This is a genomic window from Sphingobacterium sp. Lzh-3, assembly GCF_046764375.1.
Taxonomy (GTDB): Bacteria; Bacteroidota; Bacteroidia; order Sphingobacteriales; family Sphingobacteriaceae; genus Sphingobacterium.
Genome location: NZ_CP177226.1, coordinates 2,709,389 through 2,767,059 on the forward strand (window position 1 = coordinate 2,709,389; position 57,671 = coordinate 2,767,059).

A 57,671-nucleotide genomic window follows, 5' to 3' on the forward strand; every position below is an offset into this window, starting at 1 on the left:
CAACTTGATGATCGCAATGATTCAGTAGAGAAAGTTATGTAAGCGTAGTTTTAGAATTTAAGGTTGGTTCAGGCCACTAGGCGATTGAATGAGTTAGAAATGCAGAAATAAGAAGCGGACCAAACTTAAGGATAGTTTGGTCCGCTAGGTTAAAAAAAATATGATGCTTTAATAATTCTTACGCATGTTTTTATTGTTATCCTGCTTTGTTATACGTTAGCTCAACGGTATTTTGAAACAATGCATGCTATTGATTGCGCATGGGATTATACCTTGATCAAACGCTATGAATGGCTTAACTGTAATTTTCCGATAAAGGGACGATTATCAATCGTCAGAATAGCTTCGTTAAGGGAATAGCATAGCTGGTAGCTTTCACTCAGTGTCTTTTTGTTAGCTTCTATTTTGTCTTTTTCAACCTTGTCGACAATCCAGGTTGGGTTTAACGGATCTGAATTAAATTTGGTGATTAATACGGTAAATCCTTCTTTCTGAGCACTGATTAAAGTGTCTTTTGTGATGTCTACTATTTTCATAGTGAGATAATATACGAAAAAAATACGAAACAGGATGTACTAAGTTTAAATGATAACCTGGTAGACTTGCGGACAATTTTAATAGAAATGTAGCTTCTTTTATGGATCCGGCGCTAAAATTGAAAAGTTTAGCGCCGGGAATATCCGCTGTGATGCAGATTGCAAAAAAAAATAAATGTAACTAAACTTTTTATCTTAATCTTATTTTCCATTGAGATGGTCGCGCACAAAATTTAGCCAATTGGAAGGATTAATGGTTTTATCAATAAATACGTCAGGTTGTAATCCGATGTCGTCTACAGGGAAGTCTGGAATACGATAACTTTTAGATAATCCATAGTACAGTTCAATATCGCCACAGGGTGATGTAACGATATTTACATTAGAGATATCAAGCATTCCTTTGGTTGTTCTACCGTACAATTTTACCTTTTTACTTTGCATGGCGGTCAATAGAAATTGCTCTGTCGTGCTCCCATTATTTTCATTGATAACGATCCCTATGTTCTTGGGATAAGGCTGAATGGTATCCATCTTGGTTATGTTTACTTTTTTATTGAATAAATCGACATACTCACCTTTATTGGCCTGCAATTTTTCGTAGTAGTTTTTGAACGTTTTTTTAGACTCCTCGTCAAAATCGGGGTTTTGACTCAGCTCCAACATGCGTTGATTATTTAAATCTGTCGAATAAAATAATGCACCTACGGTTCTAATCGGCTGCGTGTATAAGAAGGGGATAAGGCTACTATAACTCGCATCACTTCCGCCTGGATTATTTCTAACGTCAATAATAAAATTTTCGGTCGATAAGATGGTTGCTCGGTTGGCCAATATAAGGCTGTCAATTGCTTTTTTTTCGGATATTTCAAAATCAGGAATTCGGAGGTAAACCGTGTTTTCATTTATTTTTTCGAATAATGGCTTTGTGGCGTTTAATGGATTTAGATCCTTTTCAATAAGCTGCTTTTTTTGTTCGGTAACCTTTTCGCCTTTCTTTGTTTTTCCAATATAATTTACGCCGATATGTCCATTACGAAAGAAACGGATCCATTGATTGAGTAATGTAGCACATTCCTGATTATTGGACAAGTGTTTAACTTTTTCGAGATACATTTTATTGTGCAATTCATAGGCATCCCGGCCCTTTTTGCTGATGATGTATTGAAAACCGGCATCATTCTCTTCAAACGTTTTTTTTACCCACAAAAAATTGGATTCACAATTGCAGTTTTGAGCGAAATTTAAAATAGGTAAGCTTAGCAATAGCCATAAAAATAGGACGCGTGTGTTCAGGTGCATAATCAAAATTGTTAATAATTGTCGATTGCACAAATATAGAGTAATAATGGAAAATATACTCGTAACCGAACAAAAGATTATTCAGGATGTCAAGGCCCCATTTTTTGGCCATGATGGCATTAGAAAGTTTCTTCTCCTTACTCATCCCTCAGGCTGACAGCGGGGTTGATCAAGGCTGCTTTGATCGCATGATAGCTGATCGTGAGCAACGCTATTATCAGCGTTCCCATGCCGGCAGCAATGAAGATATCCCAGGTGATTTTGATACGGTAAGTATAGGCGCTGAGCATGTCATCGGCGATATAATAGGCTATCGGAAATGCGATCAGGCAAGAGAAAAGGACCAGTAGCACAAAATCTTGAGACAGCATCCTCATGATCTTAAAAGTAGAGGCTCCCAGTACTTTATGGATACCGATTTCCTTCGTCCGGTTCTCGGCTATATAGGCAATCAGGCCATATAAGCCAAGGCATGAAATAAAAATTGTCAATAGTGCGAAAAGACTCGAAAGTGTACCCAATTGTTGAAAATCTTTAAATTTTTCGGCGTACTTGCTGTCTACAAAGGAATATTCAAAAGGATAGTCGGGATTATATTCTTTAAAAATCTGCTCCATTGCAGCAATTGCTTCTGACGTATTCATATGGTCGTTTATGCGTATGTTCGTAACCTGAGTACCTGCATAAGCTCCCTGAATGACCATTGGAGTAATGGGACTGAAAGGCGATTCCTGAATAAAATCCTTGATAACTCCGACGATATGCCAATTCCTGCCATCGACAACCGTTTTGCCGATCGGATCATCAAAATTAAATGCTTTGGCGGCGGATTCATTAATAATCATCGCGGCAGAATCAGTTGGAAATTTAGCCAAATCAAAATCCCGCCCTGCAACTAATTGCAGCTCTGCCGTGTTGACCAAATTTTCATCGGCACCAATTCTGGTAAAAATGGTGTTATTATCTTTGGGCTTCCCTGCCCAGTCCATGTAGTTGCTGCTTCTGTTCTCTGTAAGGGGGGACGAAGTCCTTGAAATCTGTGTGGCAATACCGGAAGACAATAATTTATTTTTTATAAGTAATCTATTTTTGCTGATTTCTCCCTGATCGATAATACTAACCAACCTTTCCTTATTATATCCGATTTCTCTATTTTGAGCGTATTTGATTTGCCGATGGATGGATAATGTTGTTATGGTCAGGATGATAGCAATACAAAATTGGGAAATGACGAGGATTTTCCGAGGGTTAAATTTCTGTTGAATAGGAAGATATTTGCCTTTCAGTACTTTCGTCGGCAGGAAGGAAGACAGATAAAACGCGGGATAGCTCCCTGAAAGAATTCCGGTCACTAAAATAAATCCTGCAAACATTGCCCAGAAAAGGAGATCGTCAAATTGGATAGATAGCTTTCTGGAGACCAGATCATTAAAGTAGGGGAGCGCTATCAGTGTAATCAAAAGGGATAATAGGCTAGAAATGCATGAAATCACCATGGATTCAGTTAGGAACTGACCGACCAACATCTTTTTATTTGCACCGACGACTTTTCTGACACCTACTTCCTTCGCCCGTTTTTCGCTCTGGGCTGTACTTAGATTCATGAAATTAATGCAGGCAATAATAAGAATAAAACAAGCAATGGCGATAAATGATCGTACCATGCCAATTCGTTGCGAGCTCGGCTTTCCCTGCTCAGTAAAGTTGCTATAAAGCCATTTATCGCCGATAGGTTGAATAAAATTGGTTACTTTTGTATCGGTATGCTTTCTTAAGAAATATTTTATATTTGTTTCAAATTGGTCGACATTCGCGCTTTTATGCAGTTGTATGTAGGTCTGAATGGAATTATTTCCCCAATAGTCGTCGGAATAGCCTATTTTCTCCATTAATGTCCAGGGTACGAGATAAGTGCTTCCTTTCATAAACGAATTATCTGGCAAGTCTTCAATAATTGCAGACACAGCTGAAATTTGGGAGCTGTCCAATCGGATGGTCTTGTTGATCGGGTCGGAATGCCCAAATAATCTTTCAGCCAAAGATTTAGTGAGAACGATCTGGTTGGGATTTTTTAATGCCTCAAGGGGATTGCCTGCTATAACCTTGTAATCAAATATTTTTAAGAATGTGCTGTCTACGAAAACACCTTGTTCTTTTGCGAGTTTCGTTTCTTGATGGGTTAAAAGAAATCCAGTGCCCTTGTCCACTCTTGTAATCGCATTTATCTCAGGAAAGTCGGTTTTTAAAGCCGCAGCCATTGGCTTAGGCGTATAAAAATGTTCGACGGCTTCGCCTTCCCAGACATCTTTCATCCCTACTGCATAGATCTGATCGGTATTAGAATAAAAGCGGTCAAAGCTAAATTCGCTTTTTACCCATAGCATGATCAATATGGCAGCTGTCATTCCAGAAGCTAATCCTACACTATTTATCGTTGCAAAACCTTTATTCTTTGCTAAATGACGAAAGGCAATTTGAAAATAATTTGTAAGCATATGAAATTGTTATGGCTTAACGTTTGCTAATTCATTGCCAATAAAATAAAGTGTTGAAAATAAGTGGTTAAAGCGTTTTTTTATCATCAACAGCATGTTCGAAATCGAACGATCTTTGTTCGAATGCGGACAATTGAGGAAAGATTATTGAAGCTATGGATCAACTCAAAATTTTACTGACATGCAGGAACATCTTGGTTGCGTTATTTTACAGGTTTCATTAGAAATCCATCATAAATTGACTTTCCTAAAAATAAAACCTAATTTTGACTGATCAACAATAACTAAACCAGCAGATGAGTGTTACACATGTCCGACAATTGTTTACCCAACTTTACGAAGAAAATTGGGTGAAGTTGTATGTGCATGTGTTTCGAATGTTAGACGATCGTGACGAAGCCCGTGACATTGTACAGGAAATTTTCACGAATCTCTGGGACCGCATGGAGCGGCTTGAAATTGAACATTCTTATCAGGCGTATCTTTTTCGTTCGGCCCGTAATTTGGTCATCAATCGTATCGCCAGTCAGGATGTGGGCCGGAAATATGAACATTACCTGGAGCATGCCGCATCAACCGCTGAAATTATGCCCGACGAGTTGCTGCGGGAGAAAGAATTGGCCAGGCAGATCGACGAGGCCATAGAAAAGCTACCGCGGAAAATGGCTTTGATCTTCAAAAAAAGTCGATTCGAGCAGCGGAGTTATCGGGAGATCGCCGCAGAACTTGAGATCTCTGAACAGACGGTCAAAAAGCAGATTTACAATGCGTTGACGGTTTTGAGAAAAAAAATACGAACTATTTTCATTTTTTTCTACCACTAAAGGGGCACTATCCTGTCTTCTAAACGGTAAACAGGATAGAACCTATGAAACAACGATTATCGAAACAATTACTGCAGAAGTATCAGCAGGGGAATTGCAGCGCCGAGGAAATTGCACTTGTCGAAAGCTGGTACAATGAGCTTAGTCGTAAAAATAACGACAAAAATATCCCGGAACTGGATCTCGCTGCCGAAGACCGCTATTTCCAACAGCATATTTTTGGGTCCGAATTAAGGGCTAAAAGCCACCGGAGTGCCTATTTGAAGGTGGCTGCCAGTATTGTATTCTTTTTGCTGGCAGGTGCAGTGCTATACTTCTTTTCCCAGCCCCAACAATCGTCACAGCCACTGCCTTTTAGTGTCGGTCAATTCCAGGCCGATCTGCTGATCGGCAATGAAGTGGTTAGCCTGGACGAAAAGAAACCGTTTAGCCCGGCCTACATGGCGCAGGGGAAGGCGGATAACCTGGCGGTCAGGACCAAAAAGGGGCAAGAATTCAAAATGGAACTTCCCGATGGTACCACCGTATGGCTAAATGCCGACAGTAAGCTGGAAATAGGACCGGGATATGACGTCAACGAACGCTCGGTATTCCTGACGGGTGAAGCCTATTTTAAGGTGGCAAAAAATAAAGCCAAACCTTTTATTGTTCATGTCGGCAACACCAGCATTGAAGCCTTGGGAACCGCTTTCAACGTGAAGTTATACGCAAACGATAGTCAGCTCTTAACCACACAGCTCGACGAAGGTAAAATACGGGTCAGCAATGCGGGTCTTCAGGAGATTCTGCTACCGGGACAGTCGATCGAACTGAATGTGCTGAACGGTGCCTTCCAGAGAAAGCAGCAAAATACACAACAGGATGCTGCCAACTGGAAAGACGGTTACTTTGAATTTGACCAGACACCGCTTCCCGAGATTTTGGACGATCTTTCCCGTTGGTACAATTTTACCTATAGCCTGGCGCCCGTCTATAAAAACAAAGTCCTTAGTGGGAAAATCAGCAAAAAAGAGTCCTTTGAAGAAGTACTCAAAATATTACGGTTCGCCGGCATAAACTATACCATCGACAAGGACCGACTCGTCCTTGTTCCCTAACCAAACCCAAACAAACGCATTTTCAATCTAAATACCCTATGAAACAATCCGTAAAAACACTGCTATTGATGCTGATGCATGTCAATGGCTATGCCTTTAGCCAGCAGGCAGACAAGGCATCTGACCATGTTCAATTTAAACAGCTCGTCAAAACCATTGAGCAGCGCAGCGATTATCGCTTTGTGTATGATCCCCATGAAATTAACCCCGATCTGAATATTGATGTCAATTTAAACAACGCCAATATCCCCGAGCTACTTAAACAGGCATTCTCGGCTAAGGGCATCCGCTATCAAATCGTCAAAAACACCATCGTGCTCCAGGGGAAGGGGGTAGCAAAGGCGCTGCAGATGACCGTCTCCGGTCGGGTCAGCAATGCTTCCGGTGTAGCCCTTGAAGGGGTTAGTGTTCGGGTTAAAAACAAGATAGCCAGTACGGTCACCGATGCCAGTGGACGCTTTGGTTTAAATGGGCTGCAACAGGATGATATCTTACTTTTGAGTTATGTGGGCTACCGCAGCAAGGAAGTGAAGGTGGCCGACAAGGCCCTCATGGAAATAAGCCTTGAGCTAGATCCGGGCAACCTGGATGAAGTGGTGGTTATCGGTTACGGTACGTCTTCAATACGCAAAAATACGGGTTCGGTATCCAGCGTCACCAGCAGGGAGATCGAAACACAACCGGTACTGGATCCTCTGGCGGCCTTGCAGGGGCGCGTTGCGGGACTCAATATCGCATCCAATTCGGGCTTGCCGGGCAGCTCCTTTCAGGTGCAGCTGCGTGGTGTCAATTCTTTGAGCAATGGCAGCAGCCCGCTCTATATTATCGACGGTATTCCATTTTCGGACGAAAGCATGAATCAGTTTACCGCGGCCAATGGCAACCAAAGCCCGCTCAGCCTGCTCAACCCCAAGGATATTGAACGCATCGATGTGCTTAAAGATGCCGATGCGACTGCCATCTATGGCTCCCGGGGTGGGAATGGAGTAATCCTGATCACAACAAAAAAAGGAAATAAGGGCGGACTTAAAATAGACTTTAATGCCAATGTGGGTTCCGGTAAGGCCATCCGCAACTTGAAGATGCTCAATACGGAGCAATATTTGGAAATCCGGAAGGAGGGCTTTAAAAACGATAACTGGACGGCGACAGCAGATAATGCGCCGGATCTGCTCACCTGGGATCAGTCCGCCTACAGCGACTGGCAAAAGGAGTTTTATGGTGCATCGGCCCCTTTCTCGACCTATCAGCTGTCATTTTCGGGAGGAAACGAAAATACCCAATACCTGGCCAGTACCAATTTCAATCGTCAGGGTGATCCATTGCCAGGTAATAAAAATTATCAACGTGGGGGGGCGCTGTTGAACCTGTCTACGCAGTCCAAAGATCAACGATTTAAACTCAACAGCAGTTTCAACCTCAATCTGGACCGTAACAATACCGTGCCGACAGATATTGCCCAGTTTTATAACCTGGCGCCCAACTATCCGTTATATGATGAGAAGGGCGACTATTATTGGTTCCAGCAGAGTTTGCAGAACCCCGCCGCCTATATGGAGCGCTCGAGTGTTTCGAAATCAAAATCCCTGCTGGCCAACCTGTCTGCCGAATACGCGATCTTACCCGAACTGGTCGCTAAAATCAATGTAGGGTATAACCTCAAAAGCATGGACCAGACACGCCTGCTGCCCAATGCCGGATTTAATCCATTGACCAGCGCCGGCTCCACGGCTTCTTACGGCAATTCGGATTATCAGTCCTACATCGTTGAGCCGCAATTAAATTACAGTAAAACCTTTGGTAAACATGATTTTAAACTGCTTTTAGGTGGTACCTGGCAGCAAAGGGTCAGCGAAGGGAAATATATAGATGGCGGTAATTACCCAAGTGATTCCCAGCTAGGTAACTTGGCTGCCGCAGGTGTCATTGCGATCCGCAACAACCAATATGCAGATTACCGTTACCAGTCTGCATTTGGTCGTATCAATTATGCCTATGCCGACAAATATTTGTTGAATTTCAGTTACCGAAGAGATGGCTCTTCCCGCTTTGGGCCCAACAATAAGTACGGTAATTTTTGGTCGATCGGTGCAGCCTGGGTGTTCAGTAGCGAAGAATTTCTACAGGATCAGTCTATCTTGAGCTTCGGGAAGCTTCGTGCCAGCTGGGGAGTGACGGGCAACGACCAGATCGGCGATTACCAGTACCTGGATACCTGGGGAACGGGCTTTGCGTACCAAGGCATCACGGGGCTTTATCCGACACGGGTGTTTAACCCCAATTTTGGATGGGAAGAAATTAAAAAGAAAGAACTGGGGCTCGACCTGGGCTTTTTCAGGGACCGTATCTTCCTAACGGCCAATTATTATAACAATAGATCGGATAATCAGCTGATCAATATCGTGCTCGCACCGCAGACGGGCTATAATTCTTATTTTGGTAATACCCCCGCACTGATCGAAAATAAGGGCTTGGAGTTAGAGCTGAGCAGCGTGAATATCCAAAAGGAAAAGTTCAGCTGGAAAACCAATTTCAATATCACTTTTCCATCCAATACCCTGCTGGAATATCCGGGGCTTGCAAGTAGCAGTGATGCGAGGCGATACATCATTGGCGAGTCTACCCGTATCGTCCGTGGATTTCAGTTTACGGGAGTGGATCCGCAAACCGGGGTTGCTCAATTCCGGGATGTGGATGGTGACGGGAAAATTACGGATTTCAACGATTACGTAACCTTGGGATCCCTGCTGCCCAAGTACTATGGTGGTATCGGCAATAATCTGAATTATGGCGATGTGAGCCTTGGATTCCTATTTCAGTTTGTCAAACAGGAGGGACCATCCATTGGATATGGTCCACAGGCAACAACCATTGGCGGATTGGGCAATCTGGATGAATATATGTTGAGCCGTTGGCAGCAGCCCGGAGATGTGACGGATGTGCCACGCGCTACCGCCAACAGCGCCAACGAAGCTAACCTGGCTTACCGCAATTACTACCGCTATTCTTCGGCCGTATGGGACGATGCTTCTTTTATCCGCTTAAAAAATGTATCGCTCAGTTACGATATCTCCAAATGGGCAAAGAAGATCAATATGAGCCGCGCTGTGGTACAGTTCAATGCCCAGAACCTCTTTACCTGGACAAGCTTCAGAGGTATGGATCCCGAGATGCCTGGTTTTGACCGTACCTATCTCTCGGATGTCAATCCTTTTGGTTCGGTACGGAACAGCGCTACACCATCCATGCGTACCTATACATTTGCGGTACAGCTCACTTTTTAATGATCATAAAACTAAAGACTTATCCCATGAACAAATATATCATCTACAGCCTTTTTGCGACACCACTGCTTAACATCTCCTGCAATAAATTTCTGGCCGTCGACCCACCCAAGACGGAAGTGGCGGCAGCGTCGGCTTTCAGTGACGAAAAGACGGCCACAGCAACCGTGGGCGGACTCTATACCAGTATGAACAACTACAATAACCAGTTCGCCAGTGGACTGATGAGCATTGTACTGTCCAGCCTGGCCGACGATTATAACTCAGCCTTTACAAGCTACGATGAGTACAAATACAATAAACTGAGCCCGGCAACCTCGTATCTTGATCGGCTCTGGTCGCAACCTTATAGCTATATCAACCACAGCAATAAGATTATCGAGGGGCTTGAGGCTTCGGCGCTCAGCAGTACGGTCAAGGCACAGCTATCGGCCGAGGCCCGTTTTACACGGGTATTCAATTACTTTTACCTGAGCAACCTCTTCAATAAAGTGCCCCTCATCACGGATACCAAGGATCTGGAAACCAACAACCGAAAAGGTCCGGCCTCTAGGGAAGAGCTCTATGCTTTCATGGTGGATGATCTACAGAAAGCTGCTGTCGATATTGCGGATGCCTATCAGGGCAATGAGCGTACCCGCCCCAATAGAAAAGCAGTTGACGCGCTATTGGCCAGAGTATATCTGTATCATGGGGACTGGGCCAATGCCGAAGCGATGGCCGACAAAGTCATTGCTGATAATCGGTATGAACTGTCGCGGGACCTCAATACGGTTTTTTTGAAAACGAGCAAAGAGGCGATCTGGCAGCTGCAGACCGTTAATCTTTCTACTGCCGGGGTCAACACCTGGGAAGGTTTCAGCATCGTTCCGGCAGTAGCTACAGCTCGGAGTTACTATCAGGTGTATGATGCCACGGTAGCGGCCTATGAAGAGAACGATTTACGCAAAGCGATGTGGTTAAAGCCTTATGTCGTAAGTAATAAGACGCTTTATATGCCGTATAAGTATAAGGTGCGCACGGGCGCACCTGTGACCGAATACAATACCGTGCTGCGCCTTGCCGAGCAGTATCTGATCCGTGCAGAAGCGCGGCTAAACCAGAATAAGTTGCCGGCGGCACTACAGGATATCAATCAGATCCGCGAACGTGCAGGCCTTGCTGCGTTGCCACAAACGATGGACAAGCCGAGCATTGCCCTGGCACTCGAAAAGGAGCGGCAGCTAGAACTGCTCGGTGAATGGGGCCACCGTTGGTTTGACTTGGTGCGCACAAACAGGGCCCTGCCTGTACTTTCAAAGGTCAAAACAGACTTTAGTGAAAGCGATGCCAAAATACCGATCGCCAGTGCTATTCTAATTACAAATGCTAACCTCCAACAGAATGATTAAGCTATTCAAATACGCATTGCTGCTGTGCCTGCTACAGGCAAACCTGCTGTTGCAGGCACAAGTGAGCATTTTGCCGCAAAAAGCAGCGGCCGGTGATACCGTGACCATCAGCTTTGATGCAAGTAAATCTGCTGCTTCCCAGACGGAAGGGCCATTTTTCGTGGATTTCAACTATTCAAATTTTTACGAATTCCCGAGCCGCATGCCCATGCAACAAGAAGGTGGAATCTGGCGGGTGCGTTTTAAACTGCCCGCCTACGCCAACTTTTCCTGCTTTACGATCGCCGACAAAGACAAGAAATTCGTACAGCAGGCAAGCGATAGCAGTCAGTATGAGATCTACGTCTATAAGCAGGGGAAACTGATTGCTGGCAATTACCTTGGGAAATCATACAGTGTACCGGTTCAGGATAAAACCTCGGATCATATCCTGGCTACCCAGGAATATTACCTCAAAAAAGAGCTGAGTCTGTATCCCGACAATTACGAAGCACAGCTCCGGCTGATCGTGCTACAGATGAAAAACGCTGGTCCGGCCAAGCAGGGGCGGCTGTTGAAAAAGGGCTTGGCCGTAGTGGAAAAGAAATTCAGAAGCAATCCGCTCTTTGAAGGAAACCTCAACAAGGTGACGATGGGCTATCTGATACTCGGGCAGAACCAAAAAGTGGATTCGATCCGCCAGGTGGTGATCAACGAGTTTCCCAACAAGAAGATCGGAATAAGTTATCGGCTCAATAAGTTGTTCCGCGAGCAGGATTCTACCGCCGTGGTCGCCAAGATCGGGCAGCTTCTTTCGCTCAAGACGGCCGATAATGAGGCGGCCTATGGCAGCGCCTATGAATATCTTTTTAGCTACTATGTGCAGCACCGCGACAGCGTACAAGCCAAGAAATACCTCCCGCTGATTACCCGTTGGGAGCAGGATCCCTACAAATGGCGCGCCTACAATCAGTATGTGCAGCTGCTCTTAGCGCATAAGCTGATGCTGCAGGATGCGTCCAAACTCAATCTGTATCTACTTGACAGTGTTGCAGCCTATCCTGTGAGTTTAATACGCTATTTCCCTGAAACGGGCTATCTGGTGGCCCATGATCCGGCCAAGGCGGACAAGCTTAGTGCGGTGAAAGCAGAAATTATGGCCAATCAGGGACTTATCGCCGCTCAGCTAAACCAGCCCCAAGCGGCCCGAGACTGGTTTGCCAAAAGTATCCCTACACTCCAATCGGCGGCACTGCTGCGGGCGGTGGCCATGCAGTATCAGCAGTGGAATGATCCAAACAGTGCTATACCCGTATTGGAGGCAGCCTATCGTTATGCTCCTTTTGACCCAGTGATCAGGCAGCTTCTCGACAAAGCGATCCTTAAAAACGGAATGGACAATGCTGCCGAACGGCAAGCTTATTTTAGCAAGCTTGACAAGCAATGGAAACAAGGATATTACCAGGACTTCCAGAAAATCATCGGCAATACGCCATTTCCAGAAGACATCAGCATAGTTGATATGGATAAGAAACCTTTGCTCAAAGCGGATCTCACGGACAAGATTGTCATCATTGATTTTTGGGCAACCTGGTGCAAGCCCTGCATCGCTTCATTTCCCTATTTGCATCAGGTGTACAAAAAATATGCAGATGACCCGCAGGTGAAGTTCGTGATACTCAATTCGGGCAGTGGAAACAGCTGGGACGATGCCTACAAATGGGCAAAGGCCAATCCTGAATTTGACTTTCCATTTTATTACAACCAAGATAAAAAGCTCAGTAGTAAACTGGATATCACATCCATTCCGACAACATTGATCCTGGACAAAAAGGGGAACATCCGTTTTCGAAAGGTGGGATTTGAAGGTGAAAAGCTACTGCAGAGCCTCGATGCCATGATCGAATACCTGAAAGAACTGGAGCACTAATTTGTTGGATTCCATGTAGCTGTTCGCAAATGTGCTGTTTCATTGAGATAGTAATACGACAACATCAATGAAACAGCAATTGCTTATATCATATCGATCACAACCCCATAAATTTAAAAGGTTGTACTTTTTTTAGGTGTTCATTACTCAATCCCGTATAGGTTTTGTTCTGTTCAACATCAAGTTTAAGAACCTGACCTTTTTCGCTCAGATCCAGATCTTTTAGATTGATCCAAAAGGTACCCGGAGTGGTTACTGTTTCAAAATAGTAAACCAAATTTTTGTGATCTGCTACAGAACGCCAACGTGTCGTCGAGATATTGGGTTCTTCCTTGGAGGAAATTCCATAAGGAACAGAACAGTTGCGAATTACACTAAACACACTTGCAACGGATTTCCTCACGTCATCGGTCTGTGGAATTGCATCAATATAAAAGGAAGCACGCACAAATCGGTCTGCCGCACGGTTGGTACCAGGCAACATGATGGTACCTGGAATTCCCCGCCAATAATTATTGAGTGCCAGCTGCTCTTCAAAGATCGGCGAGTTTGTCATCACGACGTATTTCGGGTCGTGATGTATCACAAGTTTTCCGTTAATGTATTCAAATATGGCATTGTCGCCAGATTTATCGGATAATGATAAATGGAGTGTCGTAAACCGTTCTGTACCCGGAATATAGTCGCTGACTAAGACAAAAGGTTCGCTTTTAAGAGCATCTACGGCCTCTGCTACCGAAGCATAGTTATCTAATATATACTGTGCCCAAGCGGCAATGGTCAATCCGGGCTTCTGTCCTTTTGGATCGAATTTAGGGTATTGGGACTCGGCTAGCCAAAGGACATTGGCTACAAGACCAGCCTCATTCAAACCATCCGTAGTGGCCATGTCCCAGGCACTCGCAATGACACTGCCATATTTTGAAGTCCATTTGACGGAAAGGGGGCCCACTTCTCCATTTCTTTTCATCCCTTTTGGAAACACCCACAAATTAACAGGTATTTCATCCCGCCAGTCCATACTTCGGGCGGTAAGAACAGTTTGATTGGGACCTTTATATACAACGCGTGTGCATGCATCGGTTTTGCGATAGACAAAACAAAAAATCAGCATTAAAACAATTAAGATTCTTTTCATTTTCTTAAATTTATATGATTAAAATGTATTCCTATGTTGGTCTATAATCCCGTAGCTCAATTCGCCTGCTGCTACATTTAACTTATTTAAGTCTATTTCTGTTAATTGGGAAAATTATTATTGCCATAATAACTAATTTTCCCCTCTTTTGTTTGTCCTAAGCGTCAAATTTTGGGTAGCTTAATATTAAATTAACACTGGAGAATAATAATCTTCGTAATTGTACTCTTGGCCGCCATTCGCGACGATAATAGGGCATGCCGAAGAAAATATAATCCTTTATTCGCCCGCTACAGCTGAAGTATATTTATATCATTTGGCTGGGCCTGAATGTGGGCACGTAATAGGATAGAAAACAAGTTTGAAAAGTATTGTCTTGGTAGTCACTTTGTTAATTTAGCTTAATTTTTGTTAAATCGAATCTTCCTGTAGGCTAACATAGTTAAATAATTCGTTATTTAGGTATAAATGGAAACACGATGATGTCCGATTTTAAAAAAAATATGCACTTGGCAAATCGCGCCGGATTTGGGATGAGCCTACAGCAGATTACCGTTTTTGAACAGCAGTCTACCGCAGTCCTCTGGAAGCAATATGCTCAGGAACATGAATTTCATCCCATCAGTTTCAATACGGAGCAGACCAACGTCGACTACACGGCGCTTTCCAAGTTGAATGCAGCAGACAAAAAGCAGGTACAACAGCTCAATCGAAAGCGTAATATTGAGATCAACCTTAATTTCCTGAATGAAATGGTGCATAGCGAAGATCAGCTCAGGGAGAAGATGGCCTTTTTTTGGCACGGCCATTTTGCAAGCCGGGTTATCAACTCCAATTTTAGCGCCCATATCCTCAACGAAATCAGAAAAAATGCGCTTGGAAGTTTTCGGGATCTGCTGTTTGCCGTTTCCAAAGCTCCGGCTATGCTCAATTTCCTCAACAACCAGCAGAATAAAAAAGACCATCCCAATGAAAACTTTGCCCGGGAAGTGATGGAACTCTTTACGATGGGGCGTGGCAACTATACGGAATCGGATGTGAAGGAAGCTGCGCGTGCATTTACGGGCTGGTCATACGATAAGGATGGCCAGTTCTTGGTGCGTAAAAAGTTTCATGACTCCGGCAGCAAAACATTTTTGGGGAAAACCGGAAATTTCGACGGTAATGCTATCCTGGATATTATCTTGGAGCAGCCCGCTACGGCCCGTTTTATCACCGAAAAGCTCTACCGTTTTCTGGTCAACGAACAAGTGGATCAGGACATCGTCGACACGCTGAGTAAAGATTTCTTCGATTCAGGATATGATATCAGGCGGTTGCTAGACCGTGTATTTACGGCAGACTGGTTTTACGACTCCAAAAATGTGGGCAACAAAATAAAGTCACCGATAGAACTCATGGCTGGTATTATGCGTATGCTGCCCATGGAGATCGCGAACCCTGAAAACCTGATTGTTTATCAAAAGCTGCTGGGGCAGATGCTCTTGTATCCGCCGAATGTGGCGGGATGGCCATCGGGAAAAGCCTGGATCGACAGCTCTACCTTATTGCTCCGGATGCAACTACCGCAGATATGGACCGGCCTGCGGCCGCTGGATCTTGACGCGCAGAATGACGACGACCTTGATATGGGGATGAAGCAGTCGCGGGCCATGGCTAAAGCCTATAAAAACCCAAAAATTTCCATTGACTGGGCTGGGGTCGAGGCTGTATTTGCCGATCGGGATCCCTTTGAGCTCCTGCTGCAGCAGCAACCTTCCTTTGGTAAGGCACTGCGCGATAGCTACGCTGGGGGAAGCCGCCGTAGGACTATTATTGAAGTAATGAGTATCCCCGAATATCAACTCTGTTAATCGTAATAAGAAAGCCATGATCATCAAAAGACGCCAATTTCTCAAAGCAGGTTCACTTGCAACAGCATCACTGCTGCTGCCCAATTTCTTAAAAGCCATGTCCTTGCCTGAAGCACTGGAAAGGGGACAAAAGGTGTTGGTCATCTTGCAGCTTAGTGGCGGCAATGATGGGCTGAATACCATTGTTCCGATACGCAATGATATTTATTTTCGGGAAAGGCAGACGATTGCGGTCGATAATGCACTAACGCTCACAGATGAAGCAGGTATTCATCCGGCTTTACCTTTTTTCAAGACACTTTATGATCGTGGCGAACTGGCCGTACTCAACAATGTCGGCTATCCTGATCCCAATAAATCGCATTTCCGCAGCATGGATATATGGCATAGTGCGAGCCGAAGCGACGAGTATCTGGAGAGCGGCTGGATAGGTCGCTACCTCGACCAGGCCTGTTACGACTGCGGTCATCCGACGCAGGCGCTCGAAGTGAATGATATGCTGAGCCTTGCCCTCAAGGGAAAACAGAAAAAAGCGTTCGCGTTTAAAGACCCCAAGAAGCTTTATCAGACCAGCCGTGAAGAGTACTTTAATACACTCTATCAGGAACATAAGCATCAGCATGAAGAAGAAACAGTAGCCTATCTGTATCAGACCCTGGGTGATACGATCAACAATGCCGACTATATTTTTGAACAGAGTAAAGCCAGGAAGACCGCAGCAGCGTACCCCGATTCGGTGCTTGGAAAGGATCTGAAGACGGTATCGTCGTTGATTAAATCAGATATCAATACACAGGTATATTATCTGCAGATCGGTAGTTTTGATACGCATATCAATCAGCAGCAGCGGCAGGAGAGCTTATTCCACACCATCAACGATGCCGTGGAGGCGTTTGTGGACGACCTCAAGAAAAATGGTCTTTTTCAGCATGTCATGCTGATGACCTTTTCGGAGTTTGGTCGCAGGGTGGCCCAGAATGCCAGCAATGGCACAGACCATGGTACGGCCAACCAACTTTTTTTTCTATCCGGAGGATTGAAAAAACAGGGCCTGCTCAACGCGCTGCCCGACCTGACCCAGCTCAATGAGGGGGATCTCCAGTATACGGAAGATTTTCGAAAAGTATATGCTACACTATTGAAAAAATGGCTCGATGCAGATTCAGCCAAAATATTGGGTTGGAAAAATGGGATTTATGATTTTATTTAAAAAACACCTTCTTATGAGTAGGTATTTATACGCTTTTTTTTTCGATAAATAGTTTTATACCTGAATTGTGTGATGGGCTTTGATTTACAGGATTTATTAGAGATATTAGTTCTATAAACTTAAAATTTGAGTCCATTACACAACCTTTCAGAAGAAACATTGATTCTTTTGCTTAAGAAAAAGAACCAGCAGGCCTTTAGCTATCTCTACGATAACTATGCGGACGCCTTGTATGGCGTAGTTCGCCGGATTGTAACTTCTGTTGAGCATGCAGAGGAAGTTATTCAGGATGTTTTTGTTAAGATCTGGAAACATGTTGATCATTTCGATGCAGAAAAGGGAAGGTTATATACATGGATGATCAATATTGCGCGTAACGCCGCACTGGACTACCGTAAATCAAAGGGTGCAAAGAATGAATTGAAAAACCAACCGCTCTCCAATATCGTAAATAGAGAAGAGGAGCTAGATCGAAGTCAGAATGAACGGAATGCACGGGCAGATTTTATTGGATTTAAAAATGTTTTAGATAACTTAAAGCCCGAATGCCGCATTTTGATTGAAATGGCCTACTATGAAGGATACACCCAACAGGAAATCGCACAACAGCTCGATATTCCTTTGGGGACCATAAAAACACGGACTAAAGCTGCGTTTTTACATTTAAAAAAATTATTAAAAGAATATCGTTAATTTTGGATATCGAAGCTTACATATCATCTGGGATTATTGAATCGTATGTGTTAGGACTCGCTTCCGAAGAGGAAGTCAGTATCCTGAACTGTATTCGTAAAAATAATTCCGCAGTGGATGAAGCAGTAATCGAAGCTGAAAAAATGCTCGAGAACTTGGCTGAGAACCAGGCGGTGGCAATGCCTATTTCCCTGAAGGAAAAGATCTGGGCTAGGCTTGAAGATGAAAACCTCGTTGCGAAGAATGATTCAGCAGATCTTCCTCCCACGCTGATTACTTCATCGGATGAATATGATAAGTCACTAAAAAATTCCAGCACTGAAGAGCAGACGGCTCAGATCGTATCGCTAAGATCTTATGGGTGGGCAATCGCAGCAAGTGTTTTGCTTGCGCTTAGTGCTGGTGCAAATCTATTCTTTTATCTGCAGCAACAACAGGATAGACAGATGCTTGCTCAAACGAATACACAACTAAATTCGAAGCAAACTACCTTAGCTGTATTGCAGGACAAATGGGCACTCATTCAGAACCCGGCCATTAAAACGATTTCTTTAAAAGGGGTTGAGACCAAACCAGATTTGCACGCACTAGTTTACTGGGACCAGCATTCTAAAGCAGTTTACTTGAGTCTTGAGCATATGCCCGTTCCTCCCAAGGGTAAACAGTATCAGCTCTGGGCCATGGTAGACGGACAGCCGGTCAGTGCTGGTGTATTTCCGGTGGCTGCCAGCAATCAGATGGCCAGTAAAATGCTTGATGTTGCCAAAGCACAGGCCTTCGCCATTACGTTGGAGGATGAAGGTGGAAAACCTAGTCCTACGCTAACTGAGCTCTGCGTGATGGGAAATATTTAGCCCTTATTCTCTTAAATTTTTTACTGTCGGTCAGGATTTAATAGCACGAAAAAGCCCCAATTTGTAAACCAAACCGGGGCCGTTTTCACAGGTAGATTAAGACTTTTGTTAAGCTTTGATAAATAAACCTGCAATATTAAGTACAGCTTCTGCGGTTAATGGCTCATCAAAAGATTGTGTTGCTGCACTAGTTGAGATTTTCCCCATCGAGCCAGACAGCGAAGTTACGTCAACGCCTGCCTGCTTTACATTATCTTCACCTGCATAAATAGGATCTACGACGGCACCGATACCCGTATCGTTGGCTCCCGTAATCCAAGGCTTTTGATTTGCGGCACCACCGCCGCGTGCGCGGCGCATCTGCCGGATATGGGAGGCATGCCTCGCTTCGACAGAGTGGATCTGTAATGCAGCAGTAAGAACAACGCGGTTGCCAAGCAAGATGCCTGCCTGTCCCTTATATGCGCGCACTCCGGTATCTTCAAATGCCTGAGCAACCGCTAAAAATGTATCATAATCGCTAAAGACATTTCCAAATGTGCCGCCAGCGGTGAAATCAAATGTCGGCTTTGAAACAGCCTTACTGCCCAATACCTGTTTCAGAAAATTCACGTGAGCTACCTCATGATCCCGTATGGTGGTAATGGCTCCAAGCGGTTTGCCCGAGGGGATAAGTCCAGCTTTGGCAACTCCCATGGTATAATATTCTGCTTCTAAATATTCGAGGGTCAATGCATAATTTAGGACACCATTTACGTCCGTTGGAGCTGTGGCACCATAAGCTTTTTTGAAAAGTTCACTAACGAAAAAGGGTAGTGCTGCCAGCGTTACTTTTTTACTCATGGAAGCTAGATTTTTAATTGCTTCGCGACGTGGGCTGATGCGATCGCTGAACTCAGGATCTACAGCATTTATTTGTTCAAAAACGTTTAAAAGATTCATGATAATTGAGTTTTGGGTGATTAATAAGTGGGTAGATCCGATACATCGATTTTCGATTTGATAAACGGTGCTGCAGCACTCAGTACGACACTAGGGCTTTTTGCAACATCAAGACCATTGGAATCCACAACTTCCATATTGGCAAAACTGCCATTGTCTATCATGTCACGTACCCAAGCAGCATGCCGCGCTTCAACCGAAACGATCTTGCCTGCCAATAACAGGTAATTAGGATCTTTAATAAGCCATCCTGCACCGTTATATGCTGAAACGCCCAGATCCTCAAATGTTTTGGCCGTTGCCAGGACATTTTCCCGACTGCTGAAATTAATACCCGAAAGATTTAAATCAAGGCTGGAGATTGCTTTGGCACCCAGTGCAACTTTAAAAAATTCGCGATGAGCAATCTCATGATCACGGATATCTGTAAAGAATGCCTTTTCCATATCGGTCATTCCCGTGTAGGGGTTATTGACCAATTGAATATAAAAGGCGGCTTCAAGCTGTTCGAGCGCGTATGCGTAGTTGAGAATAGCAATATCGCCACTACCAAAATATAGACCCTTACCACCATTATCCATACCGTCATCATGATCTTTTTTACAACTGGACATACCCAGGATGGCTAATGATGCAGCACTAGCGCCTGCAAATTTCAGGAAATCCCTTCTGCGAAGATCCCTTTTTTCAATTTCGCTATTGGAATGCAATAGCGAATCATTGTGGGGCTTTGTTGTCTTTTCCATAACAAAAGTCTTTAAGTTTTATAATTTTCTGTACTTATAACCATTTACGACTTTTTGGATAGCTTGGATTTCATCATTCTATTTTTTTTAATTTTTTTTTGATGTAGGTTTTAGCTGTTGTAAATAACGATCGTTTCACATGTAAGCGGATCGCTTATTACGGTACTGCTCGGGATAGCAGCGCAAAAAAAACTGATGCAGACTTGCATCAGTTTTTTGCTAAGAGCTATTTATGCTATATCATTTACTTCTTGGCTAGCAAGGGCAAGTATTTTTCATAGCCCTTGGCTTTCATTTCTTTTTTAGGCACAAATTGGAGAGAGGCACTATTGATGCAATAGCGTAGCCCACCTTTGTCAGCAGGGCCGTCATCAAAGACATGTCCTAGGTGAGCGTCGCCAGTTTTGCTACGTACTTCCGTGCGGCGCATGCCGTGAGAATTATCCGCTAATTCTTCGACTAAGTCTGGATTGATCGGTTTGGAAAAGCTGGGCCATCCACAACCTGATTCAAACTTGTCGGTCGAGACAAATAGTGGTTCACCGGTAGTAATATCTACATAAATGCCATCTCTGAACTCATCATTGTATGCATTATCGAATGCACGCTCGGTTGCCTGATGCTGCGTGACATCATATTGCAGTGGTGTAAGTTCTTTTTTTAATGTGCTTTGGTCTTTCCTTTTATAAGTTTGCTGCGCGGATGAATCTTTGGCGGGAGAAGGATTGGCTTTTCGTGCCAACTCGAATAATTCCGGATCAATATGGCAGTAGCCACCTGGGTTTTTGTCGAGATATTTTTGATGGTATGTCTCAGCGTCGTAGTAATTTTGTAAGGGTTCCAGTTCAACAACTATTTTTGCCGGATATTTTTTGGCCAGTTCGGCAAGGCTTTCCTTGATAACCGGAACGGCTGAATCGCTTGTATAGTATATGCCGGTACGATATTGTGTTCCGATATCGTTTCCTTGCTTATTGAGCGAGGTCGGGTCAATAGTCTTTAGGAATAAATCTACGAGCAGTTTTAAGTCGACGACTTGTGGATCGTAAGTGACTTTGACAGTCTCCGCAAAACCCGTTTTTCCTGTGGAAACCTGCTCATAGCTTGGGTTTTTTAGATTGCCATTGGCATAACCAACTTCGGTAGCGGTCACCCCACGGACCTGCTTAAGAAAATGCTCCGTACCCCAAAAACATCCCCCTGCAAAATAAATAACCTGATCTTTCTCGCCAGTAGGGTTCATAGCTTGTTTTTTAATTATTTTGGAATCATTAGTTTTCTGTGAAAAGCCAAATTTGCTGAGCATAAATAAGCCTAATCCTAGTAATAATAATAAAAATACCTGTTTCATAGCGTTTTTCCATTCTTGTTTTTTAATATACGATGTAAAGGTCCGAATTGGTTTTGATCAATTTAAAATTGAGGATCTTTGCTTCGTTATTGGTAAGATATGTCTAGTGATGGAATTCCATAAACATCGATAGAAAATTTTTAGACAGAGGTACTTTTTTACCTGAAGCAGACAATACAATACAGTTGCCGAAAGAAATCTATTGTTAAACTTAATTGGACGGTTATTGTTTCCTATTCGAGGTAATGCCCTTGGCGGATTAGCAGTGCCCGGTATTTATTGAATACACTAGATTTGGATACAAAGCCCAAATATTTTTGCTCAGGTCCAAGCACCGGAAGGATCCAGGTGTCTTCTTTGTTCATTTTTGACATCACAGATTCCATACTTTCATGAATAACAACGATATCATTGGGCTTTTGAGCCAATTTTTCAAATGTTGTATCCAGACCATCCAATTCACCAAGTAGAATCGAGAATAAATATTCGCTGTTGACTAGTCCGATGAATTTCCCATCGTGGCTCACAATGGGAAATATATTTCTTTTGCTATGAATAATATCGTGCTGTCTAGATTTAGGGGTTTCATCAGGACGCAAAATCACAAAGTTCGTTTCCAAAACGTATTTGATACGCATCATGCTTAATACGGAACGATCTTTATCTTCATAAGAGATCAAATCACCTGATTCTGCGAGCACCTTAGTATAGATCGAATGCTTGAGCATTGTTCTATTGATGAGGTAAGATATCGAACAGACAAGCATCAATGGGACCATCAATGTGTAGCCACCGGTCACCTCTGCAATAAGGAACATACCGGTCAAAGGTGCATGCATAATGCCGCTCAGGGCGCCGGCCATACCAGCTACAACAAAATTAGGAACGTTCAGCTCTGCAAGCCCTGTCAGATTGATCCCATAAGAAAATGCAAACCCCAAGAGTCCTCCCATCACCAAGCTTGGACCAAAAACGCCACCATTGCCACCTCCATTAAGAGTAAAGAGTGCGGCAAATGATTTTCCGAAGAGCGTCAATAGCGTGTATCCAAAAACAACGAAGCCGATATTATGGTATTCGGAGAATAAACTATTAAGGATTTTTGATTTTCCGAAACCATTGGTTGACAACGACAGATACGCGCGCAAAAGATACGGTGTATAAGCCTATCAGTACAGCTATTAGCAGGTAGAAGAATAAGGCGGATACCTGCCAGTAGGAATTAAAGTTCGTAAATAGGGGTTCACTGTAGAGCAGCCGCGAAACCACTGATGCCATTGCAGAGGAAATTAGCAGTGGAATAAAAACAGGAATGGAAAATTCGGGTAGCAGAATTTCAATGGCAAAGATCATTCCTGCCAAAGGACTATTAAATGCACCAGCAATACCTGCAGCTGCACCGCAGGCCAGTAGCATGGTCACTTCTTTGTTTTGTAATCCAAAAAAACGCGCAATGTTTGAACCAATAGAAGATCCGCCCAAGGCAACGGGAGCCTCCAAACTACAGGAACCTCCAAATCCGACAGTGATCGCTGAAGTCACCACCTGTGAATAAATATTACTGGGATCCAGTCGGCTTCCTTTTCGGCTGATCGCATAAATAATCGGCGTTATACCATGTTCTATCTTTTTGCCTTTGATAAATTTTCGGACAAATAATACACTCAGCAGAATACCGATCAACGGAAAAACCAGATACAAAGAATACTTTAATTTCCAGTCAATATCGTTCTGGATACTTGTCGCAATAAAATGAGTCAGTCTCTTTAAAACGGATGCCATGAGCCCGCCAACAATACCGACCAAAAAGGCCAAGATGATGATAAAGTTCCGATTCGAAACTTTTCTCATACGCCATTGGTTGATATGGTCTATTTTTTTATAGAAAGTCTTTTTAAAATTTGCCATTTTGAATTATTCAGCACACTAACTTACAAGTTTTTTATAGAACTGCTGATTATACTACTGGTCCCACTATTGCTCAATAAAATTAAGATTCCGCATCTTCTGGGATTACTTGTTGCAGGCGCAGTCGTGGGGCCTTATGGATTCAATCTATTATCGCGCGATAGCAGTGTTGTAGTAACAGGAACAACAGGTCTGCTGTATATCATGTTTCTTGCCGGTCTGGAAATTGATATGGGAGATTTTAAAAAGAATAAATGGAAAAGTATTACTTTCTCCATCTATACGTTTTTAGCACCTTTTGTGTTGGGGTTTGCCGGAGGTTATTATATACTCCACTTTTCTTTACTGACATCGATTTTATTTGCAGCTTTATTCTCTTCGCATACCCTAATTGTATACCCCATGATCAGCGCCTTGGGGATAGCAAAAAATTCTGCCGTCAATATTACAGTCGGAGGTACGATGATTACAGATGTGCTTACACTTTTGGTATTGGCAGTTATCGTGGGGCTATCTCAAGGAGATGTAGGTGCTGCATTCTGGTTACAGTTGAGTATTTCCATGATTGTTTTTGTGCTTGTTGTGCTCTTGATTTTCCCTATAGTAGCTCGGTGGTTCTTTAAGCATGTGTCAGATAAGATATCGCAGTATATTTTCGTCGTTGTCATGATTTATTTAGCTTCGATATTAGCAGAGTTGGCTGGGATTGAATCAATTATCGGGGCTTTCTTTGCCGGACTTGCGCTTAATAGGCTTATACCGCACACCTCTTCGCTGATGAATCGTATAGAATTCGTTGGGAATGCCATTTTTATTCCATTTTTTCTCATTAGTGTAGGCATGCTAATTGATTTCTCGGCATTCATTAAAAGCTGGGAAACCTTGGGCGTGGCAGCCATTATGCTATTAGCATCTATTGGGGGTAAATATATTGCAGCAATGTTGATACAAAAAACTTATCGCCTGAGTAAGGATGAGGGGAGACTTGTTTTTGGGATGAGTTCGGCATCAGCAGCGGCGACATTGGCAACCGTTATGGTCGGCTATAATATAATTCTCGGCCAGACTGCTGAAGGAGAGCCTATTAGACTGCTTAATAAACATGTATTAAACGGTAGTATTCTCTTGATCCTGATTTCTTGTACGATTTCGTCTTTTGTGACCATGTCAAGTGCACAGCGGATCGCCGAAGAGGATAGGGAAAATACCGTCGCTGGAGATAAACTTCCTAAGGCGCATATTCTATTACCTATTAATAAACAGGAGATGACGGAGAAAATGATTAATTTGGGAATGTTAATACGTACAAAATCAAATAACGATCAGCTCTTTGCCTTAAATATAATCAGTGAAGATAATAACGAATCTTCGGTAAAGAATGCGGAAAAAATCCTCGAAGCCGAGGTAAAGCTCGGTGCCGCTGCAGACGTAGAAGTTAAAGCAATTACGCGCCACGATAATGGCGTGGTAGGGGGAATTAATAATGTCATTAAGGAAAAATCCATTAGCGACCTGGTGATCGGCCTTGATAAGGAAAAAGGTTTTTCAACTTCTTTCATGTACAATTTGTACAATGGATATTTAAAAAATGAACATGCCAACTTAATGATTTACAGTGAGATATAATCTATTTCAACAGTAAAAGAATATGTGGTATTGGTGCCACCTCTCGCATATCAGGAATCTGGATTTTTTGAAGTATTATTGAAAATTTGGAATATTGCGCGTAATTCAGCCTCCTCTTTAAGATTCTATGCCACCCAACATACCATTCAGATTCTACAACGTGTTGTCAAAAAATCCGCAATAGAAGCTTCGTTTTACACAATTACCAATTGGACCGAAGTAGATACCGTAATTCGTGAATTAAAGTCAAATCAGAGCATGATCGTTCTCATGGCCGACCGTAACCGCTTTTCCTATAGATCCCCGGTACATACAATAACACAATTTTTGAATGAAAACCGGATAGAAAACAATTATTTGCTCATTTATCCATACACGGAAAATGATGCGGGAACCGCGGAAAAGCGCACTGTCAATAACCATCAAGATTTTGCCGAAATCGGCAAGTTAATACAGAATGTCTTTTGCTAAAGCATATTTTTTAGTCTAGTAGAAGCAGGAAGTTACTCTGCTTTTAAGCTTTTTAGACTAAGGGTTTTGCTCACAGACTATATGTACTTATTCCGCATTAAGCTATCCATTGCTGGGGGAGGAATTTTGTGAAAGAGTTCGAAAAGTCGGGCAGTTCGTTTTTACTCAGGTTTTAAAGTGAAAGGTGCAAGTTTCGATAGGTCAGATTAATTTTGTAAATTAGTAACAATATGATAGCGTTGATGGAAGACAGGACTGTTGATTTTACCATATTTTTATTTAATATATCAGTAGCTTTATGCGTGAAATTAATTGTCATGAGGAAAAAATTCACCTGTGTGGAAATATACAGTCTTTTGGGTATCTGTTTATTTTTGAAGACGATAAGTGTATCGGAGTAAGCGAAAACTGTGCCGCTATTGCAGGTGAAGAATACGCCGCAATGCTGGGCATGACTGTAGATGATGTTCTTCATCGGATAGTTCCTTCATTTGAACTTCGAGGAGAGAACATTGAACAGGCTGTTTCCGACAGCATGTTTGCCAGATATTCCGATCGGGTGACTATCCTTCAAAACGATTATTTTTTAAGTCTCTATAGATATGATGGCAAAATTTATCTTGAAATAGAGGCCTGCAATCCGCTCGCTGTCAAAACAACCAAATTATATTATTATGCAAAGCATTTAGATGACCGGAGTGGCGGAAAGTCTTGCTGGCAGGCATTGACTGAATTGATTAAGGACATTATTCACTATGATCGGGTGATGGTGTATCGCTTTTTGGAAGATAATAGTGGGCAGGTTATTGCAGAGAGCAAGACTGCTGATCTGGAATCGTTGATGAATTATCGTTATCCGGAATTCGATATTCCGGCACAGGCGCGTGAGCTTTACCGTATTTTTCATGCCCGCCATACGGCGGATGTCAATGAGGAAGCGATTCCGCTGATGGGGCGGAGTGCCGATGATCTTGATCTTACACGCTGCAGCCTTCGGGCGCTTTCACCCATGCATTTACAATACCTTAAAAATGCCGGCGTAAAGGCGAGTGCGAGTTTTAGCATTATCGTGGACGATGAGCTCTGGGGGCTTGTTGCCTGTCAGAATCGAGAGCCAATGCATGTCGATCTTTCACAGCGCCATCTATGTATTTTTCTTACACAATACGCTGTCAACAATTATCTGGCAGATTTTCAGAAGAAACAGGTAAAAGTTCAGAAAAATCTATCGCAGCTGAAGCATGATCTAAAAAGTGATTTGTTGGTCAAGCGCGACTTGTATGACGTATTGGAAAAGTATGCCGTGCGTATTATGGAGGTAATGAATGGGCAGGGTCTACTCATTAAACGTGATCGTGCGATCATGATGGTGGGTGAGGTGCCTGATAAAAAAATACTCCGAGAAATTGATAAACAAATAGCCAATGCAGAGTTTTTTGCGACAGATAGATTTAAATGCGATGGTCTTTCCAAAGATGTTGAAATGCATCCTGGTGTACTTCGCATCAGTATTCTGCCCGCAAATAACTGGTACTTATATGTCTTTAGGAAAGAACGCCTGATCGAAGAGACCTGGGCAGGGAAGCCAGAAAAGGTGATGCAGGTTGACGAAGATAGAAAGATCACCTTTCCCTCGCCACGTTCGTCATTCGAGGCCTGGAAAAAAATTACAAAGGGAAAAGCCGAAAAATGGCAATCTTCTGAACTCGCTTTTATTGAGGATATTACACACATTATTCAGCAAGCGGTAGCACAGCGCGGGGGAGAGATTGATGAATTGAACAAGAAACTGGTGCGCTCTAATAACGCGCTTGATACGTTTGGCTATACGCTGACCCATGATCTTAAAAATCCGCTGACGACAATACAGCTCACTGCACAAATGTTGCTCCATAAAAAAGACATCTCTGAAGAACTGCTTGCAAAGTCAATGAAAAATATCTTGGAGGGGACGCAGCTGATGCGGGATATGATGGATCGAGTCTACCAAATGTCAAAGGTAAATCATGTCGACTTTGTGTTCGAACCAATTAATCCACAGTCCAAGATTGTCAATATCGTTGAAAATTGCAAACAGCAATACCAAGTCCCGCATTTAGAATTTATAATGGGTGAAACACTACCTGTATTGGGGGAGAGAACATTGATTTATCAATTATTTCTGAACCTTGTTGGCAATGCCATAAAATACAGCAGTAAGAGGCAAAACCCGCAGGTATCCGTTGAGAGCATGCGGCAGGGAAATACGGTCCGGTATGATATCAAGGATAATGGAATCGGAATAGATTTGAAGGAGGGCGACAAAATTTTTGAAATCTTTGCCCGAATGGCCAACTCAGAAGGCTTTGAAGGTTCGGGGGTTGGCCTTTCCATAGTTAAACAAATTGCGAATAAGCTCAATGCAGCTATTCAGGTGGAAAGCGAATTAGATGTCGGTACTACATTTTCAGTCGTCTTCAAAGATGTACCTGAAGCAGATCGTAAGCATTTAGTATCTTAATTAAAGGAAAGTAGACTTTTATCCAATAAATTGTCTATCTTGTAAAATCTCAAAGAAAGATTATATAAACGGTTTGGTAACCAAGTATCTGCCCAGCTTAGGTCTATATTTTTAATCCCCCCACAAGACCATATTTTTCAATCATTGCGGTGTTTTTAAACAATCAAAAAATGAAAAAGAAAATTGTTGTTTGTGATGATGATGCCACCATCCTTAACGTTTTGGAGCTGGCGCTAAAAAATGAATTTAGAGACGTTTATTTAGTGTCGAAAAGTAGAGAACTTATTGCATCTATCGAAGAAATTGACCCTGATATTATATTATTGGATATTGAAATGCCATGGTTGTCAGGTGGCGATATCATTCGTGAACTCCGAAGTATGGAAAAACATCAAAATATCCCGGTGATCATGATGTCTGCGAGTTCGCGTGGGAAGCAGATAGCTTCTGCGTGTGGAGCCGAAGCTTTTTTGGCCAAACCATTTGAACTGGACGATCTATTACTTCTTGTGGATAAATTGGGCCAAGCGTAAGCGTTTAGCTTTGAATGATCACATCAGCTGCATAAAAGCACTTTTTTTAAAAAGTGCTTTTATATGTGCCTAGTCAGCGTGTACTTGGGGACTAGTTTTTCAGTATGCTATTAATTTTATCGGTGATATCGGTTAAATCAAAGGGTTTGGCGATAAAACCATTTGCTCCTAAGTTCCCTGCGATTTCAGGTCCATCGACGCTTGCTGATAGCACAATGATAGGAGTTTCTTTAATTTCGGGTGTACTGCGGATAATTTTAATCAGCTGGTCACCAGAAATTATTGGCATCCAGAGGTCTAGCAGCAAGAGGTCCGGCTTATGCGAAATTAATTGCTTTGTCAAGTGCGTGCTATTTATTTCGCACACGACATTAAATCCTTCTAGTTCTAAAAAAAGCTCCAGCATCTCGAGTATTCCTCGGTCGTCATCACAGATCATTATCTTTTTAGGCTGCATATTTTTTATTTGTTGATTAGAATGGGTAATGTAAAATTAAATGTGGATCCTTCTCCTGGCTCGCTTTCGACCCACAGTGTCCCTTTGTGGTGTAAGATAATCTCATGCGAAACATAGAGCCCAATGCCTAAACCCGGAAACTTTTTCTGTATATGGCTGACGCGAAAAAATCGCTCGAAAATTTTTTGTCTATCCTGATAGCTTATGCCCATGCCATAATCACGTACGGAGATTTTAACAAAGTTGGCTACCTTGTGGATACTAACTTCAACTTTTTTCGACTCGGGTGAATATTTAATAGCATTGGAGAGCAGATTGTTCAGCACTTGGATAATCTGTAGCTCGTCGCCCTCGACGATACTATCCGTATTTCCCGTGAGGTGGATGTCAGAATCAGGTGCCGCCAATCGCATGCTTTCAACGGCATCTTGGATGGTCTTATCGATCTCAAATGGCTCCATGTGCAACTCAAGATTTCCAGATTGAATTTTAGACGTATCTAAGAGTTTTGCTATCAGCATGTTCAAGCGATCGATATAAGCTGTGATTTTATCTAACGTTGACACATATTTCAAATCGGTGTTTTCGGTACCCAATCGCTGCAAGATCTGGAAGAGACCTTTAATTGTTGTGAGTGGAGTCTTCAGTTCGTGGCTCGCAATGGAGAGGAAATCATCTTTACGCCGATCCTGCTCCTTCTTTTCTGTAATATCTTCGATGGCGATTAGAATCCTATCTTTGTACTGGCCCTCGAATTCAATACGATAAGCATTAAGCAGCATAACTTTTCGACCAATATGAGGAAAGATATGGTCTACCTCATAATCGATAACCGGGTTATTGGTGGGCAATATCTGAGTGAGCATCTCTTTTAACGAAGAAATATCCCACTGCTGATTACCAAGATCAAATAATAGTTTTCCTACCGTTTCTTCTGTGGTGACTTTAAACGAGTTTAGAAAATGTCTATTGGCGCTCAGGACGATGTAATTGGCATCGAGTACCAAGAGACTTTCTCGTACTGTTTCAATAATACTGGACAGAAAGCTTTCTTTATCTTGAAGTTCTTTGGTTCTTTGCTGTATTTTGAGCTCCACATGGGACTTCTCTTCCCGAAGATCATGCTCCGCTTTTTTTCGATCACTGATATCATTTTGAACACCAATAAAATGAGTTACCTGACCTTCTTCATTCTTCACTGGTGAAATAAAAAGTTCGTTCCAAAAAAGCGTTCCATCCTTGCGATAATTTCGAATTTCAATCTTACATTCTTCGCCACGCTCAATAGCTTCTTTGATAATCTTACGTTCGGCTTGCGAACGGTCCTGAGCCTGTAAAAATCTGCAGTTGTGGCCAATAATTTCATCGTGGGCATAACCACTGATGGTTTCGAAAGCTTTATTGCAATAAATGATGGGATTATCATACTGCAGATTGTCTGTAATTATAATACCCGAATAGGCAGAATTCAATGCTTTTAGATAAAGATCTAGATCATTGTTCTTGTTTTCAATACGTTGCGTTGAATTGTTGATGCCGGAAGCATTTTTTTTCATATATTTTAAACTCCCATATTAATTAAGGTGTCCCAATTTAGTCGATAATTTTGAAATTGAAGCGGATTTTGGCATGTCTAAATTCAAAACCCGTATAAATCCCTGCTGAAAATATAAGAAAATATAATCAGTGCAAATGATATCAGGACACCTATTTTTGATCTGACTGAACCGATGTAACTGGAACGCGGAACTGCGGGCATTTATTGTCGCGGTTCAGCGCTGTGTACTGACCTTGGGCACTTTTTCAGCTGTCGAAATCGCTTATACTGCAAATATTTCCGAATCACTGCCTTATTGATTTCTATTGCCTTTATGGTAATACGAAATGTGTTTGTTGATCCCTTGCGCCGCATCATTTCTGTCGGGAGATACCCTGACGGGGGCATATTGCAATGATACAATATCCATGCTGTCGATCTCGGGCATTTTAAGCGGGCGGTACCAAGAAGGTGGGTTCGTGAGATTGCCCGTCTCTTTGCGATCTGTTTGTTCTGTTGATTCCTGTACAGAACGTTGTTTCCAGCGTCTGTATATGAGCAGTGCTGCTCCGGCAACTGCTGTAATAACGAGTCCGATTTGTGCTTTCATAGTTTTTTCTTTAAAAATTGAACCATATTTCTTTTGAAATGAATTATACTCCTTTCAAAGGAACAGTACTGTTTTCAAACTGAACAATACTCAAATCAAAAAGTTCAATAAAAAAAGAATCAGCGTCTATGGGTGCTCTCGTAAGAAATTGCTGTAAAGCATAACCGATTGCCGTAAATAAGCTTTGACAGTTTTAAAGATTCAGCTTATTTTTGTTCACAAAACACAGACAGTTAACAGGACATGGAATCACTCTTTCGCGCATGGAAAACGAGCCGGATGGCTTACCTTAAATTCTTTGAAAACTATTCTTTGGAACAGCTCAATCGCATTCCTGATGGCTTCAGCAACAACCTGATCTGGAATATCGGTCACATCATTGCCACACAGCATAAATTAATCTATATCGGATCAGAGCTAGAAGGACATATCCCTGATCAAATCTTCAACAGCTACCAGTCCGGAACAAGGCCTTCAGCAGCGGTATCGCAGCATGAAGCTGATCTGCTGAAAAGATTGCTCCTCGAGCAGATTGAACCAACCATCCGTGATTTTAACAACAAAAAGTTTGTGACCTATCAGGAACGCACAACCGGAACGGGCTTCCATCTCACTTCGATTTTCGATGCCTTCGAATGGAATAACTTTCATGAAGGCCTGCATTTGGGTTATATGATGAGCATTAGAAAGTTTATCTCGTTGGATTAATGCTCAACTCTTTTGCCTTTCTATGTTTAAACCCTTACCTTAGCGCATTACTAGACCTTATTTTTGCCCCGCATAGTGTTGTTCGGATGGCAATGATCTAGGGGTTTTATTTTCAATGGTTTGTACATGTAGTACGAAAGATTAAATAGGTGAAAACGAATGATTTTTAAAGCTCTTCGATCGAATATTGATGTTGATGATAGTTTATTTAATGATATATACCCGTCCAAAATAAAAAAATTGGCTGAACGCCACTGGACACCTGTTCATGTCGCAAAAATGGCCGCAGAGTACCTGGTTCAATCTCCGATGGACAAAGTGCTGGATATTGGTGCCGGAGCAGGAAAATTCTGCCTTGTAGGAGCTTCTTGTACCAATGGAATGTTTTATGGTGTGGAACAGCGCGAATCACTGGTGGAGCTTTCCAACGGGTTGGCCGAGAAACATCAGGTGCAGAATGTAGCGTTTATTCATGCCAATATTGACGAGATTTGTTTTTCAGACTATGACGCGTTTTATTTCTATAACTCCTTCTATGAAAATATGGATACATCAAGTCCAATTGATTACGCGATACAGCCTGATCCAAAACTTTATCATGCATATACTGAGTGTCTGCGGAATCGGCTTGCGCTACTGCCCATTGGTACCCGTGTGGTTTCCTATTGGAGCGGTTGGGAAGAGATTCCCTGTAATTTTGATCTGGAGTATACGGCATGCGACGGTTTTCTCAATTTTTGGCGGAAATTGGGTTAAGGAGCTGTCGCTGTTTGATCGTATAAAAATTTCAAGACATGGAATCACTCTTTCGCTCATGGAAAACGAGCCGGTTGGCTTATCTCAAATCTTTGGAAACTATTCTTTGGAACCGCTCAATCGCATTCCTGACGGCTTCAGCAACAACCTGATCTGGAATATCGGGCACATCATTGCCACACAGCATAAATTAATCTATATCGGATCTGAGGTAAAGGGGAATATCACTGACGAAATCTTCAACAGCTATCAATCCGGAACAAGGCCCGCAGCAGCGGTATCGCAGCGGGAAGGAGATCTGCTGAAAAGATTGCTCCTCGAGCTGATTGAACCGACCATCTGTGATTTTAACAACAAAAAGTTTGTGACCTATCAGGAACGCACAACCGGAACGGGCTTTCATCTGACGTCAATGTATGATGCCTTCAAATGGAATAATTATCATGAAGGTCTGCATTTGGGTTATATGATGAGTATAAAGAAGTTTATTGTGTAGTAATATGTGCGGATGTTTAAGGTATATCCTGTTTTAATTCGGCAAACTAGTGAATTATCCGTAAATTTAATCGCTGAATGAATCCCATCAAACGCTACAAAAATTCCATGATGACCAGATTGCTTTTATTGTTATTATTTTTATTTTCTTCGAGATATGCGTTTTCGCAAACGTTTAAAAATGACAGTGTAAAATCATTTGTTGATAAATCCATTGAACTGATATCGGCCAATTCAATTCATAAAGAAAAACTTGAGGTTGGCGGTACTTGCCTAAGTGAAATTAACCCAGAAAATCCCTAAATCAACGCTTCTGTCAAAACTCTTGATTGGTAGATAATCGATGTCGCCCCATTTTCTCATCCTTGCGAGATGGCGAAAAATCGACCTGTTGTTTTTCTAAATTAAATACAGGCCGCTGCTATTCGGTTTGTACTTAGATATCGATGGGCTGTATGATCGGAGCTGTTTTTTTAAGAGCGATTAAACAAAATCTGATACACAACGCTCACTTTCCTGTCTATTAAGTAGGTGAATTTTAGACTTTCCACCTTAATCGTATGATGAAAAATAACAAATTGTTCTAGGCTGTAATTGCTTTATCGCTTACAATGACAATCGAAACCGGAGCCTGCGGCAGATGCGCAAAAAGGCTTGTATAACGGACGAGAAGATCCTTAAAGAGCTGGTCGCTAAGGTAGAGCATAATTTCGATAGCCCGAGTTGTCACAAGGACTTGATCGAAGGTATGGGAACCGGCAACTCCATCAACAGGATTTATAATCAGCAATAATCAAGTGCATAATTGACTTACCAATTGTAAAATAAAAAATACGAAAACGTTATAGTTAAATTACGAAAACGTTGTAGTTAAATTTTGCCCAAACTGATTTTTTGGGAGTTTTGCGACAATTCTAAAACCGACCACACATCTAAATTGATTTTTTATATTGAAAATCGTGTTTTTGAGACAAAATAGCACTTTTTTGATACAATCGAGTCCTGTTTTTCTAAACGCTAATATTCACTTTTACAATTAAAATCCTTCAATGCGAGGGAGCCAATTATAAAATTTCTAAATCACCTAAAGTGAATATTTCTTTATGAGAAACAATTGTAATCTAAAACAAAATCGCTTTTATCGCTTTGAAACTGGCAAATGGATACCCTGTTCCTGTTTGCTCTATATGGTCTTGCTGGCTGCTTCTACCACGGCGTTAAAGGCTGCTGTGCCTTCAGAGTCAATGATCAGACTCGAGGTACAAAACCGCGAAATCACAGGTAAAATATCGGATGGCAATGGTCAGCCTCTGGCCTCCGTGACAGTTAGCGCGCCGGACAGCAAGGTCAGCACAGCTTCGAAAGCTGATGGAACTTATACCATTTCGTTGCCTCTCGGTGCAAAAAAACTGATGTTCAACCTTTTGGGCTACAAGAGTCAGGAAGTCGACCTTTCAACATCCAATGTCGTCAATGTGGTCCTCAGTTCGTCGGCCGCTGAGCTGGACGAAGTAGTCGTGGTGGGCTATGGTACCATGCGCAAAAAGGATCTGACTGGTTCCGTGACGCAGATCCATCCGGACCGCATTGCCAATGAAAACCCCAAAACCGTACAGGATATCCTCCGCGGATCGGCAGGACTCAATATCGGTTACGATGCCTCTGCAAAAGGAGGGGGCTCCATTGAAGTACGGGGCAAACGCTCGGTCTACGATAGCAACAGTGGGCACAATAATCCCTTGCTGGTACTCGATGGCATGATTTTCTACGGCGAGCTTTCTGAAATCAACCCGGATGATATCGAGCAGATCGATGTGCTCAAAGATGCTTCGGCTGCCGCTGTTTACGGTTCAAAAGCGGCAAGTGGTGTGATTATCATCAGCACAAAAAAGGGGAAGCAGGGCAAGCCTACGATTAATATGACCATGAATGCAGGTGCAACACAACTGAGCAAATACCGCAAAAGATTCAGTCCAGAAGCTTACCTGCAGCACCGCGAGGACTGGTATACCAAAAATACCTACGGCATTAATCCGACAACGGGTCTATATGAGGCTTACCAAACGCGGGATGATAACGGCAACCTCACCGTGCCTTATGGCTTTTACTTCAATCCGGGAGAGCTACCTTCGTCTTTATCGCTGGATACCTGGCGTTCGCAGTCGACCAATGAGAACGGCGAGTCCGACCGGAGTATCTGGGGGCGCCGCTTGGGGCTTCAGGGAAATGCGCTGCAGAACTTTCTGGATGGGAAAACGGTCGACTGGGCTGATCATACCTTCCGTACAGGCTTTAATCAGGATTATAATGCCAGCATTAGCGGCGCTAGCGACAGGGTTAATTACTACCTGTCCATGGGCTACCTAAAAAATGAAGGAACAGTTGTCAGCGATACCTATAAGGCTGTACGGGCAAATATGAAAATCAATGCGCATGTAACCAACTGGCTGGAATTGGGCGCCAATGTGAATTTTCAGAATCGATCCGACGGCAATATTGACATCGATATCGACCAAACATTGCGCAACAGCCCTTATGCGGATTATGCGGATGCCAATGGCAACCCTTTACAATATCCGCTCAGCGAGCAGTTCAGCCAGCGCGGTTATAATTATGATTTTCAGAAGAAATACCTGGAGCTGGACAAGGGCTATTCGGTCTTCAATTCCATTTTCAATGCGAAAGTCAAACTTCCCTTTAACATTACCTATTCCTTTAATGCTTCGCCGCGACTACAATACTTCCATGACCGTTACTTTATGTCGGCCGAGCTGCCGGGTTCTAATCCGGCCGACCGCGGTGCAAACCGCGAACAGACCAAACGTTTCGACTGGTCGCTCAACAATACGATCACCTGGGAACAGACCTTCGCAGATAAGCATCGACTGATGCTAACTTTGGTAAAGGAAGCCGAGGAACAGCAGTCCTGGAAGGATCGCATTGAAGCGCGTAATATTTTGCCTTCGGATGCGCTGGGCTTTCACAATACCAAAAATGGATCAAAGGAAAATAGCAGCTTTGACAGCTACGATACGCACCAAACGGCGGATGCATTGCTGGCCCGGTTATTTTATTCCTACGATGACCGCTATATGCTCACGACCTCCATCCGACGGGATGGCTATTCGGCTTTTGGTACCTCCAATCCGTACGCGACTTTCCCTTCCGTGGCCCTGGCTTGGAATTTTACCAAAGAGAAATTCTTCAAATGGACCGATGTGATGGATTATGGTAAGCTGCGTGTTTCCTACGGTAAAAATGGGAACCGGCAGCTGGCAGATCCCAATCTGGCGCTCGCCAACTTGTATTCGGGCAGCGGAAAAATGCATGGTTACCTCAATTCGGCGGGTGAACTGGTCCAATACCGCTACCTGATGGTAGACCGCCTGGCTAACCCGAATCTGCAATGGGAAAAAACCACGGCTTGGAATTTTGGACTCGACTTTGGATTCCTGAAAAACCGCATTTCGGGTACCCTGGAATATTACCTGATGCAAACCCACGACATGATCATGGAACAGAAACTGCCCAATTTTACAGGATTCAGCAGCATCACCACCAACCTGGGGCAAGTGGACAACAAGGGGATTGAATTGACCTTAAATACCGTCAACTTGAAAAAGGAAAAGCTGCAATGGTCTACCACCTTTAGTTTTTCGTACAATAAGAATCAGATTGTACATCTCTATAAGAACTACCAGGATGTACTGGATGCCGATGGAAATGTGGTTGGCCGCAAGGAAATGGACGAAATCTCGAATGGCTGGTTTATCGGGCAGCCCATCGGCGCGATCTGGAATTACCAGGTTACCGGCATCTGGCAGGCCAATGAAGCTGCAGAAGCCGCTAAATATGGGCAGGCTCCTGGCGACCCGAAAGTGGCCAATGTGTATACAGCAGATGATGTGGTCAATGGGGATAGCAGAAAGCCTGTGTATAATAATAATGATAAGGTCTTTCTGGGGCAGACGGACCCGCGATTTCGCTGGTCGATGCGCAATGAGTTTACCCTATGGAAGGACCTCAGCTTTTCGTTCAATATTTATTCGTACATGGGACACAAAAGCTTGTCGGGCAATTACCTGAATAATGACGATGATGGCGGGCGCATGGCCTATGGGCTGGCCAATCTGCCGGCAAAGGAATACTGGACGCCGGACAATCCAACGGACCGCTATGGCCGTATCGAGGCCAAAGGACCAATCGGAGCAGAAGGTGCTGCGCGATTGTACGACCGATCGTTTATCCGGCTCGACAATATCTCGGTGGGCTATACGCTACCAACAGCCTTGACCTCCAAGTATAACCTCAATCGCGTAAAGCTGTATGGTACAGTGCGCAATGTGGTCACCTGGACCAAAGACTGGGAATACGGCGATCCGGAAACTTTCCATCCCGACAACAACCCGAGTGGATGGGCTTCGAGGGTCTTTACCTTTGGTGTGAATTTATCTTTATAACCTGATTAATTGTGATTTACATGAACAATACATTGAAAAAAAACAAATCCGTCGGCAGGGGCATCGCCTTTTTACTGGCCGGAACGCTAGCGATAAGCAGCTGCTCGAAGGAATTTCTGCAGCCCGACCCTCTGTCGATCTATATGCCGAACGAAACTTTTAACACCGAATCGGGCCTGCTGTCGGCCATGGCTATCTGCGACCGTCACCTCAAGGGCTATTGGGCTACGGACAATAACGAGATGCTGACCCTGGGCACCGAGTATATCTTTTCCGAACTGATGGTGGCCAGCAATACTGATAAACGCAGCATGATGGCGGACGTGGCCAACATGCTGACTCCGACAAGTGACAACTCGACGCACCAGAACCTCGACCGCTCCAACAGCCTTTGGTATTTGTGGGATGAAACCTACAAAGGGATCAGTTACGCCAATACCATTATCAAATATGTAGACCAGGTGCAGACCTTGAGTGAGCAGGATAGGAATGCCTACAAAGGGCGTGCATATTTCCATCGGGCTTTCCGCTATATGGCTTTGGTCTTTGAATACGGCGATGTACCTTTGGTGACGACCATCATCGACGTACCCAAACAAAATTACCAGAGCACCAAGCGTGATGCCATTCTGCAGATGATTACCAAGGATATGGAGTTCGCCGTACAATGGGTGCCAGATCAGAAAAATATGAGCCTGATCGGACTGATCAACAAAGGGGCCTGCCGCATGTTGCTGGCAAAATGTTACTTGGCTATAGGGGAGTATCAGAAAGCCAAAGAGCAGACGGATATCCTGATTGATCAGTCGGGCTATGCTTTGATGACCGAAAGCTTCGGCACCTTTAACGATGGGGGCGAGGCGCAGACCTGGCCCATCACACGTAACGTGATCTGGGATATGCACCGCCCCGAAAACAAATTGATCGCCAGCAACCGCGAGGTGATCATGGGGATGCCCAACCGTGGCGCAGATGCGGAGTCTTTCGTTAAAATGTTGACCATGCGGATCTTATACCCCTTTGTCTTTGACAGCCGGATACAGACTGCCGATGGGAAACAGGCTTTGTTGAACATCAAGCGGAATAGCGGGGATTACAATGCAAAATATGACTATATGCGCGCCTTTGGCCGTGGGATCGCAACTTTCCGCCCGACATCATTCCAGACGCAGGGGCTATGGTCTGTCAATGGTAGGCCGGATGAAGGCGACCTGCGCCACAGTTCCAAGATGGGTAACTGGGTACGGATGGAGGATTACAAAGTAAATAATAAGGCTTCCAAAGATTTTGGGAAACCAGTCACTCTGAAAGATCCCGCAACCGGCAAGCTCCTTTGCAGCGACACCATTCGCCGCTGGTACGATGTGCCGCATTATAAATTTTTCCTGGATGATCCCGTAAGTGAAGCCAATATCAGCGGTTCAGATGGTGCAAGGGGTGCTACCAATGGGGGAGTAGCCGATTGGTACCTCTATCGGCTTGCGGAAGCTTATCTTTTGCGCGCCGAAGCGAAATATTATATCAATCCGGCCGATGGAACGATAAAAGATGATTTAAATGCTGTCCGCCAGCGTGCAAAATGTACCGAGCTCTACCAGGGAGCGGCAAACATCGGGGATATTATGAACGAAAGGGCTCGTGAGCTCTACTGGGAGGAGTGGCGCAATGTGGAATTGAAACGGGTGTCACTATGCCTGGCGCGTAGCGGTAAACCGGATGAATGGGGAAATATGTACAATCTGGATAATTTTGATAAACAGAGCGGTACAGATGCCAGTGGCGGAAGTTACTGGTACCAGCGCATCATGCATTATAGCCTCTACAACAAAGGTGTTATTCATGTCAATGCCACCGGGCTAAGCGATATCAAATACACGATGGATAAAAAGAATATGTACTGGCCGATTCCTAATGTCGCGATTACCTCCAATATTAAAGGGCAACTAAAGCAAAATTATGGCTACGATGGTTATAATCCCGCTACGCCCGTCTGGGATAAATGGGAGGATGCCGTAGCAGATGAAGCCAAAGCAGAATAGTCCGTCCAAATGATCCTGAACCGATGTTCACTTGCGACCATCGGCTCGGGATTTTTTAAACACCGTATTTTATACTAAAAAACCATTTTGTAATTACATTAAACCAGTTCGTATGATCAAGAAAATCTTTTTGTTTTTATTGTTTCTCCCGATTAAATTTTTAAGTGCACAAACAGATCTGGCAAAGTTTTCTACTGGGGCAGACCCCAAGGAGATCGGCCATCGCATTGCACACCGCTTTATTGCGGGCAAACATATGCTGCATGCAGGGAAATGGATCAGTTATCCCGAGACTTTCTATTGGACTGGTGCCATTAATTATGCGCATTTAACGGGCGATGAGGAGTTGATGCAGGCTATGGAGGAGCGGTTCTCCAAATTAACGGCAAGTGAGCCGCAGCTGCTGCCCATTAAAAACCACGTCGACTTGAATATGTTCGGTAGCCTCCCTTTGCGGCTTTATCAGCTGACCAAGGAGAAAAGTTATCTAGACCTGGGCTTGCCCTATGCCGACACACAATGGGAGCTTCCACAAAATGCCAGTCAGGAAGCCAAGGACTGGGCGCAAAAAGGATACTCCTGGCAGACGCGTCTCTGGATCGACGATATGTACATGATCACCATCGTGCAGGCCGCTGCTTTTAAAGCAACTGGAAAAGCCGAATACCTGGACCGTGCGTCTCGGGAAATGGTGCTTTATCTGGATGAGCTGCAGCGTCCCAATGGATTGTTCTATCATGCACCAGATGTCCCTTACTACTGGGGGCGAGGTAATGGCTGGATGGCAGCTGGTATGACCGAGTTGCTTCGTATGCTCCCTAAGGATCATGCGGACCGACCACGTATATTGAAGGGTTACCGCAAGATGATGAAGAGTCTCAAACAACAGCAGCGCAAAAATGGTATGTGGAATCAGCTGATCGACCAAGCAGACTGCTGGGCCGAAACCTCGGGTTCAGCGATGTTTGCTTATGCGATCATATCGGGGGTGAAACAGGGCTGGCTAGGGGAGAAACAATACGGTCCCGTTGCCCGCAAAGCTTGGCTGGCACTGGCAAAATATGTAGACGATCAGGGTGCAGTGGCGGAAATCTGTGTGGGTACCAATAAAAAGAATGATAAGCAGTATTATTATGACCGTCCCCGCCATACCGGCGATTACCACGGGCAGGCGGCTTATCTGTGGTGTATAAATGCACTACTGGAAAAAAAGAAATAGGATTATTTCTTAAGGTAAGGAAATACTATTATTATTTAACTTCTGACTATTATCATATAATGGTCAGAAGTTTTTATATTTACGGCAGTTTAGCGAACATAGGGCCGATGACATGAGAAATCTGGTTTTAATTTCGGAATGCGCAATTATTAAAAAACTTATACGGAATATGAAATATTACTTACTGACCTTTTCTGTTTCGGCTCAGGTGCTCACAAAACGCACTGAACTGATCAATTACCTTAGCCGTCATATCGCTGATCTGAAATACATTTCGGCAGATCTTCAGGATAAACTATGCACCATTACCATCCGGACATTACGACGTGACGAAGGGGTTGTTCTTAATCTCTTGGCCATAAGAGGTTTCAAGGCATCTTTTCTATCAGCGACCGAAGGTCCCTAATCTGGGATTTAGCAAATTTCTGCGGCCCTGAATAGTGGGCCGGTTTAAAATTATCTGTTCAAAACGTTTGTTCGTTCGATTACAGTGATTTCCTCTGTCGCGTCAGTCTGTCGTTTTTTTGAAGTTCTGCAGTAGGTATATTGCCGTGAACGGCTAAAGCCACGGGGTAGGACTTTCCGCTCCAGATAACCTTCTGCCACATATTTGCGGAGTAATGAAGCAATTCGGTCAAACTTAAAAGTAATCTGATAGGCTTTTTCAGCAGCAGCGATAACCTGTTCAATGGTGCGGGGATCCTGAAAATAATCCGAGTCGAAAATCAGATGCATGACGGATTCCCGCTGATGACGATGATCCAGTTTTTGCGTCGTTTGGAGTTGATTTTTTTCTGTGACTTCGTCTTTAAAGAACTTTTTGTCTAAGGGAAAGAATTTGGTCCTAAATCGACCGAAATTACTGTGGGCATCCGTAGCTATCCTTAATGGCATTGATTCATCAAAAAAATGGGCCATCGGAATTGACAGCGAATCACAGAGCTTTGCTACAGCTTCCACAGGAATCGTCGAATTTTTGAGGAAGTAGCTCTGAAGGCGGCTTTCTGATATCTCGCTAAAATTAGCCAAGCCGGCTAATGTCATTGAAGTCTTGTCAAGAATTTCTAAGATCCGCATGGACATCCATTCAGCCAAGGCTATATTTGTGATTTTTCCCATATTAATTGCAGAATTCCGTAAGGAATTTAATTGATTGTATGATATGTTCAGGATTGTTTTATAATGATGTTGTTTTTCTTTGTTTATCTGGTCAGCATATCTTTTATTTATGTTGATATCCAAATCATGTGTTCTCTGTAGATGGATTTTTATGAAGATTGCTGCTTTTTTTTTGAAATTCAACTGATTATCTTAATAAAAACAACACGAGGTCCGTGTTAATTAATTTTATTAGACGATATTACTAATTTTTGTTGAAAATTGAAGGGTTTTTTAAGATAAATAGAGGAGTTTTTGACATAAATATGTTTTTTTTAAATTTAATTTACTGTTCCAAATAATTTAATTCCTTCAATTGACCGCTTCAAATAATTTAAGTTCTTCAATCGTCTTGTGAATACATTAAAATTGCGGAGCACTAGACTTGAGCTCCGCAATAAGAAGATTTTTAGGTAATCTTGCTGAAGATCTCCATTGCTGAAGATCTTCATCAGAACGTCAGTAGGCCTAGGGATAAGCTAGCCGAGTAACGGGATTTTCCGTTGTCACCATATCCACCAGGTGTAGACAGCGCTGTTTCTAGGCTGCCCGATCCCTTCAGATAAAGTTGATTGCTTTTCTTTCCGAAGTGGGCAAGCCGGTATTGTATGCTCAGGGCATTAACTACCCGATCGCGTGTTAAATACTGGTATATAGGCAGGGCAATGCTGTTTGCAACAAAATTGCTCGAATAGCTTTTATCTGTATAACTCCATTCGTTTTTTACGCCAAAATTGTAGTTGGATGCCACATCAAAGACCCAGCGCGACAGGGCTTTGTTAAAGCGGATGCCAATATCCATGCGGTCGACGATTTCTTTTCCTTGCGGTAGGGCATAGCGATTGTCCCAGCCGGAATAACTTACGGTGGCCTTGGCAAACCAGTCGGAGCGATAGGCGCTGGTTTCTTTGGCCAATATATACCCCAAAGTAGCCTGGCTGCGTAGTGCTGTATTCAAGCTGCCTTCAAAAATAGTTTCATAACTGCGATCGTCTGTCCGCTGCAATTGCTGGTATTCGGTATTGGAAATATCACAATACAGCAGGTTTAAATCGAAGTGATGATTGTAATCGCCACGTTTTAGATCAATGGCCGATAACACTGTGTACTGATCGTATTGATGTTTGCCAGCCTTCATCGGATAGGTGCTGCCGTCGGTAGCCTTTTCCTCATGACGAAGGTAGCTTCCGGACAGCAACCAGCTGAACTGATCGGCGGTATAACGAAAGCTGAGTTCGCTGCCATACGCATGCGCAAGATAGCTGCGTTCCATATCTGCCGTCATAATGAATGGTGATGCCCCAAGGTATTCGGCCAGCCCCAGAAGTCTATACAGGTTGTATTGTTGACTTCCGTTGGCACGTACCAGATTTAGATCATTTTTCTGATAATTATAAATGGCTGCAATCCCAAGCTGATGCCGCTTGCTGATTTTGTAGGAAATATTCGGTGCTAGCTGGATTTTATTTTCCGTATCTAGAGAACGTGGGTCCATTTGTCGCGCTCCCGTAGCAACCTGATAGTAGAGGTCGAGGCCGGCACGCATGCGGCCACCAGCAAAGCTGGGGCTCGCTACTTTGAGGCCCATTGTATAAAACTGCTTATTCCAGTCGCCCTTTAGTGAGTCGACTAGCTGATAGGGATTGTCAGTAAATGGATTCACAAGGGACGCATAGGCCAGCTCCTTCTCTTTCAATGTGGTAAAGTCAAAGCGACCATAGAGAGTCCAGTCGCCGGAACGCTGAAATTTCTCTGTCGAAAAATTGAGTCCCTGTTTCGATTTGCCTGTAAATGGATGTCTAAAATCTCCGCCTTCATAGAAGTAGCCTAAGGTGGTGTTTCCCACTGCGGGTAGGTCAAGCTCCCCAAGTAAAGCGCTGCTTTTGAGTTTTAACAGGCTTTCCTTTTCTTTGGAGTAGCTGATATTCGGATTTTCCTGTGCTTGCAACTGCATGAAAGAGGCTGTAAATGCCAGGGAAAAAATATATTTTATGTTCATGATGCGCCTGCTTATTTGGAATAACTTTTGGGACTAGGGGTATCGTTTATCGCAAAGTCGCTGGAGGAATTGTTGGTGTCCATCAATACTTTGATGCCATTGATTTCTTCCCTTACTTTCCGGATAACCGACTTTCCGGTGCCGGCTCCGCCGCCAACAAAGGCTACTCCAGCATCAATCGTGAGCGGTAAACGCTTTTTGTCCAGTGTAATGGTGCTGTTGGCAACGCAATCCACGCCGTCGATAACTTTGTCTGCGGCAACTTTGACATAACGTGTTGAAGCCGTTGCTCCGGGTTCGGTAACAGTTTCGTAGCTGGCATAGTCGTCGGGCGAAAGGATAACGAGTCCAGAGCCGTTGACACCGGGCAGCCAGTCAAAAACGGTCAACGATGAGCTATAGATCAGCGTTACGTTGGGTACGTCTGGCGAGTCGGTATCGTTGGAATTTCCGGGCGGATTAAAATAGGTCTCAAAATCGGCTATTCCAGCCCCTAAATCTGTGGGTGCATTGGGATTGCCTTTTGGATCTGTCTTATGATTAATTCCGTCGACAGCAATGACAATGGATTTGCCCGGCGCTACAGGGTGATCTACACCTGCGGTACCCGGAATGGTCCATAGGGAAGCAAGGTATACGTTTTGCTGGTCGTCGATAAATTTGGTGGCTAGCGTTGAACCCGCTTTTGTCGCTCCAAAGGAGATTCCGCCGGCGTATAGGGTGTCGGTCGAGTTGTTGTAGATTTCTACAAAACCATCGTATAAATAAGACGAATTATTTGGGGTGCGGCTACCGGTATAGTAAAATTCCTTGATGACAAATCCACCGATGGCACCGCCGCTCAGCTGAATGTCGGTCTTTCCGGATTCCTGAATACGCAGGGAAGGGATGGAGGCATTCAAAAATGCTTTGCCTAGGCGTCCGCTGATGCTGATGCTTTCCTCTTCGGTCACCTCCCGGCTTACCGTTACGGTGTAGATACCAGGTATAATATCCTGCAGATCGACCTCACCCTTTGCATTGGTGGTCAATTGGGACTGTTGACCTGTAAAGGTGTTTTTAAGGGTTACCGTAGCATTCGCGGCAAAAGATTCAATATAATTGCTGGGGTAGTGGACAGCCAGGGTATAGGAAAGCGTATTGACCGTCGCAAAATCTTTGCGGCAGCCACTCAATAAACAGAGCAACGCAACCAGGTAGAGATAACAATTGATTTTCTTCATTTTTTTAGAATTTAATAGACAGTTCGGTTCCAAAAAAGATATCAATATTTCGTTTTGTGAACTGTTCGGGATTGCGTGTACTCCGTACCAACGGTCTGTTGTTGATGAAGTTGTTGGCATAGAACGAGAAGCCCATATTTTTGGCAAACTCCTTGGTCAATTTCATATTGAACAGCCAGAGTGGTTTCCAGCTTTCGGTACGGAAGGTTGCGTCGCTGAGACTGAGGTAAATATCGCGGTCGGCCGAGGTGATCTGCTGGCGCTCTGCCTCTGAAAAATAGACGATGTCCATAGGTTTGTCGGATCCTACAGGGATATAACCGATCGGCAGGCTGGAGTAGTCGACATTACGCTCCTTATCGATCCAGATGGTCTGTGCCGTCAGGGTCAGGATAAACCGTAGTTCGGGAATATGGTGTATGGCCCTTAAAGTGGTCATGAGTCGCTCGCTGTCGGTTCCGCGTGGCGCAAATACACCCACGCGTATCATCGTTTTGTTGGGCACCTCCTGTGCAAGGATATAAGGTATGCTGGTCGTTGATTTGGTCGACTGATAGGCCCCCGTCAGCTGAAAAGAAGTGCGGATAGCGTCGAAGCGGCCCATATCAAAATCAAATTCAGCCCCCTTGTTGATGATCTGCCTACCGTTGGTAGGGGTGGCATAGGTAAATACATAAGGCGTATTGGTTACAATATCACTCAAAATCGGTTTTCCGCCCGCTACTTCCTGCTGTACGGTATACGTCGGAATAAGCGCATACTGCAAGCTGTTTAAGGTGGTCATATAGTCGTAGGCATTGTCGATCTTATCGTGATAAGCGGTAATGCTCAAACGCTGGCCTTTGCCGACTTTCCAGTCGATACCCAATTCTTTTTTATAGGATTTGGCCAGCTTAAGCTGATCGTTGCCTGTTTCATAGACGCGTGTGGTCAGGAGCGCTAGCGCTTCATTGGGATCTTGCTTGTAATAGTTTAAACTGAAAACATCGAAATAGGCATTTTCGGGATACAGCATGTTCAAGGTAGGTGCCTTGGTGGCGATGCCATAGCCTCCGCGTAGGGTAAAGGCAGGCAGAAGATCGTAGCTCACATTGATCCGTGGCGACACAGCGGTTTTGCCGTCGCCACTGAAAGGCTGTAGCTGATCCATACGCACACCGGCCTGTATAGCCAGTTCGCGTTTTCCAAATCGGGCCGTCATACGGTCCTCGGCATAGGCACCGAGCTGATTCAGTGCGGGTATATCTTTGTAGGCCCGCGCACGGTATCCGTTCAGGTTATTGGTGCGGTAGGGGAAGTTGGGGTCAAAGGTCTTTCCGTTTCCACTGTTGGCATCCATTCGGTAATCTGTACCGACAAGGACGCGGTGTGTAAAAAGGCCTGTTTTGGCATAAAATTCATCCGATATCTTGGCAAATAAATTGACCGGATTTCCCTCTACCCAAGCTTTATTGATATAGCTGGCAGGTAGATAGGGGGCTTCAAATGTACCATCGTTATACGAGTTTCCCACAGCTGAAATACCAGCAGTTCCAGCATTTTCCATGTATGATTTCTGAAGCGAATAATTCAATGACACGGTATAGTTTAACTGTCGGGCCAGGGTCTTATTGACCTTCCATTTTCCATTGGTCGAAAAGCGGTAACTGTATTCCTGCGACTTTTTGAGCTGCGGAACAGCATTGGCATCGGGATCAATTTTGACGTTATCCAGGTTGCTACCAAAGGAGAAATAAGTATTTGTATACAATGGTTTTTCCTGACCAAAGGTTTTGCTGTACTGCGCTGAACCGATTACGCGGTTATAGGCGGCATAGGCCGATGTCTGCTTGTCATTCGCCCGGGTGTAGTCAAGGTCGACAAATAAAGTTCCCTTGTTTTTTCCGAGATCAAAACCCTGACCAGCCCAGAATTGGGTAAGCTTCGGGTTTATCCGTCCTTTGATCTGCAGGTCTTCTTTTCCAGCTTTTGTCTGCACGATAATGGCGCCCGAGGTCATGTCGCCATATTCGACCCCAGCAATGCCGCGGATGACTTCAACGGATTCGACATTATCGGCTGTGTACTGCCGCATATCGGCACCCAAACCCTGGGAAGTGGAAAAGCTGCCGATTGAACCGCTGGATCCTGAAGTGCCTGTTATTATAGCCGCAGAACCCAAAGACTGCAAATTGGCATTGTTGGACGTGGGTGCCCCGTTAATGATAAGCGATGTACCCAGGGAGCTCATATAATCCGAAGAACGGTTGGTCTGGTTGCTATTGCCCACATTCCGTATGCCCGTTTTATTGACGTTGGTGAAACTCGGATTCGTGGTCATTCCACCGGGTAGCAACTGTAGTACTTCACCCAGGTTGGTCGCCTGCATATGTTCAATGGCCTTACGGTTGATGATGGTCGAGGTAGCACCTTCTTTTCGGTTTTCCTGACCAACGACCACAACGTCTGCCAGGGCAATGGAGTTTTCGGCCAATGCTATCACAATAGGCTCTTTGCTGGCAGTCACGGTCTGCTCTACTGTCAGCATCCCAAGGTAGCTGACAACAAGAGTGTACTGTCCGCTTGGAGTGCTGTCGAACGTAAACCGACCGCTTTCATCGGTTTTGGCGTACAGACCCAGCTCCCTGATTTGTACGGTAGCTCCTTTGAGTGCCTTGCCGGTGCTTTTCTCTGTGATTATGCCACGGATATCGCCGTCCTGAAAAGAGCGTTCAGTCAACGGTTTTGTGTTGTTGGTTGTAGCGGCGAACGTAGTTGGCGATGCTGATAAGGTCAATAGGGCAAAGAATAGGATAGATCTTTGCCGTATCAACGCTGGTTCGTTATTTTCCATGGCTATGTCCCATATTTTCGGGGTTAATCATGATGTGTGCTTTGTAAGATCCCTCGTCCATTAACCAGGGAATTCCAGGTAAACCCGGTTTGCTCGACAAGCCGATATCGGCTGCTTTTGCATAAGGAACATAGATCACATAACGTCGCTGTGCACCTTCGATTTCTCCGGTTGTGTTGTTCAGTTTGGCTAATGGTCCCCAATAGCCGTACAGTATGGTTGGTGTCTGCGGGATGGGTAATTTGCCCGCTTTGTGTTCGGCTTCGCGGATTTCATCACGTTGTTTGCGTTTGCCTTCGGCGATCAGTTCGCGGCCGCGGGCCATAAAAGGATCCAAACTTTTTGGATAGGCGTAGGCATATAAAACGGAAGATTTGTAGTCGGGTGCAAGACAGATCAGGTTATTGGTGGCGGTGCCTTCCTGTAAGGTGATAAACTCGCCTTTTTCGTTATAACCCAATACTTTGGCGCCTTCGCGTTGGTCTGCCGGGGCTGCCTGTAATGCAATTTTTATCTGTAGATCTTTTGCGAGCGGACTGCGTTCCTGTTTTTGTCCAAATACAGCCAGGGTACCCCACGATAGCGCAAGGGTGATAATAAGATGTTTCATAGATATTCGTTTAGCGATTAATGACTAATTGTTTTTGCTTGTTGACACTAGAATGCTGCAAATATATGTATTTAGATTTATTATAAATAAGTGAATTTTAAAATATTATTTCAGTTAAATACGATTAATACGCTTTTAAATAATATATTTCAATATAAAATATATTATTTTTAATCGTTTTAAATAAAGTTAATGTACATTTGCATGCATCTTTATGCGTATTTTAACACATCTTAATATGAAGCGTACTACGTTTACCGGTTTATCCCTCGCATTGAGTCTATTGGCTGTGAAGCAGCTCCATGCGCAATCCATACAGGAACCTACTGTAAAAAGTCCAACCAGCTTTGCGATCATTGTCGACCAGCATACCTACGATCAGGCAAAACCTGAGATTGATGCTTATCGTGCCGCAGTGGAAAAAGATGGATTAGGGACTTATATTATTTCGAGTCAATGGGCCAAACCGGACGAGATCCGGACGTTATTGAAGAGCCTGTATGCAAAAAAACAACCCCTGGAGGGCACGGTACTGATCGGTGATATTCCAATTCCTATGCTACGGGACGCACAGTTTTTGACTTCGGCCTTTAAGATGTCGCAAAATATCCGCTGGGATAAGTCATCGGTACCATCCGACCGGTACTACGATGATTTTGACCTGCAATTTGACTTTATCAAACAGGATACGGCCAAGTCGAGGTCCAATTATTTTTACTATAGCTTAAGTGCTGCTTCGCCGCAGTATATACAGATGGATATCTATTCGGCGCGGATCAAGCCGCCCGTGGAAAATGGCGAAGATCCTATTGCGAAAATCAAGGCATATTTAAAAAAGGTCGTTCAGCAGAAAGCACAGGCCAACCCCTTAAATGATATGATCGCTTCAACCGGTCACGGCTATAACTCCAATTCGGTCAACGCGACAATCAGCGATGCGCTGGCACTCAGATCGCAAATGCCCGCTTTGTTTCTTCCGGGAAATTCAGTCAAGTTTATCAATTTTCGCTCGGACAACTTCATTAAGTTTAATATATTGAATGAACTGAAGCGGGAGGGCTTGGATTTTGCATATATGACCGGACATGGTACAGCCACGTTGCAGCTGTTAAATGGTTATCCATTGGCCTCCAATCCGCAGCCTTCCATGGAGAATGTGGCACGTTACCTACGCTCCAAGCTTCGATCTGCAAAAGAGGATGGCAGGGATGTGGAAGCGGTCAAAAAATCGTTTATGGAATCCCTTGGTGTTAACGAGAAGTGGATGCTCGATGCCTTTGACCCCAAAAGTATAGCGGCAGATTCTCTGTTCAATGACGATATGGATATGCAGATCCACGATATCAAAGACGGCCATATCAAAGCGCCTTTGGTTTACCTCAACTCCTGCCTGACAGGCTCCTTTCATCTGCCCAATTATCTAGCGGGCTATTATCCTTTTTCAGACAATGACAATATCGCGGCGGTGGCCAATTCGGTAGGGGTGCTACAGGATTTGTGGCCGGGTGAGCTTATGGGGCTGCTGCAGCATGGTGTTCGTGTAGGAAATTGGATGAAACACATGGCGTATCTGGAAACGCATATTTTGGGTGACCCAACCTTTCATTTTGCAGGTACAGCTGATCAGCGGCTGAAAATCAATACAGCGATCGGTTCACACGATCGGAATGCAGGCTACTGGCGCACGCTGCTGAAGGAAAATGATGCCGACCTGCAGGCGCTGGCCCTGGTCTATCTTTCGCGTATATTGCCTGAAAAAGAAGTAAGCCCTTTATTGAAACAGTATTACTTTCAATCGGCCTTTGAAACCGTACGTACGCAGGCTTTTATACAATTGCGTCAACTGGAAAATCCGGATTATTTTGAGGTATTGCATGCTGCCAAGTCCGATTCGTATGAGTTTATCCGCCGTTCGGCAGTGTATGATCTGGCGGAGTTTGGCGGAAATGATTTTGTCAAAGATATGATCCAGCTGTATCTGAGCGACCCACACTCCGAACGGGTGGGGTACCGTCTGCGTACCTCCCTTAGTTTTATGGAGCCAGCGCTGGTCAAACAGGAAATCGATCGGCAGATTCGACAAAATCCCAACTTGAGCAATGCGAAGCTTTTGGCGGACAAACTGGATCAGATTGTTCTTTCTGGCGAGAAAACAACCCAAACCCTGACCAAAAAGATCTTGGACAAGGAAGAAAAGGAAAAGGAGCGCCTCAATGATATCCGTACCATGCGTCTGTACCGTTATCACCGCATGGTGCCGGTGCTGATTGAGACCGTTCTGGATAAAAGTAACTCGGCGGATATACGTGTAACAGCGCTGGAAGCGCTGAGCTGGTTCCCACTTTCGTATCAGCGCCGCGCCATATACGATGCCTGTGAACAAATAATAAAATCAGATGCACCAGAAACGGTAAAATACCAAAGTCTGAAAACAAAGAACATCATGGAAGGTTATTCGAAAAAATAAATGTGATTGTTGAAACCCTCGATGGGTTCGCAGAAATTCAGGTAATATTTGATTAACATTTTGTTCGTTGTGTCTGTCATTATTTCTAAGATGGTAGCAATTTATTGCTGCCATTTTTTAAATAACTACATTTACGTGTATGTTTCAAAAGAAAAATATCATTACTGTGCAACACCCTGAATCCATGCACCATAAAAATGGCATGATCGGTTCATGGAGCGACTGGGAATTAACTGACAAAGGCCGGCAACAGGCCGAAAATATTGCTGCAAACTTAAAGTCGCAATTTCCACATACAAGCTTTTCACTGTATACATCTCCACTTAGCAGAGCAAAGCAGACAGCAGAAATTATAGGAAAGCAGTTCAATATAGATCCCCAGATAACAACGGCGCTGAAGGAACGGTATTTGGGAAGAGCGGTGGGCCAGTCTGTTCAATGGCTTAGGGATAATATTGAGCAGGAAGAAATATCGATCTATGATAAATGTTTTAGTGATGCTGAATCCAGATTTGATGTATGGCAAAGAATGCTACCATTCTATGAAACGATATTAGGTAGTACCGAAGAAAATATTATCATTGTCTCGCACGGAGATAGTTTAAGTATCTTTAATGTTATGTGGCTGGGCTTGCACGTGGAAGTACTTAATACGATAGATCTGTATGGTGTCAGTGGTGGGGTTTCTTTTCTTTACCAAACAGAAATGGGAAAAAGAATCATTAAGCGGATGAGCGATACAGCGTATTTGTCCCCTGAGTTGTAGTAGGCCATTTTGTTTATTCTTTTACGCCTTATTCTGAAATCCTACTAAATTCGAAGGGTATCTGGACACTGTCGCCAGCGACATTGGCTTTCAGCTTTTCACCTTCACGCCAGTAGGTGATCTTCTTAGGAAAGGGCAGCGAGTCGTTGTTACATTCTAATAGACCATCTTTTATCATAGTCACCTGAAAGGCGATAAAATCTTTCTCATCGGGTGTTTTAACCAATAAATTCCAGTTGCCGTCGGATTTTAATAATTGCATTTTTTCCTGATGGATGGTATCCAGGTTTTGCAGAGTAAAAGCAAAACCTGCATATTCTGCGTCCTTGATTTTCTTCCAATATTCAAAAGTCCGTTTATCTTTGGCTTCGTTGGTACGCTGCCATTTTCCCAATAACCAGTCGAAGTTTTCGGATGGCTCATTTTGAATTCCTAGGCATTGCACAAAAATGAGCAGAATGAACACTGAAATCCAAAGGTTGATTAATTTTACCATCTTATATTTTGTTTTAAAGGTTTATCAACTAACGGCTTTTAGCTGGTGAAACAGGGCTGAAATGTTAAAAAGGGGCTCTGTTGCGCCGATGTGATTAAATTTAATGAAAAAAAATGGAGTTGGAAAGTATTGTCTTGGTAGTCACTTTGTTAATTTAGCTTAATGTTTGTTAAATCAAATCTTCCTGTAAGCAAACATTTATAAATAATTCGTTATTTAGGTATAAAAGGAAACAGGATGATGTCCGATTTTAAAAAAAATATGCACCTGGTAAATCGCGCCGGATTTGGGATGAGCCTAAAGCAGATTACGACTTTTGAAAAGCAGTCTACCGCAGTCCTCTGTAAGCAATATGCTCAGGAACATGAATTTCATCCCATCAGTTTCAATACGGAGCAGACCGACATCGGCTATACTTCGCTTTCTAAGTTGAATGCTGCAGACAAAAAGATGGTGCAGCAGCGAAATTCCATATACGGAATAATACAAGACTATATTGTTTGATTTTCATCCGAACAATTCTACCGCTCAGTTGTTTAAATTAGAGAAAATGTAATTTAATGTGCTTTAAATTGGAATAAAAGCAACATAATACTCTTTTTGTTTCTAAACCTTACATTTTTAATAAAATAAATACTGCTATGAACAATTTAGAATTGAACGATGTTCAGCAGCATTGGAATAATTTTATTTCCTCTGCCATTGCTTGGGCGCCCCGTATTATTACTGCTGTAATTTCCGCTTTACTTATTTATCTGATCGGATCCTGGATTATCCGCTTAATCAAACGGATGATCGACAAGGCATTTGAGAAGCGACAAATGGATATTTCCCTGCAACGATTTCTAAGCAATCTCATTAGTTGGATTCTAAATATCTTATTATTTATCGTTGTCGTTACACAATTGGGGGTGCAGACCTCTGCATTTGTGGCCATTATTGGTGCGGCAGGTCTGGCCATAGGTCTGGCCCTGCAGGGATCCTTGTCCAATTTTGCCGGCGGAATACTGATCTTACTCCTCAAGCCTTTCCGTGTGGGCGATTACATAACCTCCACGACAAATATTGCGGGTACGGTGACAGAAATTGATATCTTCAATACCAAGTTAAATACACCGCAAAATCAGCAGGTGGTTGTTCCAAATGGCGTGTTGTCAAATAGTAGCATCACCAATTATACAAAACTTGGAACACGCCGCACATGGTTTGACATTGGCGTTGCCTACGATGCTGATCTGAAACAGGCAAAAGAAATACTCCTCAACATCGTTAGAAACAATGAATTTGCTTTTAAAGAGCCTGCGCCACAGGTGGTGGTGACAGAACTTGGCGACAGTGCGATCAATCTTTCTGTACGCGTCACGACCTCCAACGAAAACTTTTGGACCATGCAGGAACAGCTGATCATTGACTGTAAGGAAGCTTTGGATAAGGCCGGGATTGAAATTCCATTTCCGCAGCGCGATGTGCATATCCGAAATAATTCATGATGGGAGAAGGAAGCTATTTCCTTGTCCGTTGAATTTATGGGCGGCTGGTAAAATTAGATGCTTCTGAGCGGACAAGGTGATTAGGTTGGCAGACGGGACCTTACCCATCAGATCGTGATACGGTAAATTTAGCTTTATAAAGCTTTCAGAATCTGTTCCCGATATTTAATTCCCCATTCGCCCATGGTATCGATAATTTGATGGAGGCTTTTTCCAAATTCAGTTAACTCGTAGTCAACTGAGACTGGCATCGTGTTGTTTTGTGTTCTGATGATCAGCTGATTGATCTCCAAATCTTTCAATTCTTTGGAAAGTGTTTTTGAGGCAATACCTTCTACTTGTCTTTTCAGGTCCATAAAACGCATTCTTCCGATGTAATAGAGCTGACTGATGATCAACGTCTTCCATTTACCGTCCAGTAGTGACATCGTATCCTTCACGCCTCGTAAATGCTCAGTGCAGTGTGGTTCTATCGCTATTTTTTCTTTTTTCATACCCAAGTAAAAGACAAAGGTATAAAATGTTTTATTGACTACTTAGTTACTCAAGAGTAACTGGTTTCCTGTAGGTAACAAGTGGTAAATTGTTACTAAATAACCTATAACTTTGTCGCATTATAAAAATTAAGCAATTCTTTTTAGGTAAAAAAGATTGTGTGAATTTGCGTTTTAATTGGATTAAAAAAGATAAGATTATGGCATTAAAAGAAGCCCTTAACTGGAGATCGGCGACAAAGAGTTTTAACGGTGAAACAATCGACAAGGAGAAATTAGACCAGATATTGGAGGCTATTAGACTGGCTCCAACAAGCTCAGGTTTGCAGCCATTTAAGGTATTTGTAATTAACAATAGAGAAATTAGAGAACAATTAACACCCATCGCATGGGGGCAGCCACAGATCTTGCAGGCCTCACATATCCTTATTTTTGCAGCATGGGACGAGATATCGAAAGATCGGGTAGACGGATTTTTTGAATTCAGCAATCAAGTCCGTAATCTGCCTTCGACAGCAACGGATGCTTATCGATTGAACCTGTTGGCCATGTTGGCTGAAAAGACCAAAGAAGAACAATTTATCGATGCATCGAGACAGGCTTATATCGCCTTGGGATTCGGACTATTGGCTGCGGCTGAACTAAAAGTTGATGCAACACCGATGGAGGGATTTGACCATGCAGCCCTGGATGAATTGTTGGATCTTAAATCACAAGGCTTAAGAAGCACCGTGATCATGGCTGTCGGTCATCGTGATCCTGAAAATGACTGGTGGTCAAAATTGGATCGTGTCCGCAGACCGCACGAAGAGTTGTTTACGACGTTATAATATATAAGTTAGCTTATTAGCTTAATTGTTAAAAGGGATCTCCATAGGTCCCTTTTTTGTTTTTTTGGGCAGAAGATCTGCGGGTGTGATAAATCCGTAAAGCAGTTTAATGATTGCGTAAATAAAATGTACGACAATAGTGGTCACCTTTGTATTAAGGTAAAAAAAGAGCGATGTCCATCGACATTTTTTTGTTTTTCATTAGGTGGAAGGTGGTCATGCGAAGGCCACCTTTTCTCTTTTACCGGTTGTTGTTCCATAAAAGGATTGTATAGGTACACTCCACTCGTTTTCAACTCGACCTTATTTATCTCTTTTCTTCGTGCCTACGCCGATTTGCCTAAGGAAAGAGAGGCAACCAAGTATGATGATTTGTTTTATGTTATAATAGTTTTAATTTGATATATGGGGAAACATGTTGAACGCAATTTTGAAGAGCTGAAAATTCAGCTCAAATCAGAAAGTGAGATACTTTTTTTTTCAATCACAACAGAACTAAGCAATCTCCAGCCCAGAAGCCATGATTTTTTCATGCTGCTGCTTTTCGAACATGGAATTGGTGTCCACACCATTGATTCGGTAGATTTTGAAATCCGCCCGCAACAATTTCACTTTCTGCAGCCAGGGCAGGTTCATCGATACCAGTTCAAGGGCGATATTCAGGGCTGCGGCTTAGTTATTCATTCACAGTTTTTTGAAACGTTTTCGGCAGGTTTTCGCTTTGCATTGCAGCTTTATCGTAAATTTCCGGTGCTAGACTTAGGGGATGAAGATTTCAACAATCTCAAAAAGGAATTTAAAGGGATTGAGCATGAAATAGTAGGCAGTAAGATGTTTAAAGAACTGATCATTGCCAAATTATTTGTGGTCGCATTCTCGATCAGCCGGGTCTCTAAAGAATACTTTGATGATTTAACGATCTATGAAGGTGGTTTTTTGTTTGCCGAATACCAACATCTTATCGATAAACATTTTGTTTGGGAGAGGTCAGTTTCTTTCTATGCTGAAAAACTGAATGTCTCCAGAAATTACTTAAACTATCTTGTAAAGCGTTATATCGGCCGTAATGCCACTAGCCTGATCAATGATCGCGTTATACTGAAAGCGAAAGACATGCTAAGTAGTGGGATGTCGGTGAAGAAAACGGCCTATGCATTGAATTTTATGGACGTTTCTTATTTTTCCAGGTACTTCAAACGGCATACCCAAATAACACCCCGCGCCTTCAGTAAACAATATCATTGATCGCTACATGCGATTTATTTTTTGTCGAAACGTCCCAGTCATTTCCCGATTCGTCCTTATTTAGGGGGGCTATCCTGCCTATTTTTGCCGCGACATGAAAAATAATTTAAAATTCGAGAATAATGAATGCACGATGCCAAAGGTGGTAACGATTCATCATGCATGTGTGCAACCCGGTGCTGCGGGGTTAGAAGAAATTAATATTGACATGACGAATGCCGGACAAGGTCCATGGCAACAATCAAGGTCAAGGTTCCGTATGAACAAAGGACCTATTGAGGTCATGAGAAAATTTGTTAATTTATATGTTAGGATACTCATATTGGGGGGAACCACCCTGCTGACAGTTTCTTGTGCCAACAATGAAAAGAAAACGGATATTGTAGTCAGTTCAGGAAACATCAGTATCCGCTCCCTCCATTTTGTTAACGAAGATAAAATAGTCGATATCGACGCAACAAACAGACAACCGTCCGGAAAACCAGATGAGCGCCCCGACCAGATCGGTGGACAGGCTTCCATATCGAGGTTTGCGCTGGAGTCAACAGTGCCATCTCCGCTAGCGATAGAATCGTCAAAAGAATTTGATTTTGTCACCGAGCTACAAAGCAATGCTGTTCCGAAACTAGGGAATAATGTAATTACTTCAGAGAAAATCTCATTAAATGCGAATGATGTCCCCTTAAATGACGGCATCCGATACCGACTGATTTTTTTTAAAGATGGGGTTACTGCAGCAATTTACAATGAATTACTCCGCACGGGAGAAGCTCCGAACTTAAGAGTCGAGACTGGTGCCAAATACAAGTGGTATGCTATATCGACCCAGGATGTGCATACAGCACCCAATATCGACGCTTTGGGCAATATTGCAGGAGCAGATTTGGCCAATCGTGATTTTATGTTTGCCGCAGGGGAAATGGTAGCACAGCCCGAAGAAAACTATTTAGATATTCTCTTTTTGCGTCAGATGGCTGCCATTGAGGTAACGATAAATACCAGGGGACTGTTTGGGACAATCAAGGAAAATTCCACGATCTCGCTTGGTACTGGGACAGGGAATTCATTTAGCAATGTGATCCAAACAGGTGATTTTAATGTGTTTAAGGGATCTTT

Annotated in this window: 47 protein-coding genes and 1 pseudogene (1 of these 48 cut by a window edge); 27 read left to right on the top strand and 21 right to left on the bottom strand. The window is 43.5% G+C overall.

Features of this window, described 5'->3' with window-relative positions; genetic code table 11:
* Nucleotides 1-284 precede the first annotated feature (284 nt).
* The 3 genes from ACLCDV_RS11145 to ACLCDV_RS11155 all read right to left on the bottom strand — a co-directional run bounded on the left by ACLCDV_RS11145 (nucleotide 285) and on the right by ACLCDV_RS11155 (nucleotide 4,333).
* Complete coding sequence (locus ACLCDV_RS11145) at nucleotides 285-536, bottom strand: hypothetical protein (protein ID WP_411973716.1); 252 nt, start codon at nucleotides 534-536, stop codon at nucleotides 285-287.
* Between the two features lie 201 nt (nucleotides 537-737).
* On the bottom strand, nucleotides 738-1,838 hold the full coding sequence (locus tag ACLCDV_RS11150; RefSeq protein ID WP_411973717.1) for a S41 family peptidase: 1,101 nt from the start codon (nucleotides 1,836-1,838) through the stop codon (nucleotides 738-740).
* A gap of 137 nt (nucleotides 1,839-1,975) precedes the next feature.
* Entirely contained in the window at nucleotides 1,976-4,333 is a 2,358-nt protein-coding gene (locus ACLCDV_RS11155) for an ABC transporter permease (RefSeq protein WP_411973718.1), read from the bottom strand.
* Between the two features lie 296 nt (nucleotides 4,334-4,629).
* Here ACLCDV_RS11155 and ACLCDV_RS11160 point away from each other — a divergent pair, with 296 nt between their 5' ends.
* Genes ACLCDV_RS11160 through ACLCDV_RS11180 form a run of 5 tightly spaced genes read left to right on the top strand, consistent with a single transcriptional unit; the run spans nucleotide 4,630 to nucleotide 12,838 of the window.
* Nucleotides 4,630-5,157: an RNA polymerase sigma-70 factor gene (locus ACLCDV_RS11160; protein ID WP_411973719.1), complete on the top strand. Its 528-nt coding sequence runs from the start codon at nucleotides 4,630-4,632 to the stop codon at nucleotides 5,155-5,157.
* Between the two features lie 44 nt (nucleotides 5,158-5,201).
* Nucleotides 5,202-6,254: a FecR family protein gene (locus ACLCDV_RS11165; protein WP_411973720.1), complete on the top strand. Its 1,053-nt coding sequence runs from the start codon at nucleotides 5,202-5,204 to the stop codon at nucleotides 6,252-6,254.
* A gap of 38 nt (nucleotides 6,255-6,292) precedes the next feature.
* On the top strand, nucleotides 6,293-9,538 hold the full coding sequence (locus ACLCDV_RS11170; protein ID WP_411973721.1) for a TonB-dependent receptor: 3,246 nt from the start codon (nucleotides 6,293-6,295) through the stop codon (nucleotides 9,536-9,538).
* Nucleotides 9,538-10,929 carry a RagB/SusD family nutrient uptake outer membrane protein gene (locus ACLCDV_RS11175; protein WP_411973722.1) on the top strand — a complete coding sequence of 464 codons (1,392 nt, stop codon included), beginning with the start codon at nucleotides 9,538-9,540 and terminating at the stop codon, nucleotides 10,927-10,929. The genes ACLCDV_RS11170 and ACLCDV_RS11175 overlap by 1 nt, the downstream gene beginning before the upstream one ends.
* The gene (locus tag ACLCDV_RS11180) at nucleotides 10,922-12,838 is read left to right on the top strand and encodes a thioredoxin-like domain-containing protein (protein ID WP_411973723.1); all 1,917 of its coding nucleotides are present in this window, start codon (nucleotides 10,922-10,924) and stop codon (nucleotides 12,836-12,838) included. The genes ACLCDV_RS11175 and ACLCDV_RS11180 overlap by 8 nt, the downstream gene beginning before the upstream one ends.
* Nucleotides 12,839-12,935: 97 nt before the next feature.
* Here the strand turns inward: ACLCDV_RS11180 and ACLCDV_RS11185 are convergent, their stop codons facing one another.
* Nucleotides 12,936-13,976: a linear amide C-N hydrolase gene (locus ACLCDV_RS11185; protein WP_411973724.1), complete on the bottom strand. Its 1,041-nt coding sequence runs from the start codon at nucleotides 13,974-13,976 to the stop codon at nucleotides 12,936-12,938.
* 479 nt (nucleotides 13,977-14,455) lie between these two features.
* Between ACLCDV_RS11185 and ACLCDV_RS11190 the strand changes: the two genes are divergently transcribed.
* The 4 genes from ACLCDV_RS11190 to ACLCDV_RS11205 all read left to right on the top strand — a co-directional run bounded on the left by ACLCDV_RS11190 (nucleotide 14,456) and on the right by ACLCDV_RS11205 (nucleotide 18,586).
* Nucleotides 14,456-15,829, top strand: a complete 1,374-nt coding sequence (locus ACLCDV_RS11190; RefSeq protein ID WP_411973725.1) for a DUF1800 domain-containing protein — start codon at nucleotides 14,456-14,458, stop codon at nucleotides 15,827-15,829.
* Between the two features lie 16 nt (nucleotides 15,830-15,845).
* Nucleotides 15,846-17,039, top strand: coding sequence for a DUF1501 domain-containing protein (locus ACLCDV_RS11195; RefSeq protein WP_411973726.1), 1,194 nt, complete (start codon nucleotides 15,846-15,848; stop codon nucleotides 17,037-17,039).
* 126 nt (nucleotides 17,040-17,165) lie between these two features.
* Nucleotides 17,166-17,732 carry an RNA polymerase sigma factor gene (locus ACLCDV_RS11200; RefSeq protein WP_411973727.1) on the top strand — a complete coding sequence of 189 codons (567 nt, stop codon included), beginning with the start codon at nucleotides 17,166-17,168 and terminating at the stop codon, nucleotides 17,730-17,732.
* 2 nt (nucleotides 17,733-17,734) lie between these two features.
* A complete protein-coding gene (locus ACLCDV_RS11205; protein WP_411973728.1) occupies nucleotides 17,735-18,586 on the top strand; it encodes an anti-sigma factor domain-containing protein in 852 nt (283 codons plus the stop codon).
* Between the two features lie 108 nt (nucleotides 18,587-18,694).
* Here the strand turns inward: ACLCDV_RS11205 and ACLCDV_RS11210 are convergent, their stop codons facing one another.
* The 6 genes and pseudogenes from ACLCDV_RS11210 to ACLCDV_RS11235 all read right to left on the bottom strand — a co-directional run bounded on the left by ACLCDV_RS11210 (nucleotide 18,695) and on the right by ACLCDV_RS11235 (nucleotide 23,476).
* Entirely contained in the window at nucleotides 18,695-19,528 is an 834-nt protein-coding gene (locus tag ACLCDV_RS11210) for a ferritin-like domain-containing protein (protein ID WP_333888222.1), read from the bottom strand.
* A 20-nt stretch (nucleotides 19,529-19,548) separates the two neighbouring features.
* Nucleotides 19,549-20,274: a ferritin-like domain-containing protein gene (locus tag ACLCDV_RS11215; protein WP_201668570.1), complete on the bottom strand. Its 726-nt coding sequence runs from the start codon at nucleotides 20,272-20,274 to the stop codon at nucleotides 19,549-19,551.
* 244 nt (nucleotides 20,275-20,518) lie between these two features.
* Nucleotides 20,519-21,016 (bottom strand): peptide-methionine (R)-S-oxide reductase MsrB, encoded by a 498-nt coding sequence (msrB, locus tag ACLCDV_RS11220; protein WP_411973941.1) that lies wholly within the window; start codon nucleotides 21,014-21,016, stop codon nucleotides 20,519-20,521.
* Between the two features lie 33 nt (nucleotides 21,017-21,049).
* Nucleotides 21,050-21,625 (bottom strand): annotated as a pseudogene (msrA, locus tag ACLCDV_RS11225) (peptide-methionine (S)-S-oxide reductase MsrA); the annotation flags it as partial.
* A 233-nt stretch (nucleotides 21,626-21,858) separates the two neighbouring features.
* A complete protein-coding gene (locus tag ACLCDV_RS11230; RefSeq protein ID WP_411973729.1) occupies nucleotides 21,859-22,773 on the bottom strand; it encodes a chloride channel protein in 915 nt (304 codons plus the stop codon).
* On the bottom strand, nucleotides 22,718-23,476 hold the full coding sequence (locus ACLCDV_RS11235; protein ID WP_411973730.1) for a chloride channel protein: 759 nt from the start codon (nucleotides 23,474-23,476) through the stop codon (nucleotides 22,718-22,720). The genes ACLCDV_RS11230 and ACLCDV_RS11235 overlap by 56 nt, the downstream gene beginning before the upstream one ends.
* A gap of 15 nt (nucleotides 23,477-23,491) precedes the next feature.
* Between ACLCDV_RS11235 and ACLCDV_RS11240 the strand changes: the two genes are divergently transcribed.
* From ACLCDV_RS11240 to ACLCDV_RS11255, 4 genes are all read left to right on the top strand, one after another.
* On the top strand, nucleotides 23,492-25,159 hold the full coding sequence (locus ACLCDV_RS11240) for a cation:proton antiporter (protein ID WP_411973731.1): 1,668 nt from the start codon (nucleotides 23,492-23,494) through the stop codon (nucleotides 25,157-25,159).
* Between the two features lie 33 nt (nucleotides 25,160-25,192).
* Entirely contained in the window at nucleotides 25,193-25,630 is a 438-nt protein-coding gene (locus ACLCDV_RS11245; protein WP_411973732.1) for a hypothetical protein, read from the top strand.
* A 298-nt stretch (nucleotides 25,631-25,928) separates the two neighbouring features.
* Nucleotides 25,929-28,130 carry an ATP-binding protein gene (locus ACLCDV_RS11250; protein ID WP_411973733.1) on the top strand — a complete coding sequence of 734 codons (2,202 nt, stop codon included), beginning with the start codon at nucleotides 25,929-25,931 and terminating at the stop codon, nucleotides 28,128-28,130.
* A 170-nt stretch (nucleotides 28,131-28,300) separates the two neighbouring features.
* Nucleotides 28,301-28,663, top strand: a complete 363-nt coding sequence (locus ACLCDV_RS11255) for a response regulator (RefSeq protein WP_411973734.1) — start codon at nucleotides 28,301-28,303, stop codon at nucleotides 28,661-28,663.
* 91 nt (nucleotides 28,664-28,754) lie between these two features.
* Here ACLCDV_RS11255 and ACLCDV_RS11260 read toward each other — a convergent pair whose 3' ends face one another.
* The 3 genes from ACLCDV_RS11260 to ACLCDV_RS11270 all read right to left on the bottom strand — a co-directional run bounded on the left by ACLCDV_RS11260 (nucleotide 28,755) and on the right by ACLCDV_RS11270 (nucleotide 31,267).
* Nucleotides 28,755-29,120, bottom strand: a complete 366-nt coding sequence (locus tag ACLCDV_RS11260; RefSeq protein WP_120336105.1) for a response regulator — start codon at nucleotides 29,118-29,120, stop codon at nucleotides 28,755-28,757.
* A gap of 5 nt (nucleotides 29,121-29,125) precedes the next feature.
* A complete protein-coding gene (locus ACLCDV_RS11265) occupies nucleotides 29,126-30,676 on the bottom strand; it encodes a PAS domain S-box protein (protein ID WP_411973735.1) in 1,551 nt (516 codons plus the stop codon).
* 294 nt (nucleotides 30,677-30,970) lie between these two features.
* Nucleotides 30,971-31,267 carry a hypothetical protein gene (locus tag ACLCDV_RS11270; protein WP_411973736.1) on the bottom strand — a complete coding sequence of 99 codons (297 nt, stop codon included), beginning with the start codon at nucleotides 31,265-31,267 and terminating at the stop codon, nucleotides 30,971-30,973.
* A 243-nt stretch (nucleotides 31,268-31,510) separates the two neighbouring features.
* Here ACLCDV_RS11270 and ACLCDV_RS11275 point away from each other — a divergent pair, with 243 nt between their 5' ends.
* From ACLCDV_RS11275 to ACLCDV_RS11285, 3 genes are all read left to right on the top strand, one after another.
* A complete protein-coding gene (locus ACLCDV_RS11275; RefSeq protein WP_411973737.1) occupies nucleotides 31,511-31,975 on the top strand; it encodes a DinB family protein in 465 nt (154 codons plus the stop codon).
* Nucleotides 31,976-32,134: 159 nt separating this feature from the next.
* A complete protein-coding gene (locus ACLCDV_RS11280) occupies nucleotides 32,135-32,731 on the top strand; it encodes a methyltransferase domain-containing protein (protein ID WP_411973738.1) in 597 nt (198 codons plus the stop codon).
* Between the two features lie 58 nt (nucleotides 32,732-32,789).
* Nucleotides 32,790-33,227 (top strand): DinB family protein, encoded by a 438-nt coding sequence (locus tag ACLCDV_RS11285; protein WP_411973739.1) that lies wholly within the window; start codon nucleotides 32,790-32,792, stop codon nucleotides 33,225-33,227.
* A gap of 582 nt (nucleotides 33,228-33,809) precedes the next feature.
* Here ACLCDV_RS11285 and ACLCDV_RS11290 read toward each other — a convergent pair.
* The gene (locus ACLCDV_RS11290) at nucleotides 33,810-34,016 is read right to left on the bottom strand and encodes a hypothetical protein (protein WP_411973740.1); all 207 of its coding nucleotides are present in this window, start codon (nucleotides 34,014-34,016) and stop codon (nucleotides 33,810-33,812) included.
* 313 nt (nucleotides 34,017-34,329) lie between these two features.
* On the opposite strand from ACLCDV_RS11290, the gene ACLCDV_RS11295 reads away from it, so the two are divergent.
* From ACLCDV_RS11295 to ACLCDV_RS11310, 4 genes are all read left to right on the top strand, one after another.
* On the top strand, nucleotides 34,330-37,686 hold the full coding sequence (locus ACLCDV_RS11295) for a SusC/RagA family TonB-linked outer membrane protein (RefSeq protein WP_411973741.1): 3,357 nt from the start codon (nucleotides 34,330-34,332) through the stop codon (nucleotides 37,684-37,686).
* A 311-nt stretch (nucleotides 37,687-37,997) separates the two neighbouring features.
* The gene (locus tag ACLCDV_RS11300; RefSeq protein ID WP_411973742.1) at nucleotides 37,998-39,725 is read left to right on the top strand and encodes a RagB/SusD family nutrient uptake outer membrane protein; all 1,728 of its coding nucleotides are present in this window, start codon (nucleotides 37,998-38,000) and stop codon (nucleotides 39,723-39,725) included.
* 112 nt (nucleotides 39,726-39,837) lie between these two features.
* Complete coding sequence (locus ACLCDV_RS11305) at nucleotides 39,838-40,944, top strand: glycoside hydrolase family 105 protein (protein WP_411973743.1); 1,107 nt, start codon at nucleotides 39,838-39,840, stop codon at nucleotides 40,942-40,944.
* A 169-nt stretch (nucleotides 40,945-41,113) separates the two neighbouring features.
* On the top strand, nucleotides 41,114-41,350 hold the full coding sequence (locus ACLCDV_RS11310; protein WP_046676052.1) for a hypothetical protein: 237 nt from the start codon (nucleotides 41,114-41,116) through the stop codon (nucleotides 41,348-41,350).
* Between the two features lie 50 nt (nucleotides 41,351-41,400).
* Here the strand turns inward: ACLCDV_RS11310 and ACLCDV_RS11315 are convergent, their stop codons facing one another.
* From ACLCDV_RS11315 to ACLCDV_RS11335, 5 genes are all read right to left on the bottom strand, one after another.
* Nucleotides 41,401-42,063 carry a hypothetical protein gene (locus ACLCDV_RS11315; protein ID WP_411973744.1) on the bottom strand — a complete coding sequence of 221 codons (663 nt, stop codon included), beginning with the start codon at nucleotides 42,061-42,063 and terminating at the stop codon, nucleotides 41,401-41,403.
* A gap of 490 nt (nucleotides 42,064-42,553) precedes the next feature.
* The gene (locus tag ACLCDV_RS11320) at nucleotides 42,554-44,101 is read right to left on the bottom strand and encodes a DUF6850 family outer membrane beta-barrel protein (RefSeq protein WP_411973745.1); all 1,548 of its coding nucleotides are present in this window, start codon (nucleotides 44,099-44,101) and stop codon (nucleotides 42,554-42,556) included.
* A gap of 11 nt (nucleotides 44,102-44,112) precedes the next feature.
* A complete protein-coding gene (locus ACLCDV_RS11325) occupies nucleotides 44,113-45,324 on the bottom strand; it encodes a DUF4876 domain-containing protein (protein WP_411973746.1) in 1,212 nt (403 codons plus the stop codon).
* A 4-nt stretch (nucleotides 45,325-45,328) separates the two neighbouring features.
* A complete protein-coding gene (locus ACLCDV_RS11330) occupies nucleotides 45,329-48,157 on the bottom strand; it encodes a TonB-dependent receptor (protein ID WP_411973747.1) in 2,829 nt (942 codons plus the stop codon).
* The gene (locus tag ACLCDV_RS11335) at nucleotides 48,147-48,767 is read right to left on the bottom strand and encodes a hypothetical protein (RefSeq protein ID WP_182981394.1); all 621 of its coding nucleotides are present in this window, start codon (nucleotides 48,765-48,767) and stop codon (nucleotides 48,147-48,149) included. Before ACLCDV_RS11335 ends, ACLCDV_RS11330 begins: the two co-directional genes overlap by 11 nt.
* Nucleotides 48,768-49,005: 238 nt before the next feature.
* Between ACLCDV_RS11335 and ACLCDV_RS11340 the strand changes: the two genes are divergently transcribed.
* The gene (locus tag ACLCDV_RS11340) at nucleotides 49,006-51,234 is read left to right on the top strand and encodes a HEAT repeat domain-containing protein (RefSeq protein ID WP_411973748.1); all 2,229 of its coding nucleotides are present in this window, start codon (nucleotides 49,006-49,008) and stop codon (nucleotides 51,232-51,234) included.
* 139 nt (nucleotides 51,235-51,373) lie between these two features.
* A complete protein-coding gene (locus ACLCDV_RS11345; protein ID WP_411973749.1) occupies nucleotides 51,374-52,000 on the top strand; it encodes a histidine phosphatase family protein in 627 nt (208 codons plus the stop codon).
* A 28-nt stretch (nucleotides 52,001-52,028) separates the two neighbouring features.
* Here the strand turns inward: ACLCDV_RS11345 and ACLCDV_RS11350 are convergent, their stop codons facing one another.
* Complete coding sequence (locus tag ACLCDV_RS11350; RefSeq protein WP_411973750.1) at nucleotides 52,029-52,496, bottom strand: hypothetical protein; 468 nt, start codon at nucleotides 52,494-52,496, stop codon at nucleotides 52,029-52,031.
* A gap of 261 nt (nucleotides 52,497-52,757) precedes the next feature.
* On the opposite strand from ACLCDV_RS11350, the gene ACLCDV_RS11355 reads away from it, so the two are divergent.
* Together ACLCDV_RS11355 and ACLCDV_RS11360 are read left to right on the top strand one after the other, a co-directional pair.
* Nucleotides 52,758-53,000 carry a hypothetical protein gene (locus ACLCDV_RS11355; protein WP_411973751.1) on the top strand — a complete coding sequence of 81 codons (243 nt, stop codon included), beginning with the start codon at nucleotides 52,758-52,760 and terminating at the stop codon, nucleotides 52,998-53,000.
* Nucleotides 53,001-53,137: 137 nt separating this feature from the next.
* Complete coding sequence (locus ACLCDV_RS11360) at nucleotides 53,138-53,986, top strand: mechanosensitive ion channel family protein (RefSeq protein WP_411973752.1); 849 nt, start codon at nucleotides 53,138-53,140, stop codon at nucleotides 53,984-53,986.
* 134 nt (nucleotides 53,987-54,120) lie between these two features.
* Here the strand turns inward: ACLCDV_RS11360 and ACLCDV_RS11365 are convergent, their stop codons facing one another.
* Nucleotides 54,121-54,480: a helix-turn-helix domain-containing protein gene (locus ACLCDV_RS11365; protein WP_343570529.1), complete on the bottom strand. Its 360-nt coding sequence runs from the start codon at nucleotides 54,478-54,480 to the stop codon at nucleotides 54,121-54,123.
* Nucleotides 54,481-54,680: 200 nt separating this feature from the next.
* On the opposite strand from ACLCDV_RS11365, the gene ACLCDV_RS11370 reads away from it, so the two are divergent.
* The 3 genes from ACLCDV_RS11370 to ACLCDV_RS11380 form a co-directional block, all read left to right on the top strand.
* Nucleotides 54,681-55,310 (top strand): NAD(P)H-dependent oxidoreductase, encoded by a 630-nt coding sequence (locus tag ACLCDV_RS11370; protein ID WP_343570531.1) that lies wholly within the window; start codon nucleotides 54,681-54,683, stop codon nucleotides 55,308-55,310.
* A 405-nt stretch (nucleotides 55,311-55,715) separates the two neighbouring features.
* Nucleotides 55,716-56,555, top strand: a complete 840-nt coding sequence (locus tag ACLCDV_RS11375) for an AraC family transcriptional regulator (RefSeq protein ID WP_411973753.1) — start codon at nucleotides 55,716-55,718, stop codon at nucleotides 56,553-56,555.
* A 94-nt stretch (nucleotides 56,556-56,649) separates the two neighbouring features.
* Nucleotides 56,650-57,671, top strand: partial view of a hypothetical protein gene (locus ACLCDV_RS11380; protein ID WP_411973754.1) — the 5' portion only. 919 nt of this gene lie beyond the right edge of the window; 1,022 of the gene's 1,941 nt are visible here — the first part of the coding sequence; the start codon lies at nucleotides 56,650-56,652; its stop codon lies off the right edge, out of view.

Bases quoted from the DNA above. Each gene is read 5' to 3' on its own strand.
- ACLCDV_RS11375 (WP_411973753.1), top strand. From the start codon at position 55,716: ATGGGGAAACATGTTGAACGCAATTTTGAAGAGCTGAAAATTCAGCTC.
- ACLCDV_RS11270 (WP_411973736.1), bottom strand. From the start codon at position 31,267: ATGAAAGCACAAATCGGACTCGTTATTACAGCAGTTGCCGGAGCAGCA.
- ACLCDV_RS11145 (WP_411973716.1), bottom strand. From the start codon at position 536: ATGAAAATAGTAGACATCACAAAAGACACTTTAATCAGTGCTCAGAAA.
- ACLCDV_RS11300 (WP_411973742.1), top strand. From the start codon at position 37,998: ATGATGGCGGACGTGGCCAACATGCTGACTCCGACAAGTGACAACTCG.
- ACLCDV_RS11235 (WP_411973730.1), bottom strand. From the start codon at position 23,476: ATGAGAAAAGTTTCGAATCGGAACTTTATCATCATCTTGGCCTTTTTG.
- ACLCDV_RS11265 (WP_411973735.1), bottom strand. From the start codon at position 30,676: ATGAAAAAAAATGCTTCCGGCATCAACAATTCAACGCAACGTATTGAA.
- ACLCDV_RS11185 (WP_411973724.1), bottom strand. From the start codon at position 13,976: ATGAAAAGAATCTTAATTGTTTTAATGCTGATTTTTTGTTTTGTCTAT.
- ACLCDV_RS11255 (WP_411973734.1), top strand. From the start codon at position 28,301: ATGAAAAAGAAAATTGTTGTTTGTGATGATGATGCCACCATCCTTAAC.
- ACLCDV_RS11155 (WP_411973718.1), bottom strand. From the start codon at position 4,333: ATGCTTACAAATTATTTTCAAATTGCCTTTCGTCATTTAGCAAAGAAT.
- ACLCDV_RS11320 (WP_411973745.1), bottom strand. From the start codon at position 44,101: ATGAACATAAAATATATTTTTTCCCTGGCATTTACAGCCTCTTTCATG.
- ACLCDV_RS11175 (WP_411973722.1), top strand. From the start codon at position 9,538: ATGATCATAAAACTAAAGACTTATCCCATGAACAAATATATCATCTAC.
- ACLCDV_RS11335 (WP_182981394.1), bottom strand. From the start codon at position 48,767: ATGAAACATCTTATTATCACCCTTGCGCTATCGTGGGGTACCCTGGCT.
- ACLCDV_RS11370 (WP_343570531.1), top strand. From the start codon at position 54,681: ATGGCATTAAAAGAAGCCCTTAACTGGAGATCGGCGACAAAGAGTTTT.
- ACLCDV_RS11180 (WP_411973723.1), top strand. From the start codon at position 10,922: ATGATTAAGCTATTCAAATACGCATTGCTGCTGTGCCTGCTACAGGCA.
- ACLCDV_RS11280 (WP_411973738.1), top strand. From the start codon at position 32,135: ATGATTTTTAAAGCTCTTCGATCGAATATTGATGTTGATGATAGTTTA.
- ACLCDV_RS11355 (WP_411973751.1), top strand. From the start codon at position 52,758: ATGCACCTGGTAAATCGCGCCGGATTTGGGATGAGCCTAAAGCAGATT.
- ACLCDV_RS11275 (WP_411973737.1), top strand. From the start codon at position 31,511: ATGGAATCACTCTTTCGCGCATGGAAAACGAGCCGGATGGCTTACCTT.
- ACLCDV_RS11240 (WP_411973731.1), top strand. From the start codon at position 23,492: ATGGTCTATTTTTTTATAGAAAGTCTTTTTAAAATTTGCCATTTTGAA.
- ACLCDV_RS11190 (WP_411973725.1), top strand. From the start codon at position 14,456: ATGATGTCCGATTTTAAAAAAAATATGCACTTGGCAAATCGCGCCGGA.
- ACLCDV_RS11165 (WP_411973720.1), top strand. From the start codon at position 5,202: ATGAAACAACGATTATCGAAACAATTACTGCAGAAGTATCAGCAGGGG.
- ACLCDV_RS11305 (WP_411973743.1), top strand. From the start codon at position 39,838: ATGATCAAGAAAATCTTTTTGTTTTTATTGTTTCTCCCGATTAAATTT.
- ACLCDV_RS11215 (WP_201668570.1), bottom strand. From the start codon at position 20,274: ATGGAAAAGACAACAAAGCCCCACAATGATTCGCTATTGCATTCCAAT.
- ACLCDV_RS11295 (WP_411973741.1), top strand. From the start codon at position 34,330: ATGAGAAACAATTGTAATCTAAAACAAAATCGCTTTTATCGCTTTGAA.
- ACLCDV_RS11260 (WP_120336105.1), bottom strand. From the start codon at position 29,120: ATGCAGCCTAAAAAGATAATGATCTGTGATGACGACCGAGGAATACTC.
- ACLCDV_RS11350 (WP_411973750.1), bottom strand. From the start codon at position 52,496: ATGGTAAAATTAATCAACCTTTGGATTTCAGTGTTCATTCTGCTCATT.
- ACLCDV_RS11210 (WP_333888222.1), bottom strand. From the start codon at position 19,528: ATGAATCTTTTAAACGTTTTTGAACAAATAAATGCTGTAGATCCTGAG.
- ACLCDV_RS11325 (WP_411973746.1), bottom strand. From the start codon at position 45,324: ATGAAGAAAATCAATTGTTATCTCTACCTGGTTGCGTTGCTCTGTTTA.
- ACLCDV_RS11150 (WP_411973717.1), bottom strand. From the start codon at position 1,838: ATGCACCTGAACACACGCGTCCTATTTTTATGGCTATTGCTAAGCTTA.
- ACLCDV_RS11195 (WP_411973726.1), top strand. From the start codon at position 15,846: ATGATCATCAAAAGACGCCAATTTCTCAAAGCAGGTTCACTTGCAACA.
- ACLCDV_RS11330 (WP_411973747.1), bottom strand. From the start codon at position 48,157: ATGGAAAATAACGAACCAGCGTTGATACGGCAAAGATCTATCCTATTC.
- ACLCDV_RS11310 (WP_046676052.1), top strand. From the start codon at position 41,114: ATGAAATATTACTTACTGACCTTTTCTGTTTCGGCTCAGGTGCTCACA.
- ACLCDV_RS11170 (WP_411973721.1), top strand. From the start codon at position 6,293: ATGAAACAATCCGTAAAAACACTGCTATTGATGCTGATGCATGTCAAT.
- ACLCDV_RS11360 (WP_411973752.1), top strand. From the start codon at position 53,138: ATGAACAATTTAGAATTGAACGATGTTCAGCAGCATTGGAATAATTTT.
- ACLCDV_RS11285 (WP_411973739.1), top strand. From the start codon at position 32,790: ATGGAAAACGAGCCGGTTGGCTTATCTCAAATCTTTGGAAACTATTCT.
- ACLCDV_RS11345 (WP_411973749.1), top strand. From the start codon at position 51,374: ATGTTTCAAAAGAAAAATATCATTACTGTGCAACACCCTGAATCCATG.
- ACLCDV_RS11315 (WP_411973744.1), bottom strand. From the start codon at position 42,063: ATGGGAAAAATCACAAATATAGCCTTGGCTGAATGGATGTCCATGCGG.
- ACLCDV_RS11340 (WP_411973748.1), top strand. From the start codon at position 49,006: ATGAAGCGTACTACGTTTACCGGTTTATCCCTCGCATTGAGTCTATTG.
- ACLCDV_RS11250 (WP_411973733.1), top strand. From the start codon at position 25,929: ATGCGTGAAATTAATTGTCATGAGGAAAAAATTCACCTGTGTGGAAAT.
- ACLCDV_RS11160 (WP_411973719.1), top strand. From the start codon at position 4,630: ATGAGTGTTACACATGTCCGACAATTGTTTACCCAACTTTACGAAGAA.
- ACLCDV_RS11365 (WP_343570529.1), bottom strand. From the start codon at position 54,480: ATGAAAAAAGAAAAAATAGCGATAGAACCACACTGCACTGAGCATTTA.